58 protein-coding genes and 1 tRNA gene (2 of these 59 only partly in view) are annotated in these 56,131 nt (G+C 66.8%); 32 read left to right on the top strand and 27 right to left on the bottom strand.

What is annotated here, in order from left to right:
- Positions 1–158: the 3' portion of a glycogen synthase GlgA gene (gene glgA / locus ASC76_RS17730; RefSeq protein WP_056469324.1), read on the top strand. It extends 1,309 nt beyond the left edge of the window; only the last 158 of its 1,467 coding nucleotides appear in the window; its start codon lies beyond the left edge, outside the window; it ends in the stop codon at positions 156–158.
- A 98-nt stretch (positions 159–256) separates the two neighbouring features.
- The gene (locus ASC76_RS17735; RefSeq protein ID WP_056469328.1) at positions 257–1,693 is read left to right on the top strand and encodes a DUF3943 domain-containing protein; all 1,437 of its coding nucleotides are present in this window, start codon (positions 257–259) and stop codon (positions 1,691–1,693) included.
- A gap of 25 nt (positions 1,694–1,718) precedes the next feature.
- On the opposite strand, the gene ASC76_RS17740 is transcribed toward ASC76_RS17735, so the two are convergent.
- Complete coding sequence (locus tag ASC76_RS17740; RefSeq protein ID WP_162247136.1) at positions 1,719–1,979, bottom strand: hypothetical protein; 261 nt, start codon at positions 1,977–1,979, stop codon at positions 1,719–1,721.
- Positions 1,980–2,111: 132 nt separating this feature from the next.
- Here ASC76_RS17740 and ASC76_RS17745 point away from each other — a divergent pair, with 132 nt between their 5' ends.
- The 7 genes from ASC76_RS17745 (at position 2,112) to ASC76_RS17770 (ending at position 7,603) form a co-directional block, all read left to right on the top strand.
- Positions 2,112–3,023, top strand: a complete 912-nt coding sequence (locus tag ASC76_RS17745) for a serine hydrolase (RefSeq protein WP_082549251.1) — start codon at positions 2,112–2,114, stop codon at positions 3,021–3,023.
- A 781-nt stretch (positions 3,024–3,804) separates the two neighbouring features.
- A complete protein-coding gene (locus tag ASC76_RS17750; protein ID WP_056469333.1) occupies positions 3,805–5,052 on the top strand; it encodes a site-specific integrase in 1,248 nt (415 codons plus the stop codon).
- A gap of 105 nt (positions 5,053–5,157) precedes the next feature.
- Entirely contained in the window at positions 5,158–5,490 is a 333-nt protein-coding gene (locus ASC76_RS17755) for a hypothetical protein (protein ID WP_056469336.1), read from the top strand.
- Positions 5,491–5,535: 45 nt separating this feature from the next.
- Positions 5,536–6,000: a hypothetical protein gene (locus tag ASC76_RS17760; RefSeq protein WP_056469339.1), complete on the top strand. Its 465-nt coding sequence runs from the start codon at positions 5,536–5,538 to the stop codon at positions 5,998–6,000.
- A gap of 69 nt (positions 6,001–6,069) precedes the next feature.
- Positions 6,070–6,306, top strand: coding sequence for an AlpA family transcriptional regulator (locus tag ASC76_RS24800; RefSeq protein ID WP_235580502.1), 237 nt, complete (start codon positions 6,070–6,072; stop codon positions 6,304–6,306).
- Positions 6,306–6,524: a hypothetical protein gene (locus tag ASC76_RS17765; protein WP_056469341.1), complete on the top strand. Its 219-nt coding sequence runs from the start codon at positions 6,306–6,308 to the stop codon at positions 6,522–6,524. The genes ASC76_RS24800 and ASC76_RS17765 overlap by 1 nt, the downstream gene beginning before the upstream one ends.
- Complete coding sequence (locus ASC76_RS17770) at positions 6,521–7,603, top strand: AAA family ATPase (RefSeq protein ID WP_162247137.1); 1,083 nt, start codon at positions 6,521–6,523, stop codon at positions 7,601–7,603. The genes ASC76_RS17765 and ASC76_RS17770 overlap by 4 nt, the downstream gene beginning before the upstream one ends.
- A 233-nt stretch (positions 7,604–7,836) precedes the next feature.
- On the opposite strand, the gene ASC76_RS17775 is transcribed toward ASC76_RS17770, so the two are convergent.
- Complete coding sequence (locus ASC76_RS17775; protein WP_056469345.1) at positions 7,837–8,193, bottom strand: hypothetical protein; 357 nt, start codon at positions 8,191–8,193, stop codon at positions 7,837–7,839.
- A gap of 131 nt (positions 8,194–8,324) precedes the next feature.
- Here ASC76_RS17775 and ASC76_RS17780 point away from each other — a divergent pair, with 131 nt between their 5' ends.
- The 6 genes from ASC76_RS17780 to ASC76_RS17805 all read left to right on the top strand — a co-directional run bounded on the left by ASC76_RS17780 (position 8,325) and on the right by ASC76_RS17805 (position 11,188).
- A complete protein-coding gene (locus ASC76_RS17780; RefSeq protein WP_157615776.1) occupies positions 8,325–8,735 on the top strand; it encodes a terminase in 411 nt (136 codons plus the stop codon).
- Between the two features lie 47 nt (positions 8,736–8,782).
- On the top strand, positions 8,783–9,019 hold the full coding sequence (locus ASC76_RS17785; RefSeq protein ID WP_056469350.1) for an HNH endonuclease: 237 nt from the start codon (positions 8,783–8,785) through the stop codon (positions 9,017–9,019).
- A 120-nt stretch (positions 9,020–9,139) separates the two neighbouring features.
- Positions 9,140–9,406 (top strand): hypothetical protein, encoded by a 267-nt coding sequence (locus tag ASC76_RS17790; RefSeq protein WP_056469353.1) that lies wholly within the window; start codon positions 9,140–9,142, stop codon positions 9,404–9,406.
- A gap of 77 nt (positions 9,407–9,483) precedes the next feature.
- Entirely contained in the window at positions 9,484–10,539 is a 1,056-nt protein-coding gene (locus tag ASC76_RS17795) for a phage major capsid protein (RefSeq protein ID WP_082549254.1), read from the top strand.
- Positions 10,540–10,541: 2 nt separating this feature from the next.
- Positions 10,542–10,946, top strand: a complete 405-nt coding sequence (locus ASC76_RS25920; protein ID WP_200947172.1) for a carbohydrate-binding family V/XII protein — start codon at positions 10,542–10,544, stop codon at positions 10,944–10,946.
- Positions 10,943–11,188, top strand: coding sequence for a hypothetical protein (locus ASC76_RS17805; protein ID WP_056469358.1), 246 nt, complete (start codon positions 10,943–10,945; stop codon positions 11,186–11,188). The genes ASC76_RS25920 and ASC76_RS17805 overlap by 4 nt, the downstream gene beginning before the upstream one ends.
- Positions 11,189–11,773: 585 nt before the next feature.
- On the opposite strand, the gene ASC76_RS17810 is transcribed toward ASC76_RS17805, so the two are convergent.
- The 7 genes from ASC76_RS17810 to ASC76_RS17830 all read right to left on the bottom strand — a co-directional run bounded on the left by ASC76_RS17810 (position 11,774) and on the right by ASC76_RS17830 (position 15,804).
- The gene (locus tag ASC76_RS17810; protein ID WP_056469361.1) at positions 11,774–12,187 is read right to left on the bottom strand and encodes a hypothetical protein; all 414 of its coding nucleotides are present in this window, start codon (positions 12,185–12,187) and stop codon (positions 11,774–11,776) included.
- A 390-nt stretch (positions 12,188–12,577) separates the two neighbouring features.
- Positions 12,578–13,228 (bottom strand): Abi-alpha family protein, encoded by a 651-nt coding sequence (locus tag ASC76_RS24805; RefSeq protein WP_162247138.1) that lies wholly within the window; start codon positions 13,226–13,228, stop codon positions 12,578–12,580.
- A gap of 318 nt (positions 13,229–13,546) precedes the next feature.
- The gene (locus ASC76_RS25460; RefSeq protein ID WP_157615780.1) at positions 13,547–13,777 is read right to left on the bottom strand and encodes a hypothetical protein; all 231 of its coding nucleotides are present in this window, start codon (positions 13,775–13,777) and stop codon (positions 13,547–13,549) included.
- A 161-nt stretch (positions 13,778–13,938) separates the two neighbouring features.
- Positions 13,939–14,028, bottom strand: a tRNA-Ser gene (locus ASC76_RS17815).
- A gap of 13 nt (positions 14,029–14,041) precedes the next feature.
- On the bottom strand, positions 14,042–14,410 hold the full coding sequence (locus ASC76_RS17820) for a DUF2237 family protein (protein ID WP_056469364.1): 369 nt from the start codon (positions 14,408–14,410) through the stop codon (positions 14,042–14,044).
- Between the two features lie 20 nt (positions 14,411–14,430).
- On the bottom strand, positions 14,431–15,348 hold the full coding sequence (locus ASC76_RS17825) for an SPFH domain-containing protein (protein WP_056469366.1): 918 nt from the start codon (positions 15,346–15,348) through the stop codon (positions 14,431–14,433).
- Between the two features lie 24 nt (positions 15,349–15,372).
- Positions 15,373–15,804, bottom strand: a complete 432-nt coding sequence (locus tag ASC76_RS17830) for an NfeD family protein (RefSeq protein ID WP_056469369.1) — start codon at positions 15,802–15,804, stop codon at positions 15,373–15,375.
- Between the two features lie 111 nt (positions 15,805–15,915).
- Between ASC76_RS17830 and ASC76_RS17835 the strand changes: the two genes are divergently transcribed.
- Positions 15,916–18,189, top strand: a complete 2,274-nt coding sequence (locus tag ASC76_RS17835; protein WP_200947173.1) for an arginine/lysine/ornithine decarboxylase — start codon at positions 15,916–15,918, stop codon at positions 18,187–18,189.
- Positions 18,190–18,199: 10 nt separating this feature from the next.
- On the opposite strand, the gene ASC76_RS17840 is transcribed toward ASC76_RS17835, so the two are convergent.
- Positions 18,200–19,159, bottom strand: a complete 960-nt coding sequence (locus tag ASC76_RS17840) for a glucokinase (RefSeq protein ID WP_056469372.1) — start codon at positions 19,157–19,159, stop codon at positions 18,200–18,202.
- Between the two features lie 11 nt (positions 19,160–19,170).
- The gene (gene fabI / locus ASC76_RS17845) at positions 19,171–19,956 is read right to left on the bottom strand and encodes an enoyl-ACP reductase FabI (RefSeq protein ID WP_056469375.1); all 786 of its coding nucleotides are present in this window, start codon (positions 19,954–19,956) and stop codon (positions 19,171–19,173) included.
- Positions 19,957–20,171: 215 nt separating this feature from the next.
- Here fabI and rimP point away from each other — a divergent pair, with 215 nt between their 5' ends.
- From rimP to ASC76_RS17895, 10 genes are all read left to right on the top strand, one after another.
- Positions 20,172–20,762: a ribosome maturation factor RimP gene (rimP, locus tag ASC76_RS17850; protein ID WP_235580503.1), complete on the top strand. Its 591-nt coding sequence runs from the start codon at positions 20,172–20,174 to the stop codon at positions 20,760–20,762.
- Positions 20,759–22,237 carry a transcription termination factor NusA gene (gene nusA / locus ASC76_RS17855; RefSeq protein WP_056469381.1) on the top strand — a complete coding sequence of 493 codons (1,479 nt, stop codon included), beginning with the start codon at positions 20,759–20,761 and terminating at the stop codon, positions 22,235–22,237. The genes rimP and nusA overlap by 4 nt, the downstream gene beginning before the upstream one ends.
- Positions 22,238–22,309: 72 nt before the next feature.
- Entirely contained in the window at positions 22,310–25,159 is a 2,850-nt protein-coding gene (gene infB / locus ASC76_RS17860) for a translation initiation factor IF-2 (RefSeq protein ID WP_056469384.1), read from the top strand.
- A 71-nt stretch (positions 25,160–25,230) separates the two neighbouring features.
- Positions 25,231–25,596: a 30S ribosome-binding factor RbfA gene (gene rbfA, locus ASC76_RS17865; protein ID WP_056469387.1), complete on the top strand. Its 366-nt coding sequence runs from the start codon at positions 25,231–25,233 to the stop codon at positions 25,594–25,596.
- A gap of 4 nt (positions 25,597–25,600) precedes the next feature.
- Positions 25,601–26,572 carry a tRNA pseudouridine(55) synthase TruB gene (truB, locus tag ASC76_RS17870; RefSeq protein WP_056469389.1) on the top strand — a complete coding sequence of 324 codons (972 nt, stop codon included), beginning with the start codon at positions 25,601–25,603 and terminating at the stop codon, positions 26,570–26,572.
- Entirely contained in the window at positions 26,569–28,386 is a 1,818-nt protein-coding gene (gene typA / locus ASC76_RS17875; RefSeq protein WP_056469392.1) for a translational GTPase TypA, read from the top strand. Before truB ends, typA begins: the two co-directional genes overlap by 4 nt.
- 115 nt (positions 28,387–28,501) lie before the next feature.
- Entirely contained in the window at positions 28,502–29,080 is a 579-nt protein-coding gene (locus tag ASC76_RS17880; protein ID WP_056469395.1) for a GNAT family N-acetyltransferase, read from the top strand.
- 223 nt (positions 29,081–29,303) lie between these two features.
- A complete protein-coding gene (gene fusA / locus ASC76_RS17885) occupies positions 29,304–31,385 on the top strand; it encodes an elongation factor G (protein ID WP_056469406.1) in 2,082 nt (693 codons plus the stop codon).
- 95 nt (positions 31,386–31,480) lie between these two features.
- Positions 31,481–32,800 (top strand): MFS family transporter, encoded by a 1,320-nt coding sequence (locus ASC76_RS17890; RefSeq protein WP_056469409.1) that lies wholly within the window; start codon positions 31,481–31,483, stop codon positions 32,798–32,800.
- A gap of 109 nt (positions 32,801–32,909) precedes the next feature.
- The gene (locus tag ASC76_RS17895) at positions 32,910–33,710 is read left to right on the top strand and encodes a PRC-barrel domain-containing protein (protein WP_056469412.1); all 801 of its coding nucleotides are present in this window, start codon (positions 32,910–32,912) and stop codon (positions 33,708–33,710) included.
- Here ASC76_RS17895 and ASC76_RS17900 read toward each other — a convergent pair.
- The 3 genes from ASC76_RS17900 to ASC76_RS17910 form a co-directional block, all read right to left on the bottom strand.
- Complete coding sequence (locus tag ASC76_RS17900) at positions 33,701–34,630, bottom strand: pseudouridine synthase (protein ID WP_056469415.1); 930 nt, start codon at positions 34,628–34,630, stop codon at positions 33,701–33,703. The two genes, ASC76_RS17895 and ASC76_RS17900, sit on opposite strands and share 10 nt — an antisense overlap.
- A complete protein-coding gene (locus tag ASC76_RS17905; RefSeq protein WP_056469417.1) occupies positions 34,627–35,454 on the bottom strand; it encodes a rhodanese-like domain-containing protein in 828 nt (275 codons plus the stop codon). Before ASC76_RS17905 ends, ASC76_RS17900 begins: the two co-directional genes overlap by 4 nt.
- Positions 35,455–35,652: 198 nt before the next feature.
- The gene (locus ASC76_RS17910; RefSeq protein ID WP_056469421.1) at positions 35,653–36,579 is read right to left on the bottom strand and encodes a CBASS cGAMP-activated phospholipase; all 927 of its coding nucleotides are present in this window, start codon (positions 36,577–36,579) and stop codon (positions 35,653–35,655) included.
- Positions 36,580–36,791: 212 nt separating this feature from the next.
- Here ASC76_RS17910 and ASC76_RS17915 point away from each other — a divergent pair, with 212 nt between their 5' ends.
- Positions 36,792–38,231, top strand: a complete 1,440-nt coding sequence (locus ASC76_RS17915; protein ID WP_157615782.1) for a phenylacetate--CoA ligase family protein — start codon at positions 36,792–36,794, stop codon at positions 38,229–38,231.
- Entirely contained in the window at positions 38,207–41,005 is a 2,799-nt protein-coding gene (gene mgtA, locus ASC76_RS17920; protein WP_082549257.1) for a magnesium-translocating P-type ATPase, read from the top strand. Before ASC76_RS17915 ends, mgtA begins: the two co-directional genes overlap by 25 nt.
- Before the next feature lie 111 nt (positions 41,006–41,116).
- Here the strand turns inward: mgtA and ASC76_RS17925 are convergent, their stop codons facing one another.
- The 7 genes from ASC76_RS17925 to ASC76_RS17950 form a co-directional block, all read right to left on the bottom strand.
- The gene (locus ASC76_RS17925) at positions 41,117–41,632 is read right to left on the bottom strand and encodes a response regulator (RefSeq protein ID WP_056469423.1); all 516 of its coding nucleotides are present in this window, start codon (positions 41,630–41,632) and stop codon (positions 41,117–41,119) included.
- Positions 41,629–42,924: an HD domain-containing phosphohydrolase gene (locus ASC76_RS17930; protein WP_056469426.1), complete on the bottom strand. Its 1,296-nt coding sequence runs from the start codon at positions 42,922–42,924 to the stop codon at positions 41,629–41,631. The genes ASC76_RS17925 and ASC76_RS17930 overlap by 4 nt, the downstream gene beginning before the upstream one ends.
- On the bottom strand, positions 42,921–43,817 hold the full coding sequence (locus ASC76_RS26460) for an ATP-binding protein (protein WP_056469427.1): 897 nt from the start codon (positions 43,815–43,817) through the stop codon (positions 42,921–42,923). Before ASC76_RS26460 ends, ASC76_RS17930 begins: the two co-directional genes overlap by 4 nt.
- A 4-nt stretch (positions 43,818–43,821) precedes the next feature.
- Complete coding sequence (locus ASC76_RS17940; RefSeq protein WP_056469430.1) at positions 43,822–44,676, bottom strand: HDOD domain-containing protein; 855 nt, start codon at positions 44,674–44,676, stop codon at positions 43,822–43,824.
- Positions 44,673–44,813 (bottom strand): hypothetical protein, encoded by a 141-nt coding sequence (locus ASC76_RS25465; protein WP_157615784.1) that lies wholly within the window; start codon positions 44,811–44,813, stop codon positions 44,673–44,675. The genes ASC76_RS17940 and ASC76_RS25465 overlap by 4 nt, the downstream gene beginning before the upstream one ends.
- Entirely contained in the window at positions 44,810–47,737 is a 2,928-nt protein-coding gene (locus tag ASC76_RS17945; protein ID WP_082549258.1) for an EAL domain-containing protein, read from the bottom strand. The genes ASC76_RS25465 and ASC76_RS17945 overlap by 4 nt, the downstream gene beginning before the upstream one ends.
- Before the next feature lie 63 nt (positions 47,738–47,800).
- Positions 47,801–49,273 carry a PLP-dependent aminotransferase family protein gene (locus tag ASC76_RS17950; RefSeq protein WP_056469437.1) on the bottom strand — a complete coding sequence of 491 codons (1,473 nt, stop codon included), beginning with the start codon at positions 49,271–49,273 and terminating at the stop codon, positions 47,801–47,803.
- Positions 49,274–49,350: 77 nt separating this feature from the next.
- On the opposite strand from ASC76_RS17950, the gene ASC76_RS17955 reads away from it, so the two are divergent.
- The 3 genes from ASC76_RS17955 to ASC76_RS26650 are packed head-to-tail and all read left to right on the top strand — an operon-like array spanning position 49,351 to position 50,260.
- Complete coding sequence (locus ASC76_RS17955; RefSeq protein ID WP_157615786.1) at positions 49,351–49,602, top strand: hypothetical protein; 252 nt, start codon at positions 49,351–49,353, stop codon at positions 49,600–49,602.
- The gene (locus ASC76_RS25760) at positions 49,599–50,099 is read left to right on the top strand and encodes a PAS domain-containing protein (protein WP_162247125.1); all 501 of its coding nucleotides are present in this window, start codon (positions 49,599–49,601) and stop codon (positions 50,097–50,099) included. Before ASC76_RS17955 ends, ASC76_RS25760 begins: the two co-directional genes overlap by 4 nt.
- Entirely contained in the window at positions 50,042–50,260 is a 219-nt protein-coding gene (locus ASC76_RS26650) for a DUF2399 domain-containing protein (RefSeq protein ID WP_082549259.1), read from the top strand. The genes ASC76_RS25760 and ASC76_RS26650 overlap by 58 nt, the downstream gene beginning before the upstream one ends.
- A 762-nt stretch (positions 50,261–51,022) precedes the next feature.
- Here ASC76_RS26650 and ASC76_RS17960 read toward each other — a convergent pair.
- Complete coding sequence (locus ASC76_RS17960) at positions 51,023–51,955, bottom strand: hypothetical protein (RefSeq protein WP_157615788.1); 933 nt, start codon at positions 51,953–51,955, stop codon at positions 51,023–51,025.
- A 23-nt stretch (positions 51,956–51,978) separates the two neighbouring features.
- Complete coding sequence (locus ASC76_RS17965; protein WP_056469446.1) at positions 51,979–52,365, bottom strand: hypothetical protein; 387 nt, start codon at positions 52,363–52,365, stop codon at positions 51,979–51,981.
- 267 nt (positions 52,366–52,632) lie between these two features.
- On the opposite strand from ASC76_RS17965, the gene ASC76_RS17970 reads away from it, so the two are divergent.
- Positions 52,633–54,186 carry a diguanylate cyclase gene (locus ASC76_RS17970; protein ID WP_162247139.1) on the top strand — a complete coding sequence of 518 codons (1,554 nt, stop codon included), beginning with the start codon at positions 52,633–52,635 and terminating at the stop codon, positions 54,184–54,186.
- 138 nt (positions 54,187–54,324) lie between these two features.
- Here the strand turns inward: ASC76_RS17970 and ASC76_RS17975 are convergent, their stop codons facing one another.
- From ASC76_RS17975 to ASC76_RS17985, 4 genes are all read right to left on the bottom strand, one after another.
- Complete coding sequence (locus ASC76_RS17975; protein WP_157615790.1) at positions 54,325–55,110, bottom strand: hypothetical protein; 786 nt, start codon at positions 55,108–55,110, stop codon at positions 54,325–54,327.
- The gene (locus tag ASC76_RS24815; RefSeq protein WP_082549260.1) at positions 55,107–55,511 is read right to left on the bottom strand and encodes a SirB2 family protein; all 405 of its coding nucleotides are present in this window, start codon (positions 55,509–55,511) and stop codon (positions 55,107–55,109) included. Before ASC76_RS24815 ends, ASC76_RS17975 begins: the two co-directional genes overlap by 4 nt.
- 25 nt (positions 55,512–55,536) lie before the next feature.
- Positions 55,537–55,635: a hypothetical protein gene (locus tag ASC76_RS26465; protein WP_305816867.1), complete on the bottom strand. Its 99-nt coding sequence runs from the start codon at positions 55,633–55,635 to the stop codon at positions 55,537–55,539.
- A 452-nt stretch (positions 55,636–56,087) separates the two neighbouring features.
- Positions 56,088–56,131 carry the end of an error-prone DNA polymerase gene (locus ASC76_RS17985; protein WP_056469456.1) on the bottom strand. 3,073 nt of this gene lie beyond the right edge of the window, so only the last 44 of its 3,117 coding nucleotides appear in the window; the start codon falls outside the window, past its right edge; its stop codon occupies positions 56,088–56,090.

Consider the following 56,131-nt stretch of genomic DNA (forward strand, 5'->3'; position numbering starts at 1 on the left):
GCGCACTGCAGCGCGCCATCGCCACCTACGCCCAGCCGGCGCGCTGGAAGCAGTTGATGGCACGCGCGATGGCACAGGACTTCTCCTGGGAAGGCGCTGCACAGAAGTACATGGCGCTCTACCGCGACCTGGTCTCGCTCCGCAACACGGCAGATTGACCGCGTAGGACGATTTCACCCCCGAGATTGCGGCGGCGCCCCACACGGCGCGCGCGGCCATTCGCCAAGAATGACGAATGGTTACGAAACGCACACCCTTGAACTCTGTCATCCTGTTCGTCGGCGGGGTGTTGTGGTCGTCCGGCAGCGCCTTCGCTCAGGTCGCCCCGACGCTCGGCGATCCCGTTCCCCCGGCCGGCGCCGCATCGACCGCGGCCGCCGCCGAGGGCGCGACTCCCGCAGCGGCGAAGAGCTACGCGATCCCGGCCGCCGAGATCATCGGCTTCGACTTCCTGCTCAACCGCTACAACCGCCGGTTCAGCGGTTCGACCGACTACGACGTCAGCGGCGCCTCGATCCGGCGCAACCTGCGCGGCCCTTGGGTGGTCGACAACGACCCGTTCTCCATCAACCAGTTCGCCCATCCCTACCAGGGCTCGATCTACCACACGGCCGCCCGGTCGGCGGGGCTGGGCTACTGGGAATCGTCGGGCTACGCGTTCCTCGGCAGCGTCTGGTGGGAGATTACCGGCGAGCAGACGCCACCGTCGCGCAACGACCAGATCGCCAGCGGCATCGCCGGCAGCTTCCTCGGCGAGCCGCTGTACCGAATGGCGCGCCTGATGCTGAACCGGCGCAGCGAAGTGCCGTATGCGTGGCGCGCCTGGGGCGCGGCGGCCGTGTCGCCGTCCTACGGATTCAACCGCCTGGTGTTCGGCGACCGCTTCGAGAGCAGCTTCGACGACCACGACCCGATCTACTACGCCCGGCTGCGCATCGGCGCGAACCGCGGCGTGCGCGGCACCGAGGCGGCCGACAACGTCGAGCGCAACACCGGCGAGATCGATTTCGCGATGGACTACGGCTTGCCCGGTTCGCCCGGCTACACCTACACCCGGCCGTTCGACTATTTCAACTTCCGCGCCGCCGCGACGAGTGCGAACGGCATCGAGATCGTCAGCAGCCGCGGCCTGCTGGTCGGCACCGACTACGCGGTCGGCGCCAACTACCGTGGCGTCTGGGGGCTGTACGCCAATTACGACTACCTGGCGCCGCAGCTGTTCCACCTGTCGACCACGGCAGTCTCGATCGGCACGACGGGCCAGTGGTGGGCTCGCGAATCGCTGGCGCTGCAGGGCACGCTGATGGCGGGCCTGGGCTACTCGGCGGCGAGCGCCTGGCGGCCGACCGCCGACGACCGCGACTACCACTACGGCGTGGCGCCGCGCATCGGCGTGTCGATGCGGGCGATCGCCGGCTCGACGGTGTCGTTCGACCTGGATGCGCAGAAGTACTTCATGGGCCGGATCGCCAACCGCGGCGCGGGTGCGGACGACGTGTCGCGCGTCGACGCCGCCCTGACTTGGCGCGTGCACGGCCGCCATGCCATCGGCGTCAAGTACGCCTGGTCGCACCGGCATGCCAACTTCCCGGTGGCGCCGGACCGGGTGCAGACCGTCGCGGCGGTGGGCGTGTACTACACGCTGCTGGGGCTGGACACCTTCGGCACGGTCGACTGGCGGGTGCCGAAGTAAGCCCCCGCGGGACCGCCACCGAGACTCAGGGCGCGGCGCGCCGATCGAAGATGCCCGGCGAGGTGTCGCCGTCCCAGGATCCGTGCGCGTCGGAGCGCCGGATCAGGTTGGAGTTCAGCGCCATGCGGACCGCCTCGTGCGGATCGAAGTTCAGCGAACTGTCGTAGAACCGCCGCGCGATCGGCTGCGCTTCGCGCGTCGACATGGAGGGCCGCAACGCCAGCAAGTAGCGCGCGAAGTCGTCGCACCAACTTTGTTGGAAGTCATGGGATCGCCACATCGTCACCTCGCCGAATGACCGGCATTCTAGGAATGGTGCGCAGTTCTGTGGTGTAGGACGTGATGCCGGTCACGAAGGGCGAGCGCGCTCAAGCCCTGGGGCGGCGTGCCGATAAGCAGTGATCACCGGGACACTGCCATGACCGTCACCTCCTTCCGCCGCGCCATCCTGGTCGTCGCGCTGCTCCTCGTCGCCCGAGCCGCCAGCGCCGCTGCCGAACTGCCGCTGCATTCGAGCCGCGCGCTGGTCGTCGACGAGGCAACGGGCCAGGTGCTGGTCGAGAAGAACTCGCAGGACGTCGCGCCGATGGCCTCGCTGACGAAGTTGCTGACCGCGATGGTCGTGCTCGACGCGCAGCAGGACCCGGACGAGTTGCTGACGATCGGCACCGACGACCTCGACACCCTGAAGCACACCCGCCGCGGCGTGCCGGTCGGTCACCGCTACACCCGCCGCTCGCTGCTGGAGCGCGCGCTGCTCGCCTCCGACAACCACGCCGCCTCGAGCCTGGCGCGTCACTTCCCGGGCGGCATGCCGGCATTCCTCGACGCGGCCCGGCAGAAGATCGCTGCGCTCGGCCTCGTTCGCACGACGCTGGCCGAGCCCACCGGCCTGTCGCCGGAGAACCGATCGACCGCCGCCGACCTGGTCGCCGTGGTCTCGGCCGCGTCCGCCTATCCCGACATCGCGCGCATCACCAGCCAGGCACAGCGCACCGAACAGCCCCACGGCGAGGCCGATCTGGTCCGCAACACCAACCACCTGGTCGGGCGAAAGGGCTGGGACATCCTGTTGTCCAAGACCGGCTTCACCAACGAAGCCGGCCGTTGCCTGGTGATGCGCCTGCGCTCCGCCGGCCGCACCGTGCTCGTCGTGCTGATGGACGCCGCCGCCGGCACCGGGCGCACGCTCGACGCGCTCAACGTCAATCGCCTGATCGCCGGTGCGGAGCCGGTGCAGACGCTGACGCCGGAGTTCGGCGGCGCCGCACCGCTCAAGCGCATCTCGAAGACGGGCGGCCAAGGACGGAAGCGCTCGCTGGTGGGTTGAGCGCCTCGGGGATCTGATTCCCGAGGAAGTCGCCGACACCTACCTGATCGGCCAGCTCGTCCCCGGAGAGAAAGCGCGTCAAGGCCTCTAGCGCGCCTCTGGTCCGACGGAAATGAATCCGGCGAGCCGATCTGCACCTCGCTCAGCTCGGATTGCGTCAACGATGTCGTCATGGCGACGCCACATAGTCGCTTTCGGCGGCGTCTCGCGCGCTTTCACGGCTCATCGACCGATCGTCGGAGTCGGCTCAACGAGCGCGGTTTGCGCCACGAGGTAGCGTCATCTTCGCTCGATCTTGATAGCGGATGGGCAGGTGGCTTCCTTCGCTAGGGACTTCTCGACGTCATGGTCGCCCCGGACATCGTTGTACCGATACGTGCATATCGTGTTCGTCACGCCAGTCATCGAAGAACCCGGTCGCGAACCGACCAACTTGGCGGTCACCGGCTCTCTCGCCATGCACGCTGTGACCGCCAGGACTGCTACCCCGATCGCCAGATGAGACTTCATCACGCGTTCCCCAATCTAGCGGTCTGACGGACCGCGCGCTTTACTCTTCGGATCGGTGGGTAGGAAAGCAAAACGGGCCACGAAGGCCCGTCTTTCCTAGCGATCTGGCGGAGAGGGCGTCCGCACTGAGTACCGGATCAGAATGAGTCACTAGGACTCATTGTTCGCCTCTAGGCCCGGTGAGACATAAAGTGGTTGCGCTCAGGTCGAATCACGGCATATCATCCAGTCGCACCCGTTTTGGGGGGTACGTTGGGGGATAGGTACGGAGATGCCGAAGAAGGCCGCTGAGCTAGGACCACTTCAGGTGCAACGCCTAAAGGCACCCGGTCTGCACCCGGTCGGTGGTGTCGCCGGCCTGCGCCTGCAGATCACCAAGTCGGGCGCGCGCAGCTGGGTACTTCGCATCATGGCCGGCGGCCGGCGCATCGAGAAGGGTCTCGGAGGCTATCCCGACGTGACGCTCGCCATGGCACGCGAAAAGGCGCGGGCGGCTCGCGATCTCATCGAGGCGGGCGTCGACCCGGTACAGGCCGCCAGACAGGCCAAGAGCGCTCTCGCTGCGTCCGTTGCTGCCGCCTGGACCTTCGACGAATGCGCGAAGGCGTACATCGAGGCCAAGTCAGGAGAGTGGACGAACGCCAAGCACGCCGCGCAGTGGACGAACACGCTCGCCACCTACGCCAGTCCGTTCATCGGCCGCCTGCAGGTTCGGCACATCGACCTGCCTCAGATCCTGGCGGTGCTCGAGCCGATCTGGACCGAGAAGACCGAGACCGCCAGCCGCGTCCGAATGCGCTTGGAGGCGGTCCTCGACTGGGCGACCGTCAAGAAGTACCGTGAAGGTCTGAACCCGGCGCGGTGGAAGGGCCACCTCGACCACATCCTACCGGCGCCGGGCAAGGTCACAAAGGTCGTGCACCACGCCGCGCTGCCAGCGGCCAGCGTCGGGCCGTTCATGGCGGCGCTGCGCAAGGAGAAGGGGCAGGGCGCCCGCGCGCTCGAATTCGCCATCCTCACCGCCACTCGCTCAGGAGAAGTCCGCGGCGCGACCTGGGCCGAGTTCGACCTCGATGCCGCGCTCTGGACGATCCCAGGCGAGCGCATGAAGGCAGGCAAGGAACACCGCGTGCCGCTCTCGAAACAGGCGCTCAAGCTGCTTCGCTCGCTCACCAGGGTGGAAGGCAGCGAGTTCGTCTTCGCCGCGCCGCGTGGGGGTGAATTGAGCGACATGACGCTGTCCGCGGTGCTGCGGCGCATGGAGGTGCCGGCGGTGCCGCACGGTTTCCGGTCGACCTTCCGGGACTGGTGCGCTGAGTCGACGAACTACCCAAGCCACGTGGCCGAGATGGCGCTCGCGCACACGATCGGAGACAAGGTCGAGGCGGCCTACCGGCGCGGCGACCTGTTCAACAAACGAGCCAGCCTGATGCAGGACTGGGCGAATTTCTGCGACCGAGTCTCATCGAGCGATTCGACCGTGACTCCGATTGCTGCGCGGCGGAGAAAAGCCGCGTGACAAGCCGGCGCCTCAGCGGTCCTGAGGCAATAGCGGCCGAGCCAAGTGATTGCGTCACAAGGCCCGGCCTGACCACAACGTGCAAACCTGAAAGGACCGCACACCATGGCTACCAAGAAGAATACATCGCTAAAGAAGCTTAAGTTCGAGACCTCGATCGACACTTTCAGCGTCGCGGGCCACGATGACTCGATGGAGTCGGCCCTGCTCGTCAACCCTGACGCAAGTCCCGAAATTCTGCTGTCCGCCGCCAGACGGCGCGCCGACATGCTGCAGAAGTCGCTTTTCAGCTGGGCCCTTGTGACAGATCGTGAAGTCACCGCAACTGAACTTGCGATCACGCTTGAGCCACTTGCGGTGGAACTGGTAAATCTAATCGACTGCGCACTCGATGGCAGCAGACTTCAAGCTATTGCCGCGGAGGCGAGCAAGGCATGAGCACGAAGGCCCCGCCGGGAGGCGCTCCAACTTGAGCGCGGCGTCATGAGTCGTTCGACCGTAAAGGGTAGCAAGCGGCCAGACTGGGCCGCGCTTTGCGCGCTGATCGAGCAGATCGACACCCAGCAGACGACGGATGAACTCGGCGCGGCTTGGCACCGCGGGGAGATCCCGGAACCTCGGTGGGCCCCTGAGTACGTGCCGGCGCTACAGGCGGCGCTGGAGCAACGGAAGCCCGAGGAGCTGCTCGCGCTGCTCGACGCCGGTCTTCTCATTCACCCGGTGCTTTTACCGACTATGGCGCAGGTGCTCCGAGGAGTGCTGTATGGCCGGATGAGCGGCCGCCCCGTCAAGTTGGTTGAGATCCAGGTCGCTGGTTTGATTCATCTGTTCGAGCACATCGTCGGACCCGGCAAGGAGCGCGCCGAGGACTTCTATGCCGAGTGGGGCGAGCGACTGGACGTCTCGCCCGAAACGATCAAGCGCGCGGTGCGGCCGCCTAAGCGCTAGGTCAAAACCCCCCGACCTTTTGGAATCGACGCGCGGGAGCGTCGTCGATTCAATGCCTTTCATACCTGCATGAGACGCTATGACGTCGCAGGGGCATCACCGAAAGGTCAATCTATGTCCGAATCTACAAAGCGCGCACTGCGCCCCGCGCAAGTCGCCGCAAAGCTCGGCGTCTCCGTGCCAACGATCTGGCGCTATACCCGTCAGAACCCGCAATTTCCAAAGCCTTCGAAGCTGTCCGAGCGCGTGACCGTGTTTGATGAGTCGGAGATCGACGCGTTCCTGACCAGCCGGAGGGCTGCCTGATGAGCGCCCCCGACCGCTTCGCCACGGACTCGGCGATTCAGGAGGCCGCGGGCAGCATTGAGGCACAGAAGGCTGTTGACGGCCTGCTCGATAACACGCTCAACCCGGACCACGCCTGGCTCGGCTTCGTGCAGGTGGCCGCCCGATACGGGTGGCGCTCGCCGGCATGCCGCGCCTACGTCATGGAGATCGCGAAGCGCGCGGCGGTGCATGCGTGAACCTCGCCACTGTCCAGTTCGACGATAGCGGCCCACCCCGGCCGGAGATCGTCTCAGCGTTCATGCTGCTGAAGAACTTCAAGCCGATCGAGACGATCATCGACGGCCTCCCAGTCGGCCGTGGCGCCATCGTCGCGATCACTGGGCCGACCGGGCATGCCAAGACGACGGTCTGCACGTTGCTCGAGGTGTCGCTGCTGAAGGGCCTGCCCTTCGCTGGCCGCGAAGTCACGCAGGGCTCAGTGCTGGTGCTCGCTGGGGAGAATCCGCACGACTACACCATGCACCTTGCCGGCCAGGCGCAAGAGCTGGGACTGTACCCGGCTGAACTCGCCAGACCGGACGCGGAACTGCTGGTGGTGCCGGGCACGTTCGCGATCGACTACGAGCTCGACTACCTCAGCACGAAGCTCAAGCAGTTGCGCGCCAACCTGGTTGCCGTGTTCGTCGACACGTCGGCCGCGTTCTTCAACGGCACAGAGGAGAACGGCAACGTCGAGATGCGACGTCATGCCTCGATGCTGCGCGACTTGGCGAGCCTGCCAGGCAATCCGACAGTGTTCGTCCTGTGCCACCCCACGAAGAACGCTCAGCGCGACAACCTGCTGCCGCGCGGCGGCGGCGCGTTCCTGGCGGAGATCGACTGCAACCTGACGCTGTGGAAGGAGGAGAGCGGCATCGTGTCCCTCCATTGGGCCGGCAAGATCCGCGGTCCCAGCTTCGACCCGGTGCGATTCGAATTGGCGCCGGTCACTCTCGAGGGTCATGTCGACTGCCGCGGCAAGCCGATCACCAGTGTCGTCGCTCGCTACCTGCCTGACGACCGCGCCGAGCAACTGCACGCGAAGGCGATCGACGACGACGACACGATGCTGATTGCCATGCAGCGAAAGCCTGGTGGCAGCGTGCGAGACCTTGCGACAGCCTGCGGCTGGACGAACGGCGTCGGCAAGCCCATGCACGCCCGGGCCGATCGCAAGCTCAAAGGCCTGGCTGCTCTAGGTCTGGCCGAGCAGGATCGCAAAGGCACTTGGCGGCTGACAAAGAACGGCAAGACAGAGGCAGATCGGCTGCGATGAGCATCCCTCGAAAGCCTGTCTCAGCGCTGAGACAGCGACACACCTCAAAAAGGCCCTGTCTCAGTCGAGACAGCAGCCGAGACAGTTCGGCGCAAAACCACGCCGGCTATAGCTTTGAGCTGAGACAGTCTTTGAGACAGCGCCCCTGTTGTCTCAGTTTCTGTCTCACACCCATTCCTATGGGTGAGACAGTGAGACAGGCGATACACCGATGCTGTCGCGTGGCGACCGCCTCATTTCAGAAATCGCTCAAGCGCGCCAACCAGTCTGAAGTAGGGCCAGATGCTCACAAGCAACGCGACGCACGCAATCACCGCGCTATAGATCGCCCAGCGAGCCGACCTACCAGCTGCTTCCGCCGATACCTCCGCGGCAACGGTCTGCCGTCGCATGAAGTCGTGCTCGATCGTGTCCTTGGCAATCTGGCCCTGTCTTTCCTGCTCGGCCAGCCACGCACGGACTTGTGCAGTGTGCCGAAGCTGACCAGGGATCACCGTGACCTTGCGAAGGTGCTCGATGGCCTCTTCCCGAGTCCCTTGAAAGTTCCCGATCCACGCTTCGATGAGATCGGGTGTTGCGAGGTTTGCCACAAGCGCTCCTTGGAAGTGCCTTCGTCCCCCTCGACTGCGAGTAGCCGGGGGGCAGCAAGTTTCTCAGATCGGTTCCTTCTGGAAACCAGCCGCCTAACCGCATTTTTACTTCTCCAATTGGAAAAATCACGATGCCAAGACCTCGCAAACCCACCAACGTCCTGCTGATGACCGGCGCCGGAGTGGCGCACCCGGAGCGCATGAAGGCACGCGCAGACGAGCCGAAGGACGATCGACCTCTCGGGCCTCCGCCGGAATGGTTGCGCCCGGATCAGAGGGCCGCCTGGCTCGAGCTTGATCGGCTCGCACCGTGGCTCGCGCATGCCGATCGGATCGCTGTCGAAGTGACCGCCACCCTGATCGCCACTTTCCGGGTCGCTGGTTCGTCGATGGCACCGCCGCTGTTCACGCGCATGGAGACGATGCTCGGCCGGCTTGGCCTGACGCCTGCGGACCGCAGCAAGGTCTCCGCGCCGCGCCCGGTCGGCGGCAATCGGTTCGCCGATCGTGGCAAGCGTCCCGCGGCTAAGGCCAAGCCATGAGCAGTGCGCTTGCCCGATCCTGGTACGGCTCCGCTAGGTGGCAGCGCATGCGAGCGCGCCAACTGCAACTGAAGCCGCTCTGCGAGGCCTGCGAGAAGCGAGGACTGATCCGATCCGCCCGGGTGGCAGACCACATCGAGCCGCACCGTGACAACGAAGCGAAGTTCTGGAACGGCGCATTGCAGTCTTTGTGCACGCCTTGCCATTCAGGCGACAAGCAGGCGTTCGAGAAGACCGGCCGCATGCCAACGCGCATCGGCCCCGACGGATGGCCGATCGAATGAGCGCTGCCGCCCCCAAGACTGCCCCCGAAGGGTGGAACCCGCGGCGCTGGCTCTGCACCTCACCCGGCTGCAAGCTCCTCCCTCTTTCGGGCTGGCTCTGCCCGCGCCATCAGGTGTCGAATGGGCGACGCTGAGGCCCGCATTCAGGCTTGCCAGAGCGCGCTCGAAGCGCATTGCGTAGAGCGCCGTCTCGTCCTGTCGGGTGACCTCCGTGTGAGCGAGGAAGACGCGGCGAAGCTGCTGGGCATCGCGCACGGCCACTTGAAGAACATGCGGCAGGAGGGCAAGGGTCCAGCCAGCTACGCGCGCGGCATGAACGGCTGCAGGTTGTCCTATCGGCTTCTCGATCTCGCGCTCTGGATCGAAGCCGGCCGGCAGGACTGGTAACGACAGCCAACGGCATCGATTGTTTGGAACGCCCGCTTCATCCTCGCTCACATCCTCACTGTTCGATCGGCTCTCAAATGGACTACGACTTTCCCGCCCGCGGTATTAACTTCGCTCGACGCGCTGCAGCGATGCTCGCCTCCATGCCTGGCGACGATCCGATCGCGTTCGCCGCGAAGCACTGGGGGGCGAAAAGCACCGTCGTGCAGGAGATGAAGGCGGCCATCAGCGGCGGCGAAACGACCGACGGCTCCGGCGCGCTCGTGATGAATGAATCGGTGGCCGAGTTCTTCGACACCGTCCGATCGCTCAGCATCCTCGGTCGCATGCAGGGCCTGCGACGGCTCCCCGCGCGGGTGCCGGTGCTGCTGCAGGCATCCGGATCGACGGCGTACTGGATCGGCGAGTCGAAGGCGATTCCGGTCTCGCGCACCGCGTTCAGTCGTGACACGCTCGACGTGTACAAGGTCGCAGCGCTCACCGTGTTTTCCCGCGAGATGGCCGCCTCAGCATCTGAGCGGGCCATTGCGGTCATCAAGAACGACTTGATCGAAGCCGGCGTCCGGCTGCTCGACCTCTCACTGATCGATCCGTCAGTCGCTGGAACCGCCGACGTTTCACCGGCGTCCATCACGCACGGGGTCACGCCGATCGCCTCGTCGGGCGACCTGGCCGACGACGTCGAGGCAGTGATTGCGGCGTTCACCGGCTCGCTGTTGACCGCCTCTTGGGTCATGTCGCCGCGCCTTGCAGCGCAGGCCGGCATTCGGGCTGGTGGCAAGGGCATTGCCGCTGACCTGGGCGCGCGTGGCGGCATGCTGGCGGGCTTGCCGGTGCTCACCAGCGAATCGGTCCCGCTGACCTCTGACGGCGGCATGCTGGCCCTGATTGATGCGTCAGGGATCGCTGTCGTCGAGGAAGGCATGAAGATTTCGCGCAGCACCGAGGCAATGGTCGAGATGAGCGACACGCCGACCGGCGCAACCGACACCCCGACCGCAGCGACTGCGAGCCGGGTCTCGCTGTTCCAGTCCGACAGCGCGGCGCTGAAGATGACGGCCCGGGTGAACTGGCTGCGCGCTCGCGCCGGTTCAGTCGTCGTGATCGAGGGCGCCAACTACGCGGCGGCCTGAGCATGGGCCGCTTCTTCGACAAGCCGGAGCGGATGGACCGCGCGTGGCGTGAAGCCGATCGCGCGGCAAAGAGTTATGCCGACGAGCACAAGGGCGCGCCCGATCCTGCAGACCGCGCTTCTCTGGGCATCGTGCACACCGGCGCGGTGGCATTCACTCAAGCAATGGCGAACGAGATTGCGCTGCGCACGCTGGAACTGACCGATGCGCTCGAGAAGCGCATCGAGGAGCTCGAGACAAAGCCTTTCGCATACGACGGCCCCCACGAGGTCGGCAAGACCTACGCAAAGGGCAACTTCGTCACGCACGACGGCTCGCTCTGGCATTGCAACTACAAGACCGCTAGCCGGCCTGGCGATGGCCCCGCTTGGACCCTTGCGGTCAAGCGCGGGAGGGATGCGCGATGACCTGGCAGCCGATCGCAAGCCACGGCGACACCGAACAGCAGGTCCTCGACGCGCTCGACGAACACTCTCGCGCGGAGATCACGCAGATGCGGATCGCGATGCGCGCTGAGGGCTGGCCGACCGATGCGATCGAGCGCGCCGCCGAGATCGTCGCAATGCACCATCGCGAGAACAACCGAAAGATGGCGCCCCCCATTCTTCGAAACATGGCTGTCAGCGCAGGCGCGGCGGCCATTCACTGATCCCGATGAACAACCCCAAACCTTCTCAACAGGCGCAGCGCAATGCCAATTAACACGACCTCGCTTTGGCTCGGCCCTCCAAGGGCATCACCGCTCAGATGGACCGTGTAAAGGCTGATCGAGTACACCGGCGCCGGGCCTTCTTGGTCAGCTTGAGCAGCTAGCGAGATGGGTCACTTCGAGGCCGGAAGCCGAGCCGGTGCAGGCAGACATTCAACAGAAACAGCGGCTGACGGTCGCGAGGCATTGACTACCCGCAACACCGTCTTCGCGTGTTCTTCACACTGCGCCTTCGTCTCATACGACTTACCGGCAGTCGTTGAAATCGATTCCCACTTTCCTTCAATTCGGGGTTGGCCTGCAAGCGCGGTGACTGTGAGGAGAAGCATCCATTCCATCGGATCAGCATAGCGCAGCCGACTGGGCTACCCGCCGGGCGCAGTGACCGCAGCGAATCAGACCAAAAACTTCGAACCTTTAATCATTTAGGTAAAGGAAAAAGGTATGCCTATCAAATGCAACGGCACCAGCTATGCGGAACCAACCATGAACGCAACGCAGCCGAGCGTTGTTGTGCGACAAAGCTCAACTGCTCGCAGAGGTCGCCCTCGCTTGAACCATTGCCGCGAACGCGTCGATGATGCCGTCGACAAGATCCGTCAGTCGCTCGAGAGTTTCAATGACTGGAAGGTCCGAGAGCGGGCCATCACGCGGGAACGTGAAGCGATGTTGCTCGGGCGACAGCACAGCAGTGGCGGTCTGAACACCGGGTGGAAGAAACAACTCACCCCTACCTTCCAAGCTGGACCTGCCAATGATGAGAGCTCGGTGCTTATCTTGAATGTCGAGTTGGTGAATCGACCATAGCAACTCGTTCCCGCCCTGATAGGGCGCAAATTTCTTCAAGAGTTCGACTGCATCGCCCCCGCAGTGTTTGAAGTTCTTTTTCTGGATTTGCTCTTGCAAGAGTGCGGCACTGCTGGAAAAGGGGAAGTACACGTTTCGATCTGGCTTACCTCGTATTCGAGCAAGCTCCGAGGCCATCAAGTCCAGTGACGTGCGAAGGTTATGAATGCAGTCTCCCAAGACAATTGCGGATCGCACGCCAGGTGACTTTTGTTCGCCGTTCAATCTGAGGCCTTCTCGGCCTTCGCGCATATAGCGAGTCACTTGGACTGTGAGCGGCGAGTCGGATAGAAAGCGCTCTAACTCGTTTGCGAGCTCAGTTTGCAGCAGCCTGGCTCTCGTTATGCGCCCTCGTGAACTCTCGAGCAGCGCTAGAGGTTCTTCACGCGCCGTCGCGTTGACCGCTCGCCACTTGTCAGCCATCGACTTGCGCGACAGTTCGACGAGATGATGTGTCCCTCCTCTTGATCGAGGCGACTCTCATCAGGCGGCTGAGGAAGATATTGGCGCTAGGTCGCCGCGATCGTTATTGACCACACTCGGTCCCTGCACTGCGGCAAGAAATGAGCGGCCATAGTCCGTCACTGAGAGGCACTCTACATTGGCGGCGTCATTCGCACTGGTTGTAATAGCCAGGTTCAGTCGAAAAAGGTTCTGCTGCGCCGCATTGATGTCGACGTGGGAACAGGCAAACGTCTGAGCATATTCCTGTCGAAGTCCATGCCACATCAGCTTGCCTCCTCGAGCGTGCAGAGTGGCGAGCATCTGCGCTTCGCGCGGCGTCAGCTCTGAGAGAACACGTGGGAAGCTTGGATGCGTGGCATTGCTGTCGCCGATCGCCGCATTTGCCAATAGTCCCGCCCACAGTGATTTGAGCGTCGGGTCTTGGACGAGGGAGGACCCCTCAAGGATCGGATACAACGTTTGGAAGGGGATTGCTTCAATCGATCCCTCGAGCCCGGCTTCCCTAATACGCGATGAAGCCTCTGCAACAGTGCTCCCCAACTCGCGAGCACGATAGGCTTTGGCTTTTGCACCGAGCACCTGCCCCAGTTCATCGGCGGCGGGACCAAACAGTCGTGTGAGCAAGCCGTCCGCTGACTTGACGGCCACATCGGCACTCGCCTTGAGCACGGCTCCTGTGAATGGATCTGTCACAACTCCTCCCCGTGATCGGTCTAACGGACCGTGCGTTTAACCTCGCAAAGAGGGGCAATCAGCGCTCTACCCTGATCGAGGGCGCGCAAATAGCTTCCTTCGCGATGGACTTCTTGACCTCATGGTCCCCGCGTACATCGTTGTACCGATAAGTGCATGTCGTGTTCGTTACGCCAGTCATCGAAGATCCGGGGCGCGAATCGACCAACTTGGCGGTCACAGGCTCTCTTGAGCCGCACGCTGCGACGTTAGCCGCTGCTATAGCGATGATGGCGAAAGGAATCCTCATGCCTCTCAAAGCTCGTCTTCGTCTACTAGGTTCATGCAACGCCCCAATGCAGTACGAGCAGCTTCGTTGGCACTGCCATACGCGCCGCCCATTTCGTCGAACGATGCACCATAGGGCTTCCCGGACCGGAACCCGGTGATCTCGGCTCGCGGCTCAAATTTGCCGTCTGAGCGGGGCTCACCCCATGCGGTGATAGTGAAGTTCTTGTAAGGGAAATCGATAAATTCTGGTTCCACGGCATTCCTCCACTGTCGGTCTGACGGACCGTGCGTTTGGCCCAAGGGGCGCACGCAGATGATCGCATCAGCGGGGATCACGACAGCGCACAGCGGATGGGGGGCTTTTAGGGGGGTAAGAAAGACAAACGGGCCGCAAAGGCCCGTGCTATCTAGTGTCTTGGCGGAGAGGGCGGGATTCGAACCCGCGGAGGGTTTTACCCCTCACACGCTTTCCAGGCGTGCGACTTAAACCGCTCATCCACCTCTCCGGAGGCCGCGAGTTTAGCCTACCGGATGAAGCGCATGCGCGCGCAGCCACGCGATCGGGACGAAGTCGAGCGCGCGCTCGTGGGTCGATTCGAGGATGACCGCGGGCGCGGCGCCGGCGTCGAAGGCTTCGCGCCAGCGCAGCGCGCACAGGCACCAGCGATCGCCGGCGTGCAGCCCGCGGAAGCGGTACTCCGGGCGGGGCGTGGACAGGTCGTTGCCGCGCCGCGCGGAGAACTCGAGGAACTCCTCGGTCACCTTGACGCAAATCACATGGCTGCCGGTGTCGTCTTCGGCCGTGTTGCAACAGCCGTCGCGGTAGAAGCCGGTCAGCGGGTCGTAGGAGCAGGGCACCAGCGCGGTGCCGAGGACATTGAAAGCCATCGTCGTTCTTCCTTGGCGGGTCAGGCGCCGCCTGGCGCCTTGCCCTTCATCAGGGCCATCGCGGTGCCGATCAGCGCCGAGACCTCGCTCATGTTGCCGGGCACGATCATCGTGTTGTTCTTCTGCGCGAGTTGCGCATAAGCCTCAACCGCCTTCTCGGCGACCTTGAGCTGAACCGCCTGCTCGCCGCCGGGCGAGCGGATCGCCTCGGCAACCTTGCGGATCGCTTCGGCGGTCGCGTCGGCCACCGCGACGATCGCCGCGGCCTCGCCCTGCGCCTTGTTGATCTCGGCCTGACGCTGACCCTCGGAGCGCGCGATGAAGGCCTCGCGCTCGCCGGTGGCGATGTTGATCTGCTCCTGCTTGCGGCCCTCGGAGGCGGCGATCAGCGCACGCTTCTCGCGCTCCGCGGTGATCTGCGCCTGCATCGAGTGCAGGATCGCGGCCGGCGGCGTCAGGTCCTTGATCTCGTAGCGCAGCACCTTGACGCCCCAGTTGGTCGCCGCCTCGTCCAGCGCCGCGACCACGGACATGTTGATGTGGTCGCGCTCCTCGAAGGTCTTGTCCAGCTCCATCTTGCCGATCACCGAGCGCAGCAGCGTCTGCGCCAGCTGCGTGATCGCGGAGATGTAGTTGGACGAGCCGTAGCTCGCCCGCATCGGGTCGGTGACCTGGAAGTAGATGATCCCGTCGACCTGCAGCTGGGTGTTGTCCTTGGTGATGCAGACCTGGCTCGGCACGTCGAGCGGTACTTCCTTCAGCGAGTGCTTGTAGGCCACTCGTTCGATGAAGGGCACGACGAACTTGAGGCCGGGCGTCAGGGTGCGGTCGTACTTGCCGAGCCGCTCGACGACCCAGGCGTTCTGCTGCGGCACGATCTTGATCGTGCGAATGACGAAGAGGGCGGCGATGACCGCGAGGATGAGCGCGACTTCCATGGGGACTTTCGAAGCGGAGTGATGTCAGAGCGGTGAGAGGACGAGCCAGTTGCCTTCGACGGCGCTGACGAGGTGCACACCGGGCGTGGCCGGTGCGCCGGGCGCGAGCCGTGCCGTCCAGCCCGAGCCACGGTACTGGACCCGGGTGGTGCCGTCGGCGGCCCAGGCGGTGACGGTGACGCGCTCGCCGATGTCGAGGTTGACGTCGCGGTTCTCGCGCGCGGGCGCCGATTGCGGCTGGTTGTAGCGGCGCCAGTGCCACAGCGCGGTGGCGCCGCCGCCGAGCAAGGCCGCGACCAGCACCTGGGTCGTCAGGCCGAAACCCAGTTGCGCGGCGACGGCACCGGCGGCCAGGCCGAGACCGATCATCAGCAGGTAGAACGTGCCGGTCGCGAGCTCGGCCGCCACCGCGATGCCGGCCGCAACCCACCACAGCGTGGCGATCGATAAATTCATGGTGTCGTCCTTCGGGCGGGGCCCGGCTGCAGTGTAGGCCGGCGCGTCATCTGCTGGCCCTACACTTCGCGCTTCGCGCTTTTTCCACGCCCCCGCACTCGAGGCCCGCCCATGCTGCGTTTCAATTTCCCGATCGTCATCATCGACGAGGACTTCCGCTCCGAGAACACCTCGGGCCTGGGCATCCGCGCGCTCGCCTCCGCGATCGAGAAAGAGGGCTTCGAGGTGCTGGGCGCGACCAGCTACGGCGACCTGTCGCAGTTCGCGCAGCAGCAGAGCCGCGCGAGCGCGTTCATCCTGTCGATCGACGACGAGGAGTTCACCGCCGGCCCCGAGCTCGATCCGGCGGTGCTGAACCTGCGCAAGTTCATCGAGGAAGTGCGCTTCAAGAACGCCGAGGTGCCGATCTACCTCTACGGCGAGACGCGCACCTCGCAGCACCTGCCGAACGACATCCTGCGCGAGCTGCACGGCTTCATCCACATGTTCGAGGACACGCCGGAGTTCGTCGCGCGCCACATCATCCGCGAGGCCAAGAGCTACATGGACGGTCTGGCGCCGCCGTTCTTCAAGGCGCTGGTCGACTACGCGCAGGACGGCTCGTACTCGTGGCACTGCCCGGGGCACTCGGGCGGCGTGGCGTTCCTGAAGAGCCCGGTCGGACGGATGTTCCACCAGTTCTTCGGCGAGAACATGCTGCGCGCCGACGTCTGCAACTCGGTCGACGAACTGGGCCAGCTGCTCGACCACACCGGCCCGATCGCGCAGAGCGAGCGCAACGCGGCGCGCATCTTCAACGCCGACCACTGCTTCTTCGTCACCAACGGCACCAGCACCTCGAACAAGATGGTCTGGCACCACGTGGTCGCGCCCGGTGACGTGGTCGTCGTCGACCGCAACTGCCACAAGTCGATCCTGCACGCGATCATCATGACCGGGGCCGTGCCGGTGTTCCTGCGGCCGACCCGCAACCACTACGGCATCATCGGCCCGATCCCCGAGAGCGAGTTCTCGCCGGCCGCGATCAAGAAGAAGATCGCCGCCAACCCGCTGCTCAAGGGCACCGACGTCAAGGGCGTGAAGCCGCGCATCCTGACGCTGACGCAAAGCACCTACGACGGCGTGCTCTACAACACCGAGACGATCAAGCACTCGCTCGACGGCTACATCGACACGCTGCACTTCGACGAGGCCTGGCTGCCGCACGCGGCGTTCCACACCTTCTACGGCACCTTCCACGCGATGGGCCGCAAGCGCGCGCGCCCGAAGAACCAGCTCGTCTTCGCGACGCAATCGACCCACAAGCTGCTGGCCGGCATCAGCCAGGCCTCGCAGGTGCTGGTGCAGGACTCGACCGAGCGCCAGCTCGACCGCAGCCTGTTCAACGAGGCGTACCTGATGCACAGCTCCACGAGCCCGCAGTACGCGATCATCGCGAGCTGCGACGTGGCCGCCGCGATGATGGAAGCGCCGGGCGGCCCGGCGCTGGTCGAGGAGAGCATCGCCGAATCGATGGACTTCCGCCGCGCGATGCGCAAGGTCGAGGCCGACTACGGCAAGAAGGACTGGTGGTTCAAGGTCTGGGGCCCGGACAAGATCGCCAAGGAAGGCATCGGCAAGAGCGAGGACTGGATCCTGAAGGCCGGCGCCAAGTGGCACGGCTTCGGCGACCTGGCCGAGGGCTTCAACCTGCTCGACCCGATCAAGTGCACGATCATCACGCCCGGGCTGGACATGTCAGGCAAGTTCGCCGATACCGGCATCCCGGCCGCGATCGTCACCAAGTTCCTGGCCGAGCACGGCGTGATCGTCGAGAAGACGGGCCTCTACTCGTTCTTCATCATGTTCACGATCGGCATCACCAAGGGCCGCTGGAACACGCTGCTGACCGCGCTGCAGCAATTCAAGGACGACTACGACCGCAACCAGCCGCTGTGGCGCATCCTGCCGGAGTTCTGCGCCGCGCACCCGCGCTACGAGCGCGTCGGCCTCAAGGACCTGTCGCAGGCGATCCACAAGATGTATGCCAAGGGCGACATCGCGCGGCTCACCACCGAGATGTACCTGTCCGACCTGCAGCCGGCGATGAAGCCGACCGATGCGTTCGCCTACATCGCGCACCGCAAGACCGAGCGCGTGCCGATCGACGAACTCGAGGGCCGCATCACGACCTCGCTGCTGACACCGTACCCGCCGGGCATCCCGCTGCTGATCCCGGGCGAGCGTTTCAACAAGAAGATCGTCGACTACCTGAAGTTCACGCGCGAGTTCAACGCCGCGTTCCCGGGCTTCGACACCGATGTGCACGGCCTGGTCGAGTCCGGCGACGACACCGGCGGTCACCTCTACTTCGTCGACTGCGTCGCCGCGGACGGCGCTGCCTGATGCGGCCGGACTAGAGCGCCCGCGCTGCCCCGAGCAGCGCGGGCGATACCTCGGCGTGGATCACGTAGACCGGGATCGACGCGAGGTAGCCGCGGAAGCGCCCCTTGTCCTCGAAGCACGCGCGAAAGCGCGAGCGCGCGAACGCATCACCCAGCCGCGGCACGATGCCGCCGCCGATGTAGACGCCACCGCGGGCCCCCAGCGTGAGCGCGAGGTTGCCGGCCACGTTGCCGAGGAAGGCGCAGAACAGGTCGAGCACCTCGACGCAGCGCGCGTCGCTGCCCGCCAGCCCGAGCCGGCTGATTTCGGCGGCGGTCGGCGGCGCGGCATCGTCGGCGCCGTCCAGGGTGCAGAGCGCCGCATGCAGGGCCTCGAGCCCCTGGCCCGACACCGCACGTTCGGCCGACGCGTGCCCGAAGCGCTCGCGCAGCACGCCCAACACGGCGGCCTCGCGGTCGTTCGTCGCCGCCAGCGTCACGTGACCCCCTTCGCCTTGCAGCGCGACCCAGCGGCCGGCCTCGCTGCCCGGCACCAGGCCGGACACGCCCAGCCCGGTCCCCGGACCGACCAACGCGATCGGCCCGCCGTCCACGGCCGCGGCGCCGCCGAGCTGCCGCAGGTCGCCCGGCGCCAGATCCGGGATCGCCAGCGCAAGCGCCGTGAAGTCGTTGATCACCACCAACCGCTCGAAGCCCAGTTCGCGACGGACCGCCTCGATCGAGAACGACCAGTGGCTGTTCGTCATCTGGACATGATCCCCGGTGATCGGGTTGGCGATGCCGATCGCGCACCAGGGCGGCGCGGCGCGCTCCAGGCCGTGCAGGTAGTGGGCGAGGGCGGCCGCAAGCGAGGGGTGGTCGGCGGTCGGGATGGTCGCGATGTCGCGCAGCGGCGCGCCGTCGCCGTCCTGCCAGGCAAAGCGGGCGTTGGTGCCGCCGACGTCGCCGAGGACTCTGGCCAGTTCGGTCATGTCGGGTCTCGTCAGGCGTCCGCCACGCCGCCCAGCGTCGCCTGGCTGAACCCGCCGTCGACGTAGGTGATCTCCGAGGTGATGCCGGCCGCCAGGTCGGACAGCAGGAACGCCGCCGCATTGCCGACGTCGTCGATCGTCACGTTGCGCCCGAGCGGCGAGTGCGCCGAGGCCTCGAGCATCTTGCCGAAACCCTTGATGCCCGCGGCGGCCAGCGTCTTGATCGGCCCGGCGGAGATGCCGTTGACGCGCACGCCCTTCGGCCCGAGCGAGGCCGCCAGGTAGCGCACGCTCGCCTCGAGCGAGGCCTTGGCCAGGCCCATCGTGTTGTAGTTCGGCATGCTGCGCAGCGCGCCGAGGTAGGTGAGCGTCAGCAGCGCGGCGCCGGGGCGCAGGTGCGGCGCGGCCACCTTGGCCATCGCCGGGAAGCTGTAGGCCGAGATGTCGTGCGCGATGCGGAACGACTCGCGCGACAGGCCGTCGAGGAAGTCGCCGGCGATCGCCTCCTTGGGCGCGAAGCCGATCGAGTGGACGAAGCCGTCGAACTGCGGCCAGGCCTGGGCCAGGCCGGCGAACATCGCGTCGATCTGTTCGTCGCTGGCGACATCGCAGTCGTAGACCAGGCTCGAATCGAACTCGGCCGCGAATTCCGTGACGCGGTCCTTGAAGCGCTCGCCGACGTAGCTGAACGCCAGTTCGGCGCCCTCGCGGCGACAGGCCCGCGCGATGCCGTAGGCGATGGAGCGGTTGGAGAGCACGCCCGTGATCAGAAAGCGCTTGCCGGCCAGAAATCCCATGTGGTCACCCCAGTGTCGTGTGGCGGCGGATTTTGGCATGGCCCCGGACGCGACTTATGCGTCTTGACAGCGCCGACGCTTGCCTGTAACCGCACCCCGGAGTACAATCCTCGTTTTGCTAGATAGCTAGAACTGGTCTTGTTACTGGTTAGATACTAGAGCGATCTTGGGCGGATTCATCCAGCCCTTTTTTTTTGGGCTTTCCTGATTAGGGCGTGCTTTTGACGAATTGGCAAAGTGCCGTTGAGCGCACTGTGACGGGCTTGGGTTACGACCTGGTCGACGCTGAAAAGAGCGCCGGCGGCTTGCTGCGTGTCTACATCGACAATTTGCCCCCGTCGGAGGCGTTCATCACGGTCGACGACTGCGAGAAGGTCACGCGCCAGCTGCAGCACGTGCTCGAGGTCGAAGGCTGTGCCTACGAGCGCCTCGAAGTCTCGTCGCCGGGTCTGGACCGGCCGCTGAAGAAGGCCGCCGACTACGCGCGGTTTGCCGGCCAGCAGGTCGAGATCACGCTGAAGTTGCCGTTCAAGGGCCGCAAGAAGTTCAGCGGCGAGCTGCAGGCGCTGGGCGAAGGCTGGCGGCTCGTGCTCGACGCGCCCAAGCCGACGCGCGGCGTGAAGCGCGCAGCGGCCGCGGCGAACGCGCCCGAGACGGATCAAGCCCTGGATTTTTCACTGGACGAAGTACGGGAGGCACACCTGGTGCCGGTGGTCGATTTCAAGGGCCGGCGTTTCGCCGCCCCCGAAGTCGCAGCCGGCGCGGGGCTCCCCGACGATGAAGTTGACGGAGGTCGTATTCAATGAACCGCGAATTGTTGATGCTGGTGGACGCCATCTCGCGCGAGAAGAGCGTGGATCTGGAAGTCGTGTTTGCGGCGGTCGAAGCGGCGCTCGCGTCAGCCTCGAAGAAGCTGCACGGCGGTGAGGTCGACATGCGCGTGTCGGTCGACCGCGAGAGCGGCGAATACGAGACCTTCCGCCGCTGGCACGTGGTGCCGAACGAAGCCGGCCTGCAGCTGCCCGACTCGGAGATCCTGCTGTTCGAAGCGCAGGAGCAGATCCCCGACATCGAGGTCGACGACTACATCGAGGAATCGGTCGAGTCCGTCTCGATCGGCCGCATCGGCGCGCAGGCCGCCAAGCAGGTGATCCTGCAGAAGATCCGCGACGCCGAGCGCGAGCAGCTGCTGACCGACTTCCTCTCGCGCGGCGAGAAGATCTTCGTCGGCACCGTCAAGCGCCTGGACAAGGGCGACATCATCGTCGAGCAGGGTCGCATCGAAGGGCGCCTGCGCCGCAGCGAGATGATCCCGAAGGAGAACCTGCGCTCCGGCGACCGCGTGCGCGCGTTCATCGCCGAGGTCGACCCGACCTTGCGCGGCCCGCAGATCCTGCTCAGCCGCAGCGCGCCGGGCTTCATGATCGAGCTGTTCGCGCAGGAAGTGCCGGAGATCGAACAGGGCCTGCTGGAGATCAAGAGCTGCGCCCGTGATCCGGGCTCGCGCGCCAAGATCGCCGTGGTCTCGCACGACAAGCGGGTCGATCCGATCGGCACCTGCGTCGGCGTGCGCGGTTCGCGCGTCAACGCGGTGACCAACGAACTCGCCGGCGAGCGCGTCGATATCGTCTTGTGGTCGGAAGATCCGGCCCAATTTGTGATCGGTGCCCTCGCGCCGGCGAACGTGCAGTCGATCGTCGTCGACGAGGAGCGCCACGCGATGGACGTCGTCGTCGACGAGGAAAACCTCGCGATCGCGATCGGCCGCGGCGGCCAGAACGTGCGCCTCGCCTCCGAGATGACCGGCTGGCGCATCAACATCATGACGGCGGAAGAGTCGGCCACCAAGCAGGCCTCCGAGTCCGACCATGTGCGCAAGCTGTTCGTCGAGAAGCTGGACGTCGATGCGGAAGTCGCCGACATCCTGATCAACGAGGGCTTTGCCAGCCTCGAGGAAGTCGCCTACGTCCCGATGCAGGAGATGCTCGAGATCGAGAGCTTCGACGAAGACACCGTCAACGAGCTGCGCACCCGTGCCAAGGATGCGCTGCTGACGATGGAGCTGGCCAAGGAAGAGGGCGTCGACGATGTCTCGCAGGATCTGCGCGACCTCGAAGGCCTGACGCCGGAGCTGATCGGCAAGCTGGCCGTGGGCGGCGTGCACAAGCGCGACGACCTGGCCGACCTGGCGGTCGACGAGCTGGTCGAGATGACCGAGGTCGACGAGGCGCAGGCCAAGGCGTTGATCATGAAGGCGCGTGAACACTGGTTCACCACCTGAACCAGCCGCACGCCTGACACGCCGGCCCGCTAGAACGACAGACTGCAGACGCAACACCAAGGAACGCAATACATGGCTTCGACCACCGTCGCCCAACTCGCCGCCGAGCTCAATCGCTCCGCCGCGGCGCTGCTCGAGCAGCTGCAGTCGGCTGGCGTCACGAAGGCGTCGACGGACGACTCGCTGACCGAGTCGGACAAGGAACGCCTGCTCGACCACCTGCGCGCGACCCACGGCACCGCCGCTGGCGCCGAGCGCAAGAAGATCACGCTGACCCGCAAGTCGACCAGCGAGATCAAGCAGGCCGACTCCTCCGGCAAGGCCCGCACGATCCAGGTGGAAGTTCGCAAGAAGCGCACCTTCATCAAGCGCGACGATGCGGCGCCCGCCGTCGAGGAACCGGTCGAGCCGGTGATCAGCGACGCCGAACTCGCCCGCCGCGAGGAAGAGGCTCAGGCCCAGGCGCAATTGCTGCGCCAGCAGGAGGCCGACCTGGCCGAGAAGCGCCGCGTGCGCGAGGAGCAGGAGGCCCGCGAACGCGAGGCCGCCGCTGCCGCCGCCCGTGAAGCCGCCGCCAAGCTCGCCGCCGAGCAGGCCGCCGCTGCGCTGGCCGCCGCCGTCGCACCGCCGCCCAAACCCAAGACGGTCGAGGAAGCCAAGGCGGATGCCGCCAAGGTCGCCGAAGCGCCTGCACCGGCGCCGGTCGAGGCGCCGAAGCCGGCGCTGCGCGTGATCAAGGCCGCCGACGTCGTCGACGAGGAGAAGCAGCGCGCGGCCGATCTGGCCAAGCGCCGCAAGGCCGCCGAGGACGAGGCCTCCGCCATCCGGGCGATGATGAACGCGCCGAAGAAGGTGCTGGTCGCGAAGAAGCCGGAAGAGGTCAAGCCGGCCGCGACCGAGATCAAGGGCACGATCCACAAGAAGGTCGGCGCGCCGGGCGCTGCCACGACCACCGCGGTCGCGAAGCCAGGCGACAAGAAGGCCGTCAAGTCCGAGAAGCTCTCGTCGAGCTGGGCCGACGACGCCAAGAAGCGCACGGCGCTGAAGCCGGGCCAGCGCGCACCGGCCGGTGGCAACCGCCCGGGCTGGCGCGCACCGCGTGTCGGCCGCCGCGGTGAGCGCAGCGACGGTTCGCAATCGACCTTCGTCGCGCCTCAGGAAGCCCAGGTGCAGGAAGTGCACGTGCCCGAGACGATCAGCGTGGCCGACCTGGCGCACAAGATGTCGGTCAAGGCGTCCGAGGTCATCAAGCAGCTGATGAAGCTGGGCCAGATGGTCACGATCAACCAGCAGCTGGATCAGGAAACCGCGATGATCGTGGTCGAGGAAATGGGCCACACCGCGTTCGCGGCGAAGCTCGACGACCCCGACGCGTTCCTCGAGGAGGAAGTGACCGACGCCGCGCACGAAAGCCTCCCGCGCGCCCCGGTCGTGACCGTGATGGGCCACGTCGACCACGGCAAGACCTCGCTGCTCGACTACATCCGCACCTCGCGGGTGGCGGCGGGCGAGGCCGGCGGCATCACCCAGCACATCGGCGCGTACCACGTCGACACGCCGGGCGGCATGATCACCTTCCTCGACACCCCGGGTCACGCGGCCTTCACGGCGATGCGCGCGCGCGGCGCCAAGGCGACCGACATCGTGATCCTGGTGGTCGCGGCCGACGACGGCGTGATGCCGCAGACCAAGGAAGCGATCCACCACGCGAAGGCGGCCGGCGTGCCGATCGTCGTCGCGATGAACAAGATCGACAAGCCCGACGCGAACATCGAGCGTCTGAAGTCCGAGCTGGTGGCCGAGCAGGTCGTGCCAGAGGATTTCGGCGGCGATTCGCCGTTCGTGCCGGTCTCGGCGCGCACCGGCCAGGGCATCGACAAGCTGCTCGAGCAGGTGCTGCTGCAGGCCGAAGTGCTGGAGTTGAAGGCCGCGAAGGACTCGATGGCCAAGGGCATCGTGATCGAAGCGCAGCTCGACAAGGGCCGCGGCCCGGTCGCGACCGTGCTGGTGCAAAGCGGCACGCTCAAGCGTGGCGACGTGGTACTGGCCGGCTCGAGCTTCGGCCGCGTTCGCGCGATGCTGGACGAGAACGGCAAGCCGATCACCGAGGCCGGCCCGTCGATTCCGGTCGAGATCCAGGGCCTGACCGAAGTGCCGCAGGCCGGCGACGAGTTCATGGTGCTGGGCGACGAGCGACGGGCGCGCGAGATCGCGACCTTCCGCCAGGGCAAGTACCGCGACGTGAAGCTGGCCAAGCGCCAGGCCGCGAACCTCGAGAACATGATGGAGCAGATGGGCCAGGGCGCGACCCAGACCCTGCCGCTGATCATCAAGGCCGACGTTCAAGGCTCGCAGGAAGCGCTGGCGCAATCGCTGCTCAAGCTCAGCACGGCCGAGGTCAAGGTGCAGATCGTGCACGCCGCGGTCGGTGGCATCAGCGAGTCGGACGTCAACCTGGCGATCGCCTCGAAGGCCGTCATCATCGGCTTCAACACGCGCGCCGATGCCGGCTCGCGCAAGCTGGCCGAGAACAACGGCGTCGACATCCGCTACTACAACATCATCTACGACGCGGTCGACGAGGTGAAGGCGGCGATGACCGGCATGCTGGCTCCGGAGCAGCGCGAAGAGGTCATCGGCACGGCCGAGATCCGCACGGTGTTCGTGGCGTCCAAGATCGGTACGGTCGCGGGCTCGATGGTCACGGCGGGCCTGGTCCGTCGCGGCGCGCGCTTCCGCCTGCTGCGCGAGAACGTGGTCGTCTACACCGGCGAAGTCGAATCGGTGCGCCGCCTGAAGGACGACGTGCGCGAAGTGGCGTCGGGCTTCGAGTGCGGTATCAAGCTCAAGAACTACAACGACATCAAGGAAGGCGACCAGCTCGAATTCTTCGAGGTCAAGGAAGTGGCCCGAACGCTGTAAGGCGGTTTTGGTCTCGTCCCGAACCCCGCCCTCCACAAGACGGCGGGGTTTGTGTTTGAAGGCACCCATCCATGCGACATAAACGCTCCATCCCCAATCGCGGTTTCCGCGTGGCCGACCAGATCCAGCGCGATGTGGCCGAGCTGATCCGCGATCTGAAGGATCCGCGGATCGGCATGGTCACGGTCAACGCGGTCGAGGTCACGCCCGACTATGCCCACGCGACCATCCTGTTCTCGCTGCTGATCGGCGACCCGGTCGAGTGCGAGGCCGGCCTGAACGAGGCCGCCGGCTTCATCCGCAACGGCCTGTTCAAGCGCCTGCAGATCCACACCGTGCCGACGCTGCACTTCAAGTTCGACCGCACCACCGAGCGCGCGCTGGAGCTGAGCGAGCTGATCGCCAAGGCCAACTCGACGCGGGCCAAGGAGGACTGAGCCGATGCAGCCGCAACGCATCCGCATTCCCCGGCGCGCTGTCCACGGCGTGCTGCTGCTCGACAAGCCGCTCGGCCTGTCGAGCAACGATGCGTTGCAGAAAGCCAAGCGCCTGTACCGCGCCGAGAAGGCCGGCCATACCGGCACGCTCGATCCGCTCGCGACCGGGCTGCTGCCGCTGTGCTTCGGCGCGGCGACGAAGTTTTCCCAGATCAGCCTCGACGCCGACAAGCGCTACCTCGCGACATTGAAGCTCGGCATCACGACGACCACGGCCGATGCCGAGGGCGACGTGATCGAGACGCGAGAGGTGAACGTCTCCCACGAGCGGCTGCAGGCCGCGTGCGAGCGCTTCACCGGGCCGATCCGGCAGGTGCCGCCGATGCATTCCGCGCTGAAGCGCGACGGCAAGGCGCTGTACGAATACGCGCGCGCCGGCATCGAGATCGAACGCGAAGCGCGCGCGGTGACGATTCACGCGATCGACATCGTCGGTGGCGAGAATGACACCTGGACGCTCGACGTGCGCTGCTCGAAAGGCACCTACATCCGCACGCTCGCCGAAGACATCGGCGCGGCGCTCGGCTGCGGCGCCCACCTGAGCGCACTGCGCCGCACCGGCAGCGGCGCGTTGTCGCTGGCCGGCGCGCTGACGCTGGAGCAGCTCGGCGCGATGTCCGAAAGCGAACGCGACGCCTCGCTGCTGGACGCCGACGCGCTGCTCGCCGACTGGCCGGTCGTGCGCCTGGAAACCGAAGACGCCGGCCGCTTCCTGACCGGCCTGCGCCGCCGCACGGCGTTGCCCGACGCCGCTCACGTCCGCGTCTACGGCCCGGAGCCGAAGGCCTTCCTCGGCGGCGCGCACATCAGCGCCGGTGAACTGATTTCGACCAGGCTGCTCAGCCCCGTGGAGGTGCAAGGCCTTCTCGCGTCCCCAGAATTGAATCCAAGAGAAGTGAAAGCTGCCACACCATGACCCGCCAGATCCGCAACATCGCCATCATCGCCCACGTCGACCACGGCAAGACCACGCTGGTCGACCAGCTGCTGCGCCAGAGCGGCACCTTCCGTGAGAACGAGAAGGTCGCCGAGCGCGTGATGGACAACAACGACCTCGAGAAGGAGCGTGGCATCACGATCCTGTCGAAGAACTGCGCAGTCGAGTGGAAGGGCACGCACGTCAACATCGTCGACACCCCGGGCCACGCCGACTTCGGCGGCGAAGTGGAGCGCGTGCTGTCGATGGTCGACTCGGTGCTGCTGCTGGTCGACGCGGTCGAAGGCCCGATGCCGCAAACCCGCTTCGTCACCAAGAAGGCGCTCGCGCTCGGCCTGAAGCCGATCGTCGTCGTCAACAAGGTCGACCGCCCGGGCGCACGCGCGGACTACGTGATCAATGCGACCTTCGAGCTGTTCGACAAGCTGGGCGCGACCGAAGAGCAGCTCGACTTCCCGGTTGTCTTCGCCTCGGGCCTGAACGGCTGGGCGACGATGACGCAGGGCGAAGTGGGCACCACGCTGGCACCGCTGTTCGACACCATCCTGAGCCACGTGCCCGCGCACGGCGGCGAAGCCGACGCGCCGCTGCAGCTGCAGATCTGCTCGCTCGACTACTCGACCTACGTCGGTCGCATCGGCATCGGCCGCATCAACCAGGGCACGCTCAAGCCGATGCAGAACGTCGCCGTCTTCAGCGGCCCGGACAGCACGCCGTTCAACGCCCGCGTCAATCAGGTGCTGAAGTTCGAGGGCCTGGAGCGCCAGCAGGCGACCGAGGCCGGCCCCGGCGACATCGTGCTGATCAACGGCATCGAGAACATCGGCATCGGCGTCACCCTCACCGACATCGAGAACCCGGTGCCGCTGCCCATGCTCAACGTCGACGAGCCGACGTTGACGATGAACTTCTGCGTCAACAACTCGCCGCTGGCGGGCCGCGAAGGCAAGTTCGTGACGAGCCGGCAGCTGTGGGACCGCCTGCAGCGCGAGCTGCAGAGCAACGTCGCGCTGCGCGTGCGCGAGACTGACGAAGACGGCATCTTCGAGGTGATGGGCCGCGGCGAACTGCACCTGACCATCCTGCTGGAGACGATGCGCCGCGAGGGCTACGAACTCGCGGTCTCGAAACCGCGCGTCGTGTTCCGCCAGGAGGGCGAGGAGCGCCTCGAGCCGATCGAGGCCGTGACCGCCGACGTCGAGGACCAGCACCAGGGCGCCGTGATGCAGGCGCTGGGCGAGCGCAAGGGCGAACTCACAAACATGGAGCCGGACGGCATGGGCCGCGTGCGCCTGGACTACAAGATCCCGGCGCGCGGCCTGATCGGCTTCCAGAACGAGTTCCTGAACCTGACGCGCGGCACCGGCCTGATCAGCAACATCTTCGACAGTTACGAGCCCTACAAGGGCGAGATCGAGGGCCGCAAGAACGGCGTCCTGATCAGCCAGGACGATGGCGAGGCGGTGACCTATTCGCTCGGCAAGCTCGACGACCGTGGCCGCATGTTCGTCAAGGCGGGCGACCCGTTGTACGAAGGCATGATCATCGGCATCCACTCGCGCGACAACGACCTCGTGGTCAACGCGGTGCGCGGCAAGCAGCTGACGAACTTCCGCGTCTCGGGCAAGGAGGACGCGATCAAGATCACGCCGCCGATCATCCTGACGCTCGAGTACGCGGTCGAATTCATCGCCGACGACGAGCTGGTCGAGATCACGCCGAAATCGATCCGCATCCGCAAGCGCCACCTGAAGGAGCACGACCGCAAGAAGGCCTCGCGCGTCGGCGCGTGAGCTGACATCGCGTTCTGAAAACGGCCCTTCGGGGCCGTTTTGCATGCTTTCGTGGAATGCGAGAAGTGCGAAATGATCGTTTGCGAAGGGGCTCGCGTGGCACGACCATGCGAGCATGCGTTCTGCGCACGCATTCATTCCGGTCACGATCGCGCTCAGCGACGGACGCGAAGTCGCACTCTCGCCAATCCACCCCGGCGACGCGAGCGATGAACGCCTGTTCGTCAATGCCCTGTCGCAAGTCTCGCGCTACCGCCGCTTCCACTTCGGGCTGCGCGAGCTCTCGCCGGAGCAGTCGCGCGCGATGGCGGACGTGGACCAGCATCACCACGTCGCGTTCGTCGCGCGGCCTGTCGGCGGCTCGGCGATCGTCGCCGATGCCCGTTATGTGATGCGGGCCGACAGCGCCGACGCCGAGTTCGCGATCGCGATCGCCGATGCCTGGCAGGGCGCCGGCCTGGGCCGCGAACTGCTCACGCGCCTGGCCGTGCAAGCGCGCCGGCACGGCGTGCAGCGCCTCTTCGGCGACGTGCTCTGGGGCAACAACGCGATGATCCAGCTCGCGCGCCACCTCGGCGCGACGCTTCGGCGAATCCCCGGTGACGCGACCGTGGTGCGGGTCGAGTTCGACCTGGCCGCCGCCAGCAAGGACGCACGCGTTGCGCTATCCTCCGCTTCCGCATTGAATTCCTGAACGATCGTTCTTGAATTCAACGTGACCGAACCCATCTCGCCACCATGCGTCCCTTCCGCACCTTCGACAAGCTGATTGCCACGATTCGGACCCGCCGAAGTGCGGGGAGCTTGCGCTCGCCCTTTGGCGCCGTCCTGGCAAACACCGTTTCGCAAGTCAGCGGCTGAGCCTCGCGCGAATCTCTTCGCCTGGGCTCCGGCCTTTAGGCACCCGAGAGATTCGCATGAACACCAACACCAACTCGAAGACACCGCGCCGCGCCGCCGCGCTGCGCAACATCGGCATCATCGCCCACGTCGATGCCGGCAAGACGACGACCACCGAACGCATCCTGTTCTACACCGGCGAGAACCACCGCGTCGGTGAGGTCCACGACGGCAACACCACGATGGATTTCGACCCGCAGGAGCGGGCGCGCGGCATCACGATCAACAGCGCCGCGACGACCGTGTTCTGGCAGGGCGCGCAGATCAACGTGATCGATACCCCGGGGCACATCGACTTCAACATCGAGGTGAACCGGTCGCTCCGCGTCCTCGACGGCGCGGTCGTCGTGTTCGACGGCGTGGCCGGCGTCGAGCCGCAGACCGAGACCAACTGGCGCCTGGCCGACAAGTACCACTTGCCGCGCCTGGCCTTCATCAACAAGCTCGACCGCGTCGGCGCGGACTACCCACGTGTCGTGGAGATGATGCGCGAGCGCCTCGGCGTGCATCCGCTGGTCCTGCAGTGGCCGATCGGCGCGGAAGACGCGTTCCGCGGCGTGATCGACCTGGTCGAGATGCGCGCGCTGCTGTGGAGCGGCGTGGCCGGCGAGCCGGTGCGTGTGGAGCCCATCCCCGACGACCTGCGCGAGCTGGCCGCGGTCTGGCGCGCGCGCCTGGTCGAGGCGATCGTCGAGCAGGACGACGCCCTGTTGCAGGCCTGGATGAACGGCGTCGAGCCCTCGGCGGTGCAACTGCGCGCGGGCATCCGCCGCGGCACGCTGGCGGGGACCTTCGTGCCGGTGCTGGCCGGCTCGGCGTTCAAGAACCGCGGCGTCGAGCCGCTGCTCGACGCGGTCGTGGCCTACCTGCCCGCGCCCGGCGAAGCCGACCGCGACCACGCGGGCGAGGCGACCCAGCCCGAAGCCGACCCGGACGGCCCGCTGGCCGCGCTCGCGTTCAAGGTCGTGACCGACGACCACGGCACGATGACCTTCGTGCGGGTCTACCGCGGGCGCCTGCGGGCCGGCGACACGGTGCTGAACACCAGCACCGGCCAGACCGAGCGCGTCTCGCGCCTGTACGAGGTGCACGCGGACAAGCATGCCGAGCGCGTGCAGATCGAAGCGGGGGACATCGCGGCCCTCGTCGGCCTGAAGGACACGCTGACCGGCCAGACGCTGACCGGCAACGGCGCCGCCGACCGCGCGCATCCGCTGGTGCTCGAGCAGATCGCGATCCCCGAGCCGGTGATCGACGTCGCGATCGAGCCGCGCACGCAGGCCGACCAGCAGCAGCTCGGCAAGGCGCTGCACGCGCTCGTCAAGGAAGACCCGAGCCTGCGCGTGCGGCAGGACGCCGAATCCGGCCAGACCATCCTGTCCGGCATGGGCGAGCTGCAGCTCGAGGTGACGGTCGAGAAGCTGCGCGCGCGGCACCGCGTGAACGTCGGCGTCGGGCGGCCGCAGGTCGCCTACCGCGAGACGATCACCCAGGCGGCCGAGGTCACGCACCTGCACAAGAAGCAGAGCGGCGGGCCGGGGCAGTTCGCGCAGGTCACGCTGCGACTCGCGCCGCTGGCGCGGGGCGAGGGCGTGCGCTTCGCGAACGCGAGCGTGGGCGGCGCGATCCCGCGCGAGTACGTGCCGGCAGTCGAGGCGGGCGTTCGGCGTGCCGCGGAGGCCGGCGTGGTCGCGGGCTTCCCGCTGATCGACTTCGAGGCCACGCTGATCGACGGCGCGTTCCACGAGCGCGACTCGTCGACGCTGGCGTTCGAACTCGCTGCCGTCGCGGTGTTTCGCGAGGCCGCCAGGCGCGCCGCGCCGCAGGTGCTCGAGCCGGTGATGGCGGTCGAGGTGATCACGCCGACCGAGCACCTCGGCGACGTGATCGGCGACCTGCATCGCCGGCGCGGCTCGGTGCGCGGCCAGGCGCCGCGCGGCAACGCCGCGGTCGTCGATGCGCAGGTGCCGCTGAAGGAGATGTTCGGCTACATCGGCCACCTGCGCGCGCTCACCTCCGGACGCGCGCAGTACTCGATGCAGGTCGACCACTACGCGGCGGCGCCGGCCAGCGTGTCGGCCGAGCTGATTGCGGCCTGACGAGGGACCACCACTGCAGGGGGCGTGCAAGCGCCTTCTGCAGTTTTTTGTTTCCGTGCTGGCCTCGGCGCGGGCACACGCGGATACTTTGCGACATGTCCAGCACCCTTGCCCAACCCGCGGCCGGTACGGCCGGCATCTACACCCCGGAAGAGCGCAACCGCCGCATCTTCGCGATCTTCGCCGCGTCCAGCGGCAACCTCGTCGAGTGGTTCGATTTCTACGTCTACGCCTTCTGCGCGCTCTACTTCGCGCCGGCGTTCTTCCCCAAGTCGGACCCGACGGTGCAGCTGCTCAACACCGCCGGCGTGTTCGCGCTCGGCTTCCTGATGCGGCCGATCGGCGGCTGGCTGTTCGGCCGCATCGCCGATCGCAAGGGCCGCAAGACCTCGCTGGTCATCTCGGTCGTGATGATGTGCGGCGGCTCGCTGGTGATCGCCTGCCTGCCGACCTACGCGCAGATCGGCGCGTGGGCGCCGGGCCTGCTGCTGTTCGCCCGGCTGGTGCAGGGCTTGTCGGTCGGCGGCGAGTACGGCACGACCGCCACCTACATGAGCGAGGTCGCGCTGAAGGGCCGGCGCGGCTTCTTCTCGTCGTTCCAGTACGTCACGCTGATCGGCGGGCAGTTGCTCGCCGCACTCGTCGTGGTGCTGCTGCAGACCTTCCTCACCGACGCCGAACTCAAGGCCTGGGGCTGGCGCATCCCGTTCGTGATCGGCGCGATCACGGCGGTGATCGCGTTGCTGCTGCGCCGCACCTTGCACGAGACCACGACGGCCGAGACCCGTGGCAGCAAGGGGGCCGGCACGATGGCGGAGCTGTTCCGCCACCACAAGGCCGCCTTCTTCACGGTGCTCGGCTACACCGCCGGCGGCTCGCTGATCTTCTACACCTTCACCACCTACATGCAGAAGTTCCTGGTGAACTCGGTCCACATGACGCCGCGCACCGCGACCACCGTGTCGACGGTCTCGCTGTTCCTCTACATGTGCATGCAGCCCCTGTTCGGTGCGCTGTCCGACCGCATCGGGCGGCGCAACAACATGCTGCTGTTCGGTGCGCTCGGCGCGCTCAGCACCGTGCCGATCCTGAGCGCGTTGCAGGCGGTGACATCGCCGCTGATGGCCGGGGCGCTGATCACGCTGGCGCTGGCGATCGTGAGCTTCTATACCTCGGTCAGCGGCATCGTGAAGGCCGAGATGTTCCCGCCCGAGATCCGCGCGCTCGGCGTCGGCCTGGCCTACGCGATCGGCAACGCGATCTTCGGCGGCTCGGCCGAATACGTGGCGCTGTACCTGAAGGACGCGGGCCATGAACCGGCGTTCTACTGGTACGTGACCGTGATGATGGTGATCGCGTTCCTGGTCGCGCTGCGGCTCCCGCGGCACGGCAGCTACCTGCACAACGACCACTGACTCGGCCCCCGCGCGTAGGCCCGCTCCTACCGGGCAGGGCCCTCGCTGCCGACAGACCCGCCGCGGTCCGCTCCGCAGACTCGTCGCACTGGAACGAGAAGGGGAACCCATGTTGCGCAATCTCAAGGACCTGCAGGGCTACGCGCTGCGCACGACTGACGGCGACGTCGGCTCGATCAAGGACTTCTACTTCGACGACGACCGCTGGGTCGTGCGCTACCTGATCGTCGAGACGGGCAGCTGGCTGCAAAGCCGCAAGGTCCTGATCTCGCCGCACGCGATCGGGCGGCCGGACGAGGCGGCCCACGTGCTGCCGGTGTCGACCACGCGCGAGCAGGTGCGCAACAGCCCGGACATCGACACCGACAAGCCGGTCTCGCGCCAGCACGAGGCCGACTACCTCGGCTACTACGGCTACGCGCCGTACTGGGACAGCGTGGGCATCTGGGGCGCGGGCGCGCTGCCCGGAATGATGCTGCCCGAGGCCGGCATGGCGCCGCCGGCGGCACTCTCCGGCGTCGGTGTGCTCGAGACCGAGCGCGCGCTGGCGGCCGAGCAGGCCGCCCAGCATGCCGACGACGACCCGCACCTGCGCTCGTGCAAGGACGTGACCGGCTACCACATCAAGGCACAGGACGGCGAGATCGGCCACGTGCAGGGCTTCATCGTCGACGAGGCCGACTGGGCGATCCGCTACCTCGTGATCGACACGAGCAACTGGTGGGCCGGGCACCAGGTGCTGGTTGCGCCGGGCTGGATCCAGGAAGTCAGCTGGGCCGAGAACACGGTGTCGGTGAACATGACGCGCGCCGCGATCGAAAGCGCGCCCGAATGGGACCCGACCCTGCCGCCCGATCGCGCGCAGGAGACCGAGATCTACCGCCACTACGACCGCACCGGCTACTGGTGACGGCTCGCTGACGCGTCGTCCGGCCATTCCAGGCGGCGCGCGCTCTCGAAGCGGCGCGCCGCGCCGGTCACCGGGTCCGTGAACGCCAGCGACGTGGCCAACAAGCGCAGCGGATCGGCCGTGTCGTCGGTATCCGCAGGGTGCAGGGCAGGGTAGATGCGGTCGCCCAGGATCGGCATGCCCAGCGCCGCGCAATGCACGCGCAGCTGGTGGCGCTTGCCGGTGCGCGGCGCGAGTTCGTAGCGCGCGAGCGCGTCCCGCCGCTCGATCACCCGAACGATGGTTTCGGCATTCGGCTCGCCTTCGACCTCGGCCATCCGCATGAAGTGCGCGGGATCGTCGACGAGCCGGCTGCGGCGGACGAATGAAGCGGGCGCATCGGCGCGCCACGGCGCGATGCACTCGTAGCGCTTGTCGACATCGCGCTCGGCGAACAGGCGCTGGTAGCGGCCGCGTGTCGCGGGGTCGATCGTGAACAGCACCAGCCCCGCAGTCTCGCGGTCGATGCGGTGGACCGGCGCCAGCGTGTCGATCCCCAGGCTGCGCTTCAGCCGCACGAGCAGCGTCTGGTGCAGGTGGCGCCCCGACGGCGTGACCGGCATGAAATGCGGCTTGTCGGCGACGACGATGTGCGCGTCGCGATAGACGAGCGTCTCCGGCTGCGGCCACTCGGCTTCGGCCGGTGGATCGCGGTAGTAGTAGACCTTCAGCGCGCGCTGGTAGGGCCGGTCGGCCGTCACGGGTTCGCCGGCCGCGTCGACCACCCGGCCGGCGGCGATCCGCTCGGTCCACGCCTGCGGCGCGACCCGTGCGAAACGCTCGACCAGGAACGCCGCGATCGTCGGCCAGGGTCCGTCCGGCAGCACCACGCAACTCGCGCCGACGCCGTCGCGGGTCGGCAGCGGAGCGGGCGTTGTCATGCGGTGTCGGCCGCGAGCCGGCGCGCCCGGGCCAGGCGCCAGGCTTCGTCGGGCGCGTGGCCGTAGACGTCGACAAGGCGGGCGGTGCCGGGCCGCAGCGCCGCGTCGAGCGAGAGGCGGTTGTCGAAGACGAAGCATTCGCCCTGCCAGTCCCGGTCCGCGTCCGGCACCTCGGCCAGATAGCGCAGGATGCCGCCCTCGAGCTGCGCGACCTCCAGGCCGAACGCGTCCTCCATCCACACGGCGGTCTTTTCACAGCGGATGCCGCCGGTGCAGTACATCGCGAGCGGGCGGCGCTCGGCCTTCCACTCGGCCGCATGCGCGGCGACGAAGGCGGGCAGGTCGCGGAAGTTGCCGACCTGAGGGTCGAGCGCGCCGCGGAACCGACCGAGGCGGAATTCGTAGCCGTTGCGGTTGTCGATGACCACCGCGCCGGGCACGTCCAGCAGCGCGCGCCACTGCGCCGGATCGAGCTGCACGCCGCGCCGGCCGAGCGGGTCGACCGCCGGCACGCCGAGCGGCAGCACCTCGGCGCGCACATGGACCTTGAGGCGGCGAAACGGTGCGACGGCGCAGGCTGTGCGGCGGAAGGAAAGGCCGGCAAACACCCCACCGAGCCGGCGGTCGCTGCGCAGCGCGGGCTCGAATCGGTCGAGCACCGCGGCCGGCCCGGCCAGCATGCCGTTGACCCCTTCCACCGCCAGCAGCACGCTGCCGTGCAGGCCATCGCCGAGTTCGCGCACCACGGCAGCGGCACGCTGCGGATCGTCGAGCCGCACGAACCGGTAGAACGCGATATGGAACAGATCGGGCAGCGGCGTCATCAGGGCGCCATTCTGCCGGTGGATGGGGGAGGGCTTGCGTTCAATACTGTATGAACATACAGTATCGACATCCAAGGAGGCCCCCGATGCACCAGTTCCTGCGACAACACTACCAGCCCAAACCCGACCGCACGCCGGCCTGGTTGCGAAGGATCTGGGTCTGGCTCTGAGGCAGGGCGCGGGTCGGCTCTCGGCCGCTCACGCCAGGAACGCGGCCAGGCGCTGCACCGGCGCGTCACGGACCGTGGCTTCGGCCAGCCCGCTCAGCGTGGCGATCGCTGCCGGCGTCGCCACGTCGATCCCCAGGCCCGCGTCGGGCGGCCAGTCGGCGTCGAGGTGGAGGTAGCGATCGCCCAGGCGGTCCTCCAGCATCGCCTGCACGTGCTGCTGCTGGGCCGACAGCAGCGTGAGCACGAGCCGGCCGTCGGCCAGCCATCCGACGGCACCGGCATCGTCGCTCACGCCTGATGCCGGCCGGTAATGCGCGGTCGCGGTGCCGATCGACAGCATCGACACCCGGCGCGGATCCATCTTCATGAAGTGCTCGAGTTCGTGCAGCGCCACCTGGTCCGGCGCGACCGCGAACAGCCCGCCGTCGGCGTACAGCCGCTCGCCGACCCGGACCGCCGGGAAGTAGGCGGGTGCGGCGCAGGCCGCCATCGCGACGTCCACGGCGCGAAACTCGCCATCGCCGCGCGAAGCGAACGCGTGCGGGGTCTTGAAGATCTTGGTCCGGCACCGCTCGACGTCGACTGCGGGAATCACCACCGAGTGCAGCGCATCCTCCAGCCGCTGGTGGCCGAGGTGGGCGCGCAGCGCGTTGCGCAAGGGCTCGCCCGAGTACTTCGGTCCGAGGACCGAGCGGCTCAGGTCCAGCAGCCGGCCCAGGGCGCCGGTGGGCATCGAGCGGCCCGAAAAGACATCCGGCCCGTGCGTCTTGAACAGCGTCACCAGCCGCGACATCGGGATCTCGAACGCCAGCGCGAGCGCGAGCACACCGCCGATCGAGGTCCCCGCCAGCAGGTCGAAGCGGCGCGCCAGCGGAACACCGGTCCGCGCCTCGAGCGCCTCCAGGACGACGGCCGTGTACAGCCCCAGGAAGCCCCCTCCGGCCAGCGAGAGCACGCGCAGCGGACGCGGCCCGGAAGCCGATGAACGAGATGGGGGTGGAAGGGCCATGAGGTGAGGTACAGGTGGCTCGGCGAGCGCCATTTCGGCATGACAGGAGTTCGTCCGGGCTGATCCAGCGCAACCGGCGGGCACGGGGGCAATGCTCGAATGATGGATATGCTGAACATCGGAAACCAGCAGACCGTCGCGTTCCTCGAGGGGTGAGCGTGCCGGGCAGCACCGCATTGCCGCCGTTCGATGCCTGGCGATCCTGCGCCCTCGCCGCGGACGTCGCGGCCGCGTCGCTGGCCGACGAGGCCGGGCTCGACACCCGTCGCCGGGCGCGGCTGACCGCACTGCTGGCCGCTGCGGCGCGCGATTCGCCGTTGTACCGGCGCCTGCTGCGCGGGCGCGAGTTGTCCACGCTCTCGCTGCAATCCCTTCCGGTCATGCACAAGACCCAGCTGATGGCCCGGTTCGCGGACTGGGTCGCCGACCCGGATCTGCGCCTGGCCGCGCTGCGCGCGTTCGTCGCCGACCCGGCGCGCATCGCCGCGCCGTTCCTCGGGCGCTACACGGTGTGGGAGAGCTCCGGCAGCAGCGGCGAGCCCGGCGTCTTCGTCCAGGACAGCGCGGCGATGGCCACCTACGACGCGCTCGAGGGGCTGCGCCGGCCGTCGCTGCGCCCGTTCCAGGGCTGGTGGGACCCGTGGGGCATGCAGGCGAGGACGGCGTTCGTCGGCGCGATCGGCGGGCACTTCGCGAGCATCGTGTCGATCGAGCGGCTGCGCTGCCTGAACCCGCTGCTCGGCGCACGCATGCTCGCCGTTTCGCTGCTGTTGCCGATGCCGGAGCTCGTGGCCCGGTTGAATGCATGGGGGCCGACGAGCCTGGCCACCTATCCGAGCGCCGCGGTGCTGCTGGCCGCGGAACAACGTGCCGGGCGGTTGCGCGTGGGCCTGAACGAGGTGTGGCTGGGGGGCGAGACGGTCACGCCGTCGATGCGCCGCTTCGTCGCTGATGCGTTCGACTGCCCGGTGGCCAGCAGCTACGGCGCCTCCGAGTTCCTGTCGCTCGCGTCCGAATGCCGGCTCGGCCAATTGCACCTCAACAGCGACTGGGCGATCCTCGAATCGGTCGACGAACGCGGCGCCGCGGTGCCGCCGGGCGTTGCGGGCGCGACGACCTTGCTGACCAACCTGGCCAACCATGTGCAGCCGCTGATCCGCTACGACCTCGGCGACCGGGTGACGCTCCATGCCACGGCGTGCGCGTGCGGCTCGCATCTCCCGCTCATCGAGGTCGAGGGCCGGAGCGACGACACGCTGTGCTTCTCGGCGGCGAAGGACCGCCTGGTGCAGGTGTCGCCGCTCGCGCTGAGCACGGTGCTCGAGGACGAGGCCGGACTCTTCGACTTCCAGCTCGTCCAGCAGGGGCCCCGGGACCTGCTGCTGCGGTCCGGGCTGCAGGGCGGCACGGCCCGGGACACGCTGCTACGCGCCGGCCGGATGCTCGCAGCGTTCCTCGCGGAGCAGGGCGCGCCCGGGTTGCGCATCCGCTGCCGCTGCGGCGAGCCGGCGCAGCCGGGACGCACCGGCAAGATCAAGCGCATCGTCACGCTGTCCCGACCCGCCGTTGCACCATGCCACGCGCAGGCGCCGACCTGAGCGCGGGCAGGGCGGGGGACTGGGGCCGTCTGACCCGAAGGTTCAGTGGCTTCCTGCGTCGGCGCCGCACGCGGCGGCACTTCGGCCGGCATCCGCTGGTGGACGCCTTCGCCGGTCACGGGCCGGCAGGCGCCGCGGGCGCCGAGCTGACGCGGTCGCTGCTGCTCGTCGCGCACGACACACCGGCGGGCGCGCTCGCCCGGCTCGAATCGCACGCCGACGGGTTGAGCGTGCGCGAAGCGGCCGCGCGGCTGGCGCATGCCGGCGTCAACGATGTCGAGCACGACCGGCCGGTGTCCTGGTGGGTGCACCTGTGGCACTGCTACAAGGATCCGTTCAACCTTCTGCTGACGGTGCTGGCCACCGTGTCCTACCTGAGCGCGGATCGGCGCGCGACCGTCGTGATCGGCGTGATGGTCGGGCTCAGCACGCTCATCCGGTTCGCACAGGAAGGGCGCTCCCGGCGGGCCGTCGAACACCTGGTCGCGCTGGTGGGCAACACCGCGCTGGTCATCCGGCGCGGGGCCGCCACGAAAGGAGATCCAGCGATCCACGCGGCGTCCCGACAGCTGGAGATCCCGATCCGGAAGGTCGTGCACGGCGACCTCGTGGTGCTGGCCGCGGGCGACATGGTTCCCGCCGATTGCCGGGTGCTCGTCGCGAAGGACCTGTTCGTCGCGCAGGCGGCGCTGACCGGCGAATCGTTGCCGGTCGAGAAGCACGCCGAGCGCCTTGTCGACACCGACGAGCCGCTCGCCCAGAGCAATCTCGCGTTCATGGGCACCAATGTGGTCTCCGGGTCCGCGACCGTCGTGGTGGTGGCGACCGGGCGGCGCACCTATTTCGGTGCGCTCGCATCCAGGGTGGTGGCGACCGAGGCGGAGCCGAACGCGTTCCAGGCCGGCGTGAACAGCGTGAGCTGGCTGCTGATCCGGTTCGGCCTCGTGATGGTGCCGATCGTGCTGCTGATCAACGGCCTCACGAAGGGCGACTGGTTGCAGGCCGCGCTGTTCGCACTCTCGGTGGCCGTCGGCCTGACCCCCGAAATGCTGCCGATGGTCGTGACCTCCACGCTGGCCAAGGGGGCCGTGATGCTGTCTCGCCGCAAGGTCGTGGTCAAACGGCTCGACGCGATCCAGAGCCTGGGCGCGATGGACGTGCTGTGCACCGACAAGACCGGCACGCTCACGCAGGACCAGGTCGCCCTGGCACGCAGCACCGACGCGTTCGGCAACCCGTCCGACGACGTGCTGAACTTCGCGTTCCTGAACAGCCACTACCAGACGGGGCTGAAGAACCTGCTCGATCGCGCGGTGCTCGCCCATGTGGAGCTGCCGGCCGAGCTGAAGCTCACGCAGGACTACCGCAAGGTCGACGAGATTCCGTTCGACTTCGAGCGCCGTCGCATGTCGGTGGTCGTGTCCGAACGCGACGAGCAGCACGAGCTCATCTGCAAGGGCGCCGTGGAGGAGGTGCTGGCCGCCTGCACCCGTGTGCGCACCGGCAGCGGCTCCACGGCGCAGGACGGCGCGCTCGACCCGCCCGTGCTGGCGCGGCTGAAGCACGTGACGCAGGGGCTGAACCAGGAGGGGCTGCGCGTCATCGCCGTCGCCGTCAAACACCTGCCGCCCGACCAGACCGTCTACTCGGTCGCCGACGAGGGCGGGCTGACCCTGATCGGCTACGTCGCCTTCCTGGATCCGCCGAAGGACTCCGCCGCGCCGGCCCTGCAGGCATTGGCATCGCACGGCGTGCAGGTCAAGGTGCTCAGTGGCGACAACGAGTTCGTCACGGCCAGCGTGGCCCGGCAGGTCGGCTTGGTCGGCAGCGAGGCAGCGGGCGACGTGCTGCTCGGCGCACAGATCGAGCCGATGAGCGAGGGCGAGCTCGCCGGCGCCGTCGAACGCCACCGGCTGTTCGCCAAGCTCGCACCGCTGCACAAGGAGCGCGTTGTGAGGGCGCTCAGGCGCAACGGCCACGTGGTGGGGTTCATCGGCGACGGCATCAACGACGCGCCTGCATTGCGCGCGGCCGACGTCGGCATCTCGGTCCACACGGCCGTGGACATCGCGAAGGAGGCCGCCGACATCATCCTGCTCGAGAAGAGCCTGATGGTGCTGGACGAAGGCGTGATCGAAGGTCGCCGCACCTTCTGCAACATGCTCAAGTACATCCGCATGACCGCGAGCTCCAACTTCGGCAACGTGTTCTCGGTGCTCGTCGCCAGCGCCTTCCTGCCGTTCCTGCCGATGCTGCCGCTGCAGCTGCTCACGCAGAACCTGCTGTACGACATCGCGCAGACCGGCATTCCGTTCGACCATGTCGATCCGGAACTCGTGGACAAGCCGATCGCCTGGGACCCGCGGGGCATCGGCCGCTTCATGCTGTTCTTCGGGCCGGTCAGCTCGCTGTTCGACCTGGCCACGTTCGCGCTGATGTGGTGGGTGTTCGCCGCCGACAGCGTGGCGAATCAGGCGCTGTTCCAGTCGGGCTGGTTCGTCGTCGGGCTGCTGACGCAGACGCTCGTGGTCCACATGCTGCGCACGCCGAAGCTGCCGTTCGTGCAGAGCCGCGCTGCCACGCCGCTGACGCTCACGACGCTGGCCATCGTGGCGGTCGGCATCTTCCTGCCGATGGGCCCGCTGGCGGGCTACTTCAAGTTCGTGCCGTTGCCCGGCGCGTACTTCGGCTGGCTGGCGGCCATGCTGCTGGCCTATGGCGCCCTGGCGACGGCGATGAAGCGCTTCTACCTTCGCCGCCATGGCTGGCAGTAGCGCCCGAGGCGCCAAGGCCCGCCAACATTCGACGTGAATGGGAAGGCATCGGGCGCGCAAGCGCACGCACGTGTCGTGCGGTGCTTTCGGTTGGTCTTGACGACACGCGGCTCAGAGTCGGCTCGGTCGAGTCGCCAGGTGGCCCGGCATCAGCACCTCGCCGTTGGGGCCCCAGTCGACCTGCGTGATACCGGGCTCCAGCGCCTCGAGCCGGCGTCGTTCCAGTTCGCCGGGGCCCAGGGTGGCACAAGGGTCGAACTCCAGCGCAGCACGCAGATCGGCCAGCAAATGGGGTTCGCTCCATGGCTTCGGGATGTAGCGGAAGACCTCGGCACGATTCACGGCCGCCACCACGGTGCTGAACTCGGCAGCGGCGCTCAGCATCATGCGCACTGTCCGCGGGTCCACGTCCCGGGCACGGGCGAGCAGTGTCACGCCGTCCATGCGCGGCATCCGGTAGTCGCTGATCAGCACGTCGAAGCGCGCCTGCTGCAGGCGCTGCAGGGCGCGCAGCGGGTCGGCGCAGACTTCCACATCAAGTTGCTGCGGCTCGAAGTGCCGCTTCAGCAGGCGCCGCAGGGCGTGCAGCACTGGCGGCTCGTCGTCGACGATCAGCAGGCGCTTCATCGTCGAGTCTCCGGCGACACCTGGACGGACAGCATCAGCGCCAGACCGTGCTTGCGCTCGAAGGCCCGGATGCGGCCGATCAGGTCGTCGCTCAGCCGCTGGCCGGCCGACAGCAGCAGCACGCCTTCGGCCGATACGAAATCCTGCGTCAGCGTCTGGCCGGCGCGCAGGTCCGCAGTGCGCAGGCGCAGCGTCGACACGGTCGGCTTGGGCGGTGCGGCCGAGAACAGGCTCGCGAAGGCATCGACGACAGTCGGGTCGAACTGGCTGCCGCGCCCGGCGAGCACGGCGCGGCGGGCATCGAGCGGGCTCAGCGCCAAACCGTCGATCCGGCCGCTGCGCAGGTCCTCGAAAACGTCGGCCACCGCGAGGATGCGCGCCCCGACCGGGATCGCCGCGCCACGCAATCCATCGGGGAAGCCGTGCCCGTCCCAGCGCTCGTGGTGGGCGCGGATCAGCGGCGCGACGCCCTGCATGTCGTCGCTGGCCAGCAGGGCCTGCTCGCCGAGAATCGGGTGCAGCCGGTAGCGCTGCAGTTCGTCGCGGTCGAGCCGGTTCACGGGTCGCGCCAGCACCGCGTCGCTGAGGCCGATGTGGCCGATGTCGTGCAGCAGCGCGGCGATCGGCAGATCGTGGACGGCGCCGGCGTCCAGCGTCATCACCTGCGCGATGCGCCGGGTCAGGTCGGCGACCTGCCGCGCGTGTCCGACCTGGGCACTGCCGCGCAGCTCGATCAGCGCGGTGAAGGCCTTGATCGAGGTCAGGTAGTTGCGCTTGAGCCGGTCGTTGGCGCCCGCCAGCTCTTCGGTGCGCAGCGCGACCCGGGCCTCCAGCCCCGCATTGAGGGCCTTCAACTCGTCGTTCTGGTGTCTCGTCAGCCGCTCCAGCGCCTGCTTCTCGGCCTCGAGTTGCTGACCCTGCGCGACCTGGCGGAGCGTCAGCACCAGCTCGGCGTCGTTCCAGGGTTTGACGATGTAGCGATGCAGTCGGCCGCGGTTGATGGCGGCGATCGTCGAGCCCAGATCGGCCTGGCCCGTCAGTAACAGGCGCGCCGTCCGCGGCCAGCCCTGGCTGACGCGTTCGAGCAGTTGCACACCGTCCATGCCCGGCATGCGCATGTCCGACAGCACGGCATCGACGGTCTCCACGGCGAGCATCGCCAGCGCCTCCTCGGCGTGCCCGGCTGTCAGGATGCGCCAGCCCGTGGCGCGGAACAGCCGCCGCAGCGCGGCCAGGATATTCGGCTCGTCATCGACGGCGAGCAGCGTCCAGGTCGGGTTCGCGGCCGTCATGTCGCCAGGCCTTCGACGGCCGGGCGTCGCACCGGCAGCGTGACGCGGAAGCAGGTGCCGTGGCCCGGTTCGCTGCGCACATCGATGCGGCCATGATGCTTCTGCACGATCCCATAAGCCAGGGACAGGCCCAGGCCGGTGCCGCGACCGACCGGCTTGGTGGTGAAGAAGGGGTCGAAGATTCGCGCCAGGTGGGCGGCCGGGATGCCGCTGCCGTTGTCCTCGACCTCGACCCAGACCTGGTCACCGGCGACGCCGCTGCGGACCACGATCAGGCCGCGCTGCGGGCCGATCGCATGGGCCGCGTTGACGAGCAGGTTCAGAAACACCTGGTTCAGCTCCGACGGCAGGCATTCGATGTCGGGCAGGGCACCGAACTCGCGCCGCACGTCGGCGCGGTACTTGATCTCGTTCGCGACGATGTTCAGCGTCGAGTCGATGCCCTGGTGCAGCGAGGCCCAGACCCACTCCTGATGCGTGTCGACGCGCGAGAAGTCCTTGAGGTCCTGCACGATCTTGCGCACGCGCGACAGGCCTTCCTTCGACTCGCCCATCAGCAGCGGGATGTCCTGCTTCAGGTAGTCGAGTTCGACGCGCGCGCGCAGGGCCGCGAGCCGGGTCGCGACGGCGCTGTCGGCCAGTTCAGCTTCGGCCTGCTCGTAGGCTTCGAGCATCTCGAACAGGCGCTCGAGATAGGCTTCCAGCGTGCCGAAGTTGGAGAAGACATAGCCGATCGGGTTGTTGATCTCGTGCGCCACGCCGGCGGCGAGCTGCCCGATCGACGCCAGCCGTTCGGACTGCAGCAACTGGTGCTGCGCGCTGCGCAGGCTTTCGTTCAACGCGCGCAACTCCTGGTTCGCGCGCTGCAGCGAGATGAGTTCGGATTCGGACATGGCTTCAGTGAAACAGTGCTTCGCACAGCGTCTTGAACTGCGCCTCGGTGTGGGCGAACAGCCGCATGCAGGTCGCGTCGTCCAGGCGGCAGGCGGCCCAGACCGGCAGCACCAGCGTCGACACCGCCTCGTCGGCGTCGCCGGCGAGGCCGAGTGCGTGGGCCATGGCATCACCCACGTGGGCGGTGCCCGTCAGCGTGAGCCCGTCGCCGACCGGCGGTGCGTGATGCTCGCGGATGGCATCGACGATGGCCGGCGCGAAGTTCCACTGCCGTGCGATCAGCCCGCCGACCTCCGCATGATCGAGGCCGAGCACCGCGCGCTCGGCCTCGGTGTCGGGGCAGTCCCGCTCGCGTCGCCACCGTTGCGCTTCGGCATAGGCCGGCGCAAACGCGCTGGCCAGCGCCAGCCGGCCGATGTCGTGCAGCAGGCCGACCGTGAACGCCAGGTCGGCGTCGTCGCGCCCCAGTTCGCCGGCCAGCGCCTGTGCGCACAGCGCACTGCCGATCGAATGGCGCCAGAACGCGTCGTGATCGAACCCGGGGTGGCGCCGAAAGCTGCCGGCCAGCCCGGCGGCGGTGACGACAGCGCGCACGGTGCGCAGGCCCAGCACCCCGATCGCCTCGGCCACCGAGCGCACCTGCCGGCCGCGCCCGTAGAACGAGGAGTTGGCCAGACGCAGCGTCTTGGCGGCAAGCGCCTGGTCGCGCGAGATCTTGGCCGCATACTGCGCGCCGCTGAGTTCCTCGTGGCCGAGCGACTCGACCAGCTCGAGCACCACCGAGGGCAGCGCGGGCAGGTCGCGCAGCGCAGCGAGCAGCTCTTCGCGGGCAATCGGCCGAAGGGCGGCCGTGGTCATCGCGGCGACTCCTGGCGATAGCGCTGCACGACGTGCAGCAGCGGGTGTACGCGTCCGTCGCGCAGGCTGTGGCGGAACAGGTGCGTCAGCGCCACCGGCACCACCGGCGGCTTGTCGGGAATGGGCGGGACGCTCACGTCGGGGCCCCGGCTTCCGGCAGCAGCACCAACAGACGGCCGCGGGCGTTGCCGTTCAGGCCCCGGCTCATGGCCCACCAGCGGCGCTGCGCCAGCGTGACGAGCATCGGTTCGCCCTCCAGCGCCTGCCGCAGGGCCTGCGGCAGTTGCTCGGCGGCAGGCGTGCCCAGCAAGTCGCCAACCCGTCCACACAGCGCCTGGGCGTGCGCGTTGGCGAACACCAGCAGGCCTTCGTCGTCGATGCCGAACACGGGCACCGGCACCGCATCCAGCAGTTCCTGCGCCGCCTCGCGGCTGCCGACCTCGCGCTTGTTCTGTTCGCGCTGTGCACTCAACAGCGACTGCAATCGCCCGTTCAGCCCGGCCAGTTCCCGGTTGGCGGTTTGCACCTCCTGGTCGAGGCGGCGGTTCTGGTCCGCCATCTCCTTCAACGCGAAGGCCTCGCGCAGATGGGCCCGCAACTGCTCGTCGTCCCAGGGCTTGGCCAGGAACTTGTAGATCGCTCCCTCGTTGATCGCGTCGGTGATCGACTGCAGCTCCGTGTAGCCCGACAACACCAGCCGGATCGTGTTCGGGTACAGCTGCCTGGCCCGCCGCAGCAGTTCGACGCCGGTCATGCCCGGCATGCGCTGATCGGACAGGATCACGTCGACCTGGTGCCGTGCCATCAGCTGCAGCGCCTGCTCGGCGCTGGAGGCGCTGAGCACCAGCCAGCCTTCGGCGCGCAGCAGCCGGCGCAGCGCGGCGACGATGTTCTCTTCGTCATCGACCAGCAGCAACGTGCGCTGCCGCGAGCGCCGGCCGAGCAGTGCCGGGTCGACCTGGCGGCCGTCGCGCAGCATCGTCTCGACCGCTGCCGCCGGCAGCGCCGCGCTGAACCAGTAGCCCTGCATCTGGTCGCACTGGTTGGCCGCCAGCAGTGCCGCCTGGCCCTCACTCTCGACGCCCTCGGCAAGCACCTTCATCCGCAGGCTGTGCGCCATCGTGATGATGGCGCGCGTGATCGAGACGTCTTCTGCCGGCGCGGTGACGTCGGGCACCAGCGAGCGGTCGATCTTGACCACGTCCACCGGCAGCCGGCGCAGGTAGCTCAGGCTGGAGTAGCCGGTACCGAAATCGTCGAGAGAGACCTCGACACCGAGCGCACGCAACGCTTGCAGGTGCAGCACCGCCTGATCGAAATTGGCGATCAGCATGTTCTCGGTGACCTCGACACCGAACAGGTGCGGGTCGAGGCCGGACGCCGCGAGCAGGGCTTCGATGCGGCGCGCCAGGTCCGGCTGCAGCAGCTGGCGCGCCGACAGGTTGACCGCCATGCGCAACGGTGGCAGTCCGGCCCGCTGCCAGGCCGCGGCCTGCTCGACCGCGCGGCGCAGCACCCAGTCGCCGATGGCGACGATCAGGCCGGTCTCTTCGGCAATCGGGATGAAGCGATCCGGCGCGATGCGGCCGAGCGTCGGGTGCTGCCAGCGCAGCAAGGCCTCGACGCCGACGATGCGGCCGTGCGTGAGCTCGATTTGCGGCTGGTAGTGGAGATCGAACTGCTCGTCGCGCAGCGCGTGGCGCAGCGCCGTCTCCAGGGCCAGCCGTTCGGGGTCGTCGTCGTGCGGTGCGCCGGAATAGACGCTGGCCTGGTTGCGGCCCAGCAGCTTGGCTTGGTGCAGCGCGGCGTTGGCACGGCGGAGCAGGGTATCGGAGTGGTCGCCGTCGGCGGGCGCCGTGGCGATGCCGATGCTGCCGGTGATGTGGATCTCGTGTCCCTCGATCGACATCGGTCGGGCGATGTGCTCCAGCAGCGCCTTCGCCGTGTGCAGCACCGGCACCGCAGGTGAGGGCATCACGATCACGAACTCGTCGCCACCGCGGCGCGCCACCAGGTCGGCGTTGCGCACGGTGGCGGCGATGCGCTGTGCCGCTTCGCGCAGCACCGCGTCGCCGATGTGCGGGCCGAGGCCGTCGTTGATGCGCTTGAAGCGGTCGAGTTCCAGCACCAGCACCGCGGTCTCGGTGCGGGTCTGCAAGGTCGCGGCCAGGCGCTCGAACAGCAACTGGCGGTTCGGCAGCCCGGTCAGCTCGTCGAACTGCAGCAACTGGCGGATGCGGCGTTCGGCGGCGCAGCGCTCGCGCAGGTCGTCGATGCAGACATGGGCGAAGGACGTGCCGTCGCTGGTCACCAGACTGACGGAGACATCGACCGGAATCTCGTGTCCTTCGCGATGGCGCACGCTGGTCTCGAAACGCAGCGAACGACCTTCGCACAAGTCGCGCCAGCGCTGCGGCCACTGGGCCGGGTCGACCTGGGTGTCGATGTCGGGCACCCGCAGCCGCAGCAGCTGCTCGCGCTCCAGCCCCAGCAGCCGGCAGGCCGCTGCGTTGGCATCGCGAAAGGCGCCGTCGGGCCCGACCTGCAGCAGCGCGTCGTTGGCCTGTTCGACGGCATGGCGGGTCAGCAGCAGCTGCTGTTGTGCCTGCTCGCGTTCGGTCACGTCGCGCGCGGACGGTATCAGCCACGCCACCCGGCCGTCTGCGCCATAGAGCGGCAGCAGCGAGAAGTCCATCGACAGCGTGGCCCCACTGCTCGTCGCGACGCGCACGTCGAAGCGCGGCGCTCCTCCGCGCAAGGCGCTGGCCAGCGCGTGCTGCAGCCGCCGCCGCGACAGGTCGCAGGCCTGCCACCACGGCGTGTCGTCGAAGCGCCTGCCGATGACCTGCTCCGGCGTGCTGCCGATGGCCTGCAGCGCCGCCTGGTTGGCGTAGCGCAGCACACCGTCGGTGTCGAGCAGGCCGGCGAAGATGGAAGGTCCGAGCCGGTCCAGGACCTCATGCAGCGCGCTTGCGGGGTCCGGTGACGCTGGGCCGCCTGCCGGGAGCGTCGACGCGTGATCACGACACAGCGTGAGCGGGACGGTTGGGGATTTCGACATGCACGCAGTCTGCCGGGCAGCCTGCGCCGGTGGCGTGAGCAGTTGCGGGGTTGGGCGACCGGATCAGATCGACGGTGGCGCCGCGGCGTCGACGCGCGGTGCGTCGTCGACCAGCCGGGCGAGGGTGCGCATGGCGCGCTCGAGCGTCTCGTCCCAGTGCTGGCCGCAGGTAAGCCGGATGTGGTGCTGGAACTCGGCGCGTGCCGAGAACATGGGCCCGGGGGCCAGGCTGATGCGGTGGGTCAGCGCGGCACGGTGCAGGGCCATCGCGTCGACACCGGCAGGCAGTTCGACCCAGACGAAGTAGCCGCCGGCCGGCCGCACCACTTTCGTCCCGTTGGGGAAGTTCCTGTTCACCGCGTCGAACAGGCTGTCGCGCTGCGCCTGCAGCGACAGGCGCAGGCTGCGCAGATGGCGGTCGTAACCGCCTTCCTGCAGGTACTCGGCCAGCGCCGCCTGGACCGGGATCGACCCCGTCAGGCTCGTCATCAGTTTCAGCCGTTCGACCTCGCGCGCCAGCCGGCCCGGCGCGGCCCAGCCGACGCGGTAGCCCGGCGCCAGGCACTTCGAGAACGACGAGCAGTGCAGAACCAGACCGCGGCGGTCGTAGGCCTTGGCCGGCAGCGGCGCCACCTTGCCTTCGTAGAGCTCCGCATAGACGTCGTCTTCGATCAGCGGCAAGTCGTGGCGGGCGAGCAGTTCGACCAGGTCGCGCTTCTTCGTCTCGGGCATCAGGCAGCCGAGCGGGTTCTGGAACGTCGTCATCAGCCAGCAGGCTTTGGGGCGGTAGAGCTCGATGACCTGCGCAAGCCGGCCGAGATCGATGCCCTCGCGCACATGGGTCGGCACTTCGATCGCGTGCAGGCCCAGGCGCTGCAGCGCCTGCAGCGCCACATAGAAGGTCGGCGACTCGACCACCACCGCATCACCCGGCCTCGCCACCGCGTTCAGACACAGGTTCAGCGCTTCCATCGCGCCGTGGGTCAACACGATCTCGTCGGTGGGCACGGCCATGCCCTGACGCAGATAGCGTTTGGCAATCTCGCGCTTGAGGCGCAGGTTGCCCGGCGGCAGGTCCTCCACCATGTTCCAGGGTTCGAGACGCCGTGTACTCGAGACCAGCGCGCGCCGCAGTCGATCGAGAGGAAACAGGGTGGGGCTCAGGAACGCGGAACCGAAGGGCACGATGTCGCGAGCGCGCGCGGCGCCCAGACACGCGTAGACCAAGTCGTTGACCGCGACGGGCTGGGATCCGGACTGCGGCTCCGTGGTCTGCGGCTCGGCCAGCAGGACGCCGCTGGCACGGGCGGCGACGAAGTAACCCGACCGGGGCGCCGCGCGGACCAGGCCACGAGACTCGAGCAGGTAATAGGCCTGGAACACCGTGCTCGCGCTGACGCCCCGACTTGAACGCGCCTGGCGCACGGAAGGCAGGCGATCCCCGGGACGCAGCACCCCCGCAGCGATCTGTTGTTCGATCTCGCGAGCCAGCAGTTCGTACCTCGCAACGGAGGCGGAGGTTGGAGAAGTGGGCATGGTGGCAGCACCGCGCCTCCATCCATCCGCTGGCAGCGTAGGGGAGCGTTGTCCAAGTCTACAGGCTGAGCGTCCCGATGCAAGCTGGCTTTGGCGTGGGCCGATCCTTGCGCGGCGGCATGGCGATCGGCTCGCTGACCGTGGCATCCGGCGAAGGCGATTGTTTCGATCGCGACATGGTGCTCATCCTTGCCGAGATCGCCGGGCAGGCCTCGTTCGCGCTCGACAATCTCGAGCGGGAGCGTGCACGCCTGGAGGCCGCGCGGCAGGCGCAGCAGTCGAACGAGCGGTTCATGGTCGCCTTGGAGACCCTGCCGATCTCCGCGTGATCTTCGCGCTCGACAAGGGCGGCACTCGGGCGCCCGTTCTGGCTGTCAACGCAGCATTCTGCGACCTGTTCGGCGTCCACAAGGAGAAGCTCCTCGGACGGTCCTTGCCCGACAACGGCATCGTCCTGCCCGCAACGAGCCGTGAGGATCTCTTCATGCCGGTCGTGGAAGGGGGGCGGTCAAGAACCGCGAGATCAGGATCTGGCGTCCCGATGGTCGCGGGGTCACCCTGCTGGTCAGCGTTCAACCCCTGGAATTCCAGGGCCGCCGCTCGGAGCTGGCGACGGCCATCGACGTCAGCGACCTCCACGAGCGCGAGCGCCGTCTCGCCGGCGTCCTGGATTCCACGCTCGATCCGGCGATCACGATTGACCACCGAGCAGCGCATCGTGATCTACAACGAGGCTGCCGCGCTCACGTTCGGCTATGCACCGAAGGGATGCCTGCCGCGGCGCAGCGAGTACTGCTGCATCAGTTGCGGGCGTCGGGCGCTGTAGTTGCGTATCACGGAGACTTTGATTGGCCAGGAATACGAATTGCCGGTCACGTAATCCGAATGCACGGCGCCATCCCGTGGCGAATGGGCAGTAGCGACTACGAGCAAGCAGTGGAATGCGCAGTCGGAAACGATGGCGGAAACTGGGGTCGCGGTTGCTGAAGAAGCAATAACCCAGCTCTTACTTCCTGACTTCGGCGGCGGGGCGTGACGCGTTAGCGGCCCGAGCTGGGAGCCGTTGGCAGGCACAGCCAGGCACGTTGGCAACCAAAGCATGTTTCAACACAAGCAGCTGTTGTGACAAGTCGTCCCTGCTAACACTGGGCAGCTAAATCAACGACTTACATGCGGTCCCCTGTCGCATCGCAAGTTTGGCAAGCCAAGATATCGGGTCTCGGCGATTTAATTTCTGCAACGTTCTAAGTCGTTGATTTGACTAGACTTTTTCGGCTTTTCGAAATAGTACTCATCTCTGAGTCGTGACGCCATGTGCCCTGCGGGCGAAGGGCTCGTTTTCCCCTCCCGCAACCCTCAAGGCGGCGTGCCTGGCGCATTGTCATTCGCTGGCTCGACGCGCTGTCCGTTTACGAATGCAACGCCGTTCACCACCTCAATGAGCATGGGCCCGAACCTTCCCTCCCAAACGTACCGTTCTACCCCCTCTGCGTCGAGCGGCAATTGAGTCTGAGCGGTGTTTTGAAGCAGCAAATGCTCCTTTAGTAGGTGCGTTTTCATGTGCGAATACTGTATGTAACAACAGTATAGACGAGTGCGTGTCCGAGAAGACTCCGACCCTGAGAGGAGTCGCTCGAGCCACCCGGTTGCGGGCGAGGCCTGTGCGTGCGACGGGCGTCGTTGCTGGTGAGTTCGCTAGGCCCCAGTCGACTTGGAACTGCGCACCGACGAGGAGCTTGAGGTCTTGAGTCAGCGGATTCGCGCTGACAAGCATTGCTGCCATTCGGGAGGCGGACACGCCGAGCACTGCGTCGTCCCTACGGGGCCGCGCCCTCCCATGCACGCGCCGCCGCAGTCCATGATGAGAGCGCCCGTGGTGTTGTCATGGACGGTGACTGGCCCATCACCTTCCGGATGACAACTCAACTCGACGTACTTTCCGCAGTACGTGACCTTGTCACAGTACGGTGCATGGAATCCGCCCGAAGCTCGCGAGCGCAGGGATGGGTGGAGTTGGTCAATGCCAGCGGTGTCAGGTATCCGGCTCTCAAACCAGTTCCATGCGACCCACATCGAGCAAGCGACGCACAACACGCCGAATAAAAGGTCAAACTGCGAACGTCGACTCGCGCCCGGACTATTGAGAGCTGGCGGTGGGCGTGAATGCGTGTGCCGAGCGACCACGGCGGCACCTCCGACCCCAAACATCAACCACAGCATCGCGCCTAAGAGCACCGGTGTCACCGCGGACTTGTGCCAGTTAGCCTGGGCGCCTTCCTGGACCATCTCCGCGATGGGAAAGAGCAACACTAGGACTGTCGCGTACCAGAGGTATGGCGCCCATCGCACTAGGCAAAGCAATCCAATGCCGGTCAGCCCAAACGCAGCCGCCTGAACCCAGAGCCATCCGTCGGTCATGCCGGGGGCCAAGGCGTTGAACACAAGGGAGACCCCCAATGCGACCAAGCCCAGCGCGAACACGTAGTACATCGCACTCGTACTTGCGAATCGACTGACGAGAAAGACCGCCAGGGGAATCAGCAACAAGTTGAGCGCGCGAAGCGGAAAAGGGCCGGTGCCGCTATTGCAGACGATGATGGCAACGAGTATGAGCAGCGTTCCGCCCGTCATGGCGAAGCTGAGAGAACTGCGTAATCTGGTTGGCGCGGGAAAGATGTTCATCCGCTTGAGTTGCGTTAACGGCATCAAAGGCCGGGCCATCCGCCAGAGCGGCGCATTGCCGTCAGCACCATCTCCTTCGCCTCATCGACGGACTGAGTGTCGCCCTTAACCCACGCATATGGCCATGGTGCTTCATCTTCCGGAAGCAAGTACTCGATGGAAATGCCATACATCGACGACGCCATCAGCATGACAAGTTCAGGAGCGCGTTCGTCATCCTCGGCGCGCAGCCCGAGTTGATGCATATGCGTCATGCCGTAAGCACTCAGCGAGGAAGGTACGTCTCTGAGAGCACCAATGAGGGCGAGCATGGCTCCGTCATGGGGCTGGCGATGAATTGCCACCAGGAATCCGTTTGGACCGTAGAAATCGTTGATGGTCGTTCGACCGCTGAGCATCTCGACGTGCATGGGCGACGCATCGGCAATGCCGGAAGTGGAGCGAGAACTTCAACGATATCGCAGGCAGCGCACTGACTGCAGTTCAATTGCAAGGTTAGGGGTCCCAATTGCGCCCACTTGGACGGGGTCATTGGTGACTTCAGGCACCCTGGGTACCGAGGAAAGCACTGCAAATTGAGCCCGACAATTAGCGTTTGCCGCTGCGTGTGGCGCATGTCACGGCACTCTTCGTAGTGCCAGCCGATGGGCGCAAATCGCGTGATATACCTCGCGCCCATGCTGCGAGAATCACATTTCTTCGAGGATAGTTTTGAAAACTTGCTTCGCCGGGCGCAGGAGGCTGTCGCCGACCTCCGCTACGAGGATGCGCTGACCCAAGTCCTGCATGCATTGAAGTTGGCCGAAGACGCCGGCGATGACTTGCAACAGTCCCGGGCGCACGCCAAACACTCTCGCATTCTGTCGCGACTAAGCCTGTATGCCGAAGCGGTGTCTGCTGCGTACTCGGCGCTTCGGTTCGCGGGAAATGACCCGGCCCAAGGAGCTGACGCGCTGGGGGCGCTCGGGACTGCCAACCAGACGCTCACCCCGCCTGAGGGGCACTTCAAACACTACGACGAGATGTTGGCTAAGGCACGCCAAGCAGGTGATGCGAGTCTGGAGGCCAGCGCGGTTCGCGGGATGTGCATCGCGAACCTCATGTCGCACCAGAAGCACTTTCACGAAGGCCGCGACAAGAACGACCCCGCGATGTTGAGCCATGCCAGCGAGGCTCTGAGACTTGCGCTCGAAGCGCTGAGAATTAGCCGCGATACGGGCGACGAGCGAAGTGCCTATTTAGGCCAGCACTTGCAGGTCGGTGCACTGATTGCAAGCGGCGACCTCGCGGCGGCTCGGGGCGTCAGCGAGCAGATGCTGGTGACGTCTTCGGCGACCGTATGGGTAGCCGAAAGCGGCTCGGACCGAGCTATAGCGCTAAAGCATCTAGGTGACCTCGACATGCTGGACGGCCGTCTGGACGACGCCGAAAGCCGTATGACGCAAGCGCTGGCGATTTGCGAATCGCATCGGGACGTTCGCAAGGCGGCAGACTGCTTCACAGTTCTGTCTGACATCAGCGAGCGCAAGGGCGACTACAAAGCTGCACTGGAGTGGCAGCGACGTTCGTTCGATGCTTTCATGCAGTTCGCCTCTGCTTCGGCGCGTGCGCACGCGTCAGCAACTGCGGTCCGCGAAGGGGCTGAGCGCGCACGGGCCTTCGCAGCGTTGCAGCAGGAGCGCGCCGACCGGCTGGAGCACAGCAACCAGGAATTGGCCCTGGAGGCTAAGCGGCACGCGAGCGCCGCGCTTCAGGATGCACTCACCGGCATTGCCAACCGCCGCTGTCTGGACACCGAGCTTGCCGCGCTCATGAACGACCGTCGTGGCCGCGGGCGCTGCAGTCTGGCGCTGCTGGACATCGACCACTTCAAGTGGGTCAACGACACGTTTCTGCACACGACCGGCGACAAGGTGCTGCGACGCATCGGCGCCGTCCTGCGAGAGTGCTCGCGGGAGAAGGATGTCGTTGCCCGTTTTGGCGGCGAGGAATTCGCAGTCATCTTCGTGGACATCGACCCGCTTGAGGTTGCAGGTGCTTGCGACCGCATCCGCCGAGCAATTGCCGATGTCGCGTGGTCAGAAGTCCAGCCCGACCTGACCGTCACGGTAAGCCTCGGCTTCGCGCACTTTGATGAGGCTGGAGGAGATGTCGACGAGCTCGTGAAGGTGGCCGACGGCAGGCTCTTTCAAGCGAAGCGCGCGGGGCGAAACCGAGCGGTCGGACCTTGACCCGTAGTCAATCGGTTGCGAAGAGCGCCGCTGCTCGTGGCTAGCGGCACTGTCTGCGCAGATATCCAGTGATTCTTCTCAGTCGCACAGCCGTACCTCTGTGATTTCGTCTGGCAGGCCGCCGGTTCTGTCGAAGTGTCACGGTCCCTGAAACTGGGCAAAGTGCACTCGCCTCCATGCGTCAAAGCAGTCAACGTCCACGGTTCCCTTTTGCGTTCCCGCTTCAAGCCCGGCCAGGTACTCACCCGCACGCCGTCGCACGCGCGCGAGCGCCTGCGGTGACCCGTTTGCTTGGTAATAGGCTTTTAGGTAATCGCGCAGCTCATTGGCGTACCCGTCGTGAACGGAGATGTGCCAAACCTTGTTAGGTAACGTCTTCTCGACCCATCTTCGCGCCGCACCACCGGTCCTTGACCCCTCGATGAACTCGACTAGCGCCCAACATTCACCAAGAAAGGCCGAGACGTCGCCGCTCACCAGCTCCGGCCACCGCCGGTAGGCGGTGGCATCGCCAACCCGTCGCGACGCCAGTTTCGACAGCCTGCGCTCGCGTAGCGCGATGGCTCGCTCCTGAGCCCATGTCAAGCGCGGCTTAGCGCGGGCCAATCCCGCGGTTCCGGGCACCGAGAAGGTATCGACGGGCTGCTCGTTCTCCTGCAGCCATGCAGGCATTGGACCGAGCACCCCGTCGCTCGAGACAGTCATCACGAAGTCGATGTCTGGCCGAACGCTGTAGGCGGCCGCCAATTCTTCGCATTGATGCTCAGCCTCCTGTGGATTTCCTGCTAACCAGAATCCAGCAAGATGCTCGTCTTCGTTGCGCGAGAAACCTCGGCTTCGCTGGCGCATTCCAACGATAGCTTCGCGGGTCTGCGCCGACTTTCGAATGATGATGCCGTACTGGCTCGGTAATTGAATGCTCATGGCACGTACGCCCCTAGCAGCGCAAACACGCCCTTTGGGCTTTTCGTAATGGCGACAGACACAATCCAGGACGCCGTCGCGAGCGCGCCCGCAAACGCCGTGACTCGAATGCCTCTGCTGTACTGCTGTTTCAGCGCTACAACCCCGAGAGCGACATACAGAACCAACCCCAGAAGTTTGGCGAGCAGCCAAGGTGTCGCGGCGGGATTCAAACGAGCAGTCCACGCAAGTGTCACGGCGGACGCGAGCAGGACCGTGTCGACGATTTGCGGCAGAGCCTTTGCAGTTCGTCGCTGCACCCACTCAGCTCCCGCAAGGGATGCAATTCCTCTCGCGAAAAAGCCGGTCAGTGAGAGCGCGACGGCGGTCTGATGCACGAGCTTGACGGCTAAATAGTCCATTCGCCTCCAGTGCTACGCCTAGGCTTCATTCTCGTTTCGGATTGGATACGAGCAGCGCCACAGCCTTCCGAGCCGCAGGCGCTGCCACTAGGACCACAGGGAAGGCGAACAGCCACGCCGTCAGCCCCGCGCCGAGCTACAGATAGCCCTCTTCGAACCCCACGGCCCGGTAAGTCGAGATGCCGGAGACTAGCAGCGACATGAGACGGGAAGGATTCAGGGCGAACAACGTCGGCGCGAATTCGGCAGGAAACTTCCGAGCCTCTTCGGTCATCCAGAAACCATCGTGCGGTTCAGACTCTCAGCGAATTCGGCCAAACATGACGGCCCATCGCGGAGGTGGATTTCGAGCTGGTCATCCAGTCGAACACGAGGTAAACCAGCGGGGCGCCAATAATCCAGACGGGTAAGAGTGCACTGAGAGAGTTCATGCGAATCTCCTAGATGCATCGTTACGGGACTGGGTTTGACGTGAAGAGCATCCACTGTCGTCTGCAATTTTTGCCTTACTCGGCGCCCGCGCTGTAGGTGAATGACGCACTCAACGGTAAGCGGCCGTGGATATCCGATTGCGCATTACTTGAAGTCCCTTGACTCCGTCGTCAGCCGCCCCAGCATCG

The organism is Rhizobacter sp. Root404 (genome assembly GCF_001425865.1).
Lineage (GTDB): Bacteria > Pseudomonadota > Gammaproteobacteria > Burkholderiales > Burkholderiaceae_C > LMDS01.

Coding starts and splice junctions, on each gene's coding strand:
- infB (WP_056469384.1), top strand. CDS start 22,310: ATGGCTTCGACCACCGTCGCCCAACTCGCCGCCGAGCTCAATCGCTCC.
- typA (WP_056469392.1), top strand. CDS start 26,569: ATGACCCGCCAGATCCGCAACATCGCCATCATCGCCCACGTCGACCAC.
- mgtA (WP_082549257.1), top strand. CDS start 38,207: ATGCCACGCGCAGGCGCCGACCTGAGCGCGGGCAGGGCGGGGGACTGG.
- ASC76_RS17760 (WP_056469339.1), top strand. CDS start 5,536: ATGAGTCGTTCGACCGTAAAGGGTAGCAAGCGGCCAGACTGGGCCGCG.
- ASC76_RS17780 (WP_157615776.1), top strand. CDS start 8,325: ATGCCAAGACCTCGCAAACCCACCAACGTCCTGCTGATGACCGGCGCC.
- ASC76_RS17975 (WP_157615790.1), bottom strand. CDS start 55,110: ATGAGCATTCAATTACCGAGCCAGTACGGCATCATCATTCGAAAGTCG.
- ASC76_RS17820 (WP_056469364.1), bottom strand. CDS start 14,410: ATGGCTTTCAATGTCCTCGGCACCGCGCTGGTGCCCTGCTCCTACGAC.
- ASC76_RS17965 (WP_056469446.1), bottom strand. CDS start 52,365: ATGCACGTCGAGATGCTCAGCGGTCGAACGACCATCAACGATTTCTAC.
- ASC76_RS24800 (WP_235580502.1), top strand. CDS start 6,070: ATGAGACGCTATGACGTCGCAGGGGCATCACCGAAAGGTCAATCTATG.
- ASC76_RS26650 (WP_082549259.1), top strand. CDS start 50,042: ATGCCTGCCGCGGCGCAGCGAGTACTGCTGCATCAGTTGCGGGCGTCG.
- ASC76_RS17880 (WP_056469395.1), top strand. CDS start 28,502: ATGCGTTCTGCGCACGCATTCATTCCGGTCACGATCGCGCTCAGCGAC.
- ASC76_RS17755 (WP_056469336.1), top strand. CDS start 5,158: ATGGCTACCAAGAAGAATACATCGCTAAAGAAGCTTAAGTTCGAGACC.
- ASC76_RS17900 (WP_056469415.1), bottom strand. CDS start 34,630: ATGACAACGCCCGCTCCGCTGCCGACCCGCGACGGCGTCGGCGCGAGT.
- rbfA (WP_056469387.1), top strand. CDS start 25,231: ATGCGACATAAACGCTCCATCCCCAATCGCGGTTTCCGCGTGGCCGAC.
- ASC76_RS17745 (WP_082549251.1), top strand. CDS start 2,112: ATGACCGTCACCTCCTTCCGCCGCGCCATCCTGGTCGTCGCGCTGCTC.
- truB (WP_056469389.1), top strand. CDS start 25,601: ATGCAGCCGCAACGCATCCGCATTCCCCGGCGCGCTGTCCACGGCGTG.
- ASC76_RS17785 (WP_056469350.1), top strand. CDS start 8,783: ATGCGAGCGCGCCAACTGCAACTGAAGCCGCTCTGCGAGGCCTGCGAG.
- ASC76_RS17830 (WP_056469369.1), bottom strand. CDS start 15,804: ATGAATTTATCGATCGCCACGCTGTGGTGGGTTGCGGCCGGCATCGCG.
- ASC76_RS17925 (WP_056469423.1), bottom strand. CDS start 41,632: ATGAAGCGCCTGCTGATCGTCGACGACGAGCCGCCAGTGCTGCACGCC.
- ASC76_RS17840 (WP_056469372.1), bottom strand. CDS start 19,159: ATGACCGAACTGGCCAGAGTCCTCGGCGACGTCGGCGGCACCAACGCC.
- ASC76_RS17930 (WP_056469426.1), bottom strand. CDS start 42,924: ATGACGGCCGCGAACCCGACCTGGACGCTGCTCGCCGTCGATGACGAG.
- ASC76_RS17835 (WP_200947173.1), top strand. CDS start 15,916: ATGCTGCGTTTCAATTTCCCGATCGTCATCATCGACGAGGACTTCCGC.
- ASC76_RS17790 (WP_056469353.1), top strand. CDS start 9,140: ATGGGCGACGCTGAGGCCCGCATTCAGGCTTGCCAGAGCGCGCTCGAA.
- ASC76_RS17750 (WP_056469333.1), top strand. CDS start 3,805: ATGCCGAAGAAGGCCGCTGAGCTAGGACCACTTCAGGTGCAACGCCTA.
- ASC76_RS17765 (WP_056469341.1), top strand. CDS start 6,306: ATGAGCGCCCCCGACCGCTTCGCCACGGACTCGGCGATTCAGGAGGCC.
- ASC76_RS17890 (WP_056469409.1), top strand. CDS start 31,481: ATGTCCAGCACCCTTGCCCAACCCGCGGCCGGTACGGCCGGCATCTAC.
- ASC76_RS17895 (WP_056469412.1), top strand. CDS start 32,910: ATGTTGCGCAATCTCAAGGACCTGCAGGGCTACGCGCTGCGCACGACT.
- nusA (WP_056469381.1), top strand. CDS start 20,759: ATGAACCGCGAATTGTTGATGCTGGTGGACGCCATCTCGCGCGAGAAG.
- ASC76_RS17970 (WP_162247139.1), top strand. CDS start 52,633: ATGCTGCGAGAATCACATTTCTTCGAGGATAGTTTTGAAAACTTGCTT.
- ASC76_RS17955 (WP_157615786.1), top strand. CDS start 49,351: ATGCAAGCTGGCTTTGGCGTGGGCCGATCCTTGCGCGGCGGCATGGCG.
- ASC76_RS24815 (WP_082549260.1), bottom strand. CDS start 55,511: ATGGACTATTTAGCCGTCAAGCTCGTGCATCAGACCGCCGTCGCGCTC.
- ASC76_RS17795 (WP_082549254.1), top strand. CDS start 9,484: ATGGACTACGACTTTCCCGCCCGCGGTATTAACTTCGCTCGACGCGCT.
- ASC76_RS17940 (WP_056469430.1), bottom strand. CDS start 44,676: ATGACCACGGCCGCCCTTCGGCCGATTGCCCGCGAAGAGCTGCTCGCT.
- fusA (WP_056469406.1), top strand. CDS start 29,304: ATGAACACCAACACCAACTCGAAGACACCGCGCCGCGCCGCCGCGCTG.
- ASC76_RS25920 (WP_200947172.1), top strand. CDS start 10,542: ATGGGCCGCTTCTTCGACAAGCCGGAGCGGATGGACCGCGCGTGGCGT.
- ASC76_RS17960 (WP_157615788.1), bottom strand. CDS start 51,955: ATGAACATCTTTCCCGCGCCAACCAGATTACGCAGTTCTCTCAGCTTC.
- ASC76_RS17945 (WP_082549258.1), bottom strand. CDS start 47,737: ATGTCGAAATCCCCAACCGTCCCGCTCACGCTGTGTCGTGATCACGCG.
- ASC76_RS17805 (WP_056469358.1), top strand. CDS start 10,943: ATGACCTGGCAGCCGATCGCAAGCCACGGCGACACCGAACAGCAGGTC.
- ASC76_RS17825 (WP_056469366.1), bottom strand. CDS start 15,348: ATGGAAGTCGCGCTCATCCTCGCGGTCATCGCCGCCCTCTTCGTCATT.
- ASC76_RS17905 (WP_056469417.1), bottom strand. CDS start 35,454: ATGACGCCGCTGCCCGATCTGTTCCATATCGCGTTCTACCGGTTCGTG.
- fabI (WP_056469375.1), bottom strand. CDS start 19,956: ATGGGATTTCTGGCCGGCAAGCGCTTTCTGATCACGGGCGTGCTCTCC.
- ASC76_RS26460 (WP_056469427.1), bottom strand. CDS start 43,817: ATGTCCGAATCCGAACTCATCTCGCTGCAGCGCGCGAACCAGGAGTTG.
- ASC76_RS17950 (WP_056469437.1), bottom strand. CDS start 49,273: ATGCCCACTTCTCCAACCTCCGCCTCCGTTGCGAGGTACGAACTGCTG.